Source organism: Streptomyces sp. NPDC002754 (genome assembly GCF_053592315.1).
The window spans coordinates 227808-285061 of the sequence record NZ_JBSFVM010000008.1; the positions used below are offsets into that span (position 1 = coordinate 227808).

General features: G+C 70.2%; 45 protein-coding genes, 1 tRNA gene and 4 pseudogenes (1 of these 50 only partly in view). 35 read left to right on the forward strand and 15 right to left on the reverse strand.

Going from position 1 to position 57254, the window contains the following annotated elements; genetic code table 11:
• Positions 1 to 839 (reverse strand): annotated as a pseudogene (locus ACWD2L_RS19660) (pectinesterase family protein) (its annotated part extends 460 nt beyond the left edge of the window); the annotation flags it as partial.
• Between the two features lie 413 nt (positions 840 to 1252).
• Here ACWD2L_RS19660 and ACWD2L_RS19665 point away from each other — a divergent pair.
• On the forward strand, positions 1253 to 3418 hold the full coding sequence (locus ACWD2L_RS19665) for a DEAD/DEAH box helicase (RefSeq protein WP_351339333.1): 2166 nt from the start codon (positions 1253 to 1255) through the stop codon (positions 3416 to 3418).
• A 73-nt stretch (positions 3419 to 3491) separates the two neighbouring features.
• Here the strand turns inward: ACWD2L_RS19665 and ACWD2L_RS19670 are convergent.
• The 3 genes and pseudogenes from ACWD2L_RS19670 to ACWD2L_RS19680 all read right to left on the reverse strand — a co-directional run.
• Positions 3492 to 4829 (reverse strand): annotated as a pseudogene (locus tag ACWD2L_RS19670) (fibronectin type III-like domain-contianing protein); the annotation flags it as partial.
• Between the two features lie 85 nt (positions 4830 to 4914).
• Positions 4915 to 8049, reverse strand: a complete 3135-nt coding sequence (locus ACWD2L_RS19675) for a sugar-binding domain-containing protein (protein WP_351339340.1) — start codon at positions 8047 to 8049, stop codon at positions 4915 to 4917.
• 133 nt (positions 8050 to 8182) lie between these two features.
• On the reverse strand, positions 8183 to 8983 hold the full coding sequence (locus tag ACWD2L_RS19680; protein WP_351339343.1) for an SDR family NAD(P)-dependent oxidoreductase: 801 nt from the start codon (positions 8981 to 8983) through the stop codon (positions 8183 to 8185).
• Positions 8984 to 9192: 209 nt separating this feature from the next.
• On the opposite strand from ACWD2L_RS19680, the gene ACWD2L_RS19685 reads away from it, so the two are divergent.
• Positions 9193 to 10248: a lipoate--protein ligase family protein gene (locus tag ACWD2L_RS19685; protein ID WP_351339345.1), complete on the forward strand. Its 1056-nt coding sequence runs from the start codon at positions 9193 to 9195 to the stop codon at positions 10246 to 10248.
• Between the two features lie 34 nt (positions 10249 to 10282).
• Here the strand turns inward: ACWD2L_RS19685 and ACWD2L_RS19690 are convergent, their stop codons facing one another.
• Together ACWD2L_RS19690 and ACWD2L_RS19695 are read right to left on the reverse strand one after the other, a co-directional pair.
• The gene (locus ACWD2L_RS19690) at positions 10283 to 10705 is read right to left on the reverse strand and encodes a PPOX class F420-dependent oxidoreductase (RefSeq protein ID WP_351339347.1); all 423 of its coding nucleotides are present in this window, start codon (positions 10703 to 10705) and stop codon (positions 10283 to 10285) included.
• A 168-nt stretch (positions 10706 to 10873) separates the two neighbouring features.
• Positions 10874 to 11749 (reverse strand): LysR substrate-binding domain-containing protein, encoded by an 876-nt coding sequence (locus tag ACWD2L_RS19695; protein ID WP_351339349.1) that lies wholly within the window; start codon positions 11747 to 11749, stop codon positions 10874 to 10876.
• A 109-nt stretch (positions 11750 to 11858) separates the two neighbouring features.
• Here ACWD2L_RS19695 and ACWD2L_RS19700 point away from each other — a divergent pair, with 109 nt between their 5' ends.
• Both ACWD2L_RS19700 and kdgD read left to right on the forward strand, forming a co-directional pair.
• On the forward strand, positions 11859 to 13037 hold the full coding sequence (locus ACWD2L_RS19700) for an L-talarate/galactarate dehydratase (protein ID WP_451190318.1): 1179 nt from the start codon (positions 11859 to 11861) through the stop codon (positions 13035 to 13037).
• Positions 13038 to 13243: 206 nt separating this feature from the next.
• Entirely contained in the window at positions 13244 to 14179 is a 936-nt protein-coding gene (gene kdgD / locus ACWD2L_RS19705; protein WP_351339354.1) for a 5-dehydro-4-deoxyglucarate dehydratase, read from the forward strand.
• 163 nt (positions 14180 to 14342) lie between these two features.
• Here the strand turns inward: kdgD and ACWD2L_RS19710 are convergent, their stop codons facing one another.
• Complete coding sequence (locus ACWD2L_RS19710) at positions 14343 to 15089, reverse strand: FadR/GntR family transcriptional regulator (RefSeq protein ID WP_351339927.1); 747 nt, start codon at positions 15087 to 15089, stop codon at positions 14343 to 14345.
• An 82-nt stretch (positions 15090 to 15171) separates the two neighbouring features.
• Positions 15172 to 15939, reverse strand: a complete 768-nt coding sequence (locus ACWD2L_RS19715) for an SDR family NAD(P)-dependent oxidoreductase (protein ID WP_351339929.1) — start codon at positions 15937 to 15939, stop codon at positions 15172 to 15174.
• 206 nt (positions 15940 to 16145) lie between these two features.
• On the opposite strand from ACWD2L_RS19715, the gene ACWD2L_RS19720 reads away from it, so the two are divergent.
• From ACWD2L_RS19720 to ACWD2L_RS19815, 20 genes are all read left to right on the forward strand, one after another.
• Positions 16146 to 18122 (forward strand): beta-galactosidase, encoded by a 1977-nt coding sequence (locus ACWD2L_RS19720; protein WP_351339932.1) that lies wholly within the window; start codon positions 16146 to 16148, stop codon positions 18120 to 18122.
• A gap of 118 nt (positions 18123 to 18240) precedes the next feature.
• The gene (locus tag ACWD2L_RS19725) at positions 18241 to 19572 is read left to right on the forward strand and encodes an ABC transporter substrate-binding protein (RefSeq protein ID WP_351339935.1); all 1332 of its coding nucleotides are present in this window, start codon (positions 18241 to 18243) and stop codon (positions 19570 to 19572) included.
• 110 nt (positions 19573 to 19682) lie between these two features.
• Positions 19683 to 20546: a carbohydrate ABC transporter permease gene (locus tag ACWD2L_RS19730; RefSeq protein ID WP_451190362.1), complete on the forward strand. Its 864-nt coding sequence runs from the start codon at positions 19683 to 19685 to the stop codon at positions 20544 to 20546.
• Entirely contained in the window at positions 20543 to 21445 is a 903-nt protein-coding gene (locus tag ACWD2L_RS19735; RefSeq protein ID WP_351339941.1) for a carbohydrate ABC transporter permease, read from the forward strand. Before ACWD2L_RS19730 ends, ACWD2L_RS19735 begins: the two co-directional genes overlap by 4 nt.
• Positions 21446 to 21476: 31 nt before the next feature.
• The gene (gene dgoD / locus ACWD2L_RS19740; protein ID WP_351339943.1) at positions 21477 to 22625 is read left to right on the forward strand and encodes a galactonate dehydratase; all 1149 of its coding nucleotides are present in this window, start codon (positions 21477 to 21479) and stop codon (positions 22623 to 22625) included.
• 150 nt (positions 22626 to 22775) lie between these two features.
• Positions 22776 to 23504: an SDR family NAD(P)-dependent oxidoreductase gene (locus ACWD2L_RS19745; RefSeq protein WP_351339946.1), complete on the forward strand. Its 729-nt coding sequence runs from the start codon at positions 22776 to 22778 to the stop codon at positions 23502 to 23504.
• A 44-nt stretch (positions 23505 to 23548) separates the two neighbouring features.
• Positions 23549 to 24052 (forward strand): 2,4'-dihydroxyacetophenone dioxygenase family protein, encoded by a 504-nt coding sequence (locus ACWD2L_RS19750; RefSeq protein WP_351339948.1) that lies wholly within the window; start codon positions 23549 to 23551, stop codon positions 24050 to 24052.
• 96 nt (positions 24053 to 24148) lie between these two features.
• Positions 24149 to 25141, forward strand: coding sequence for a LysR family transcriptional regulator (locus ACWD2L_RS19755; protein WP_351339949.1), 993 nt, complete (start codon positions 24149 to 24151; stop codon positions 25139 to 25141).
• Positions 25142 to 25187: 46 nt separating this feature from the next.
• Positions 25188 to 25862, forward strand: a complete 675-nt coding sequence (locus tag ACWD2L_RS19760; RefSeq protein WP_351339951.1) for an RraA family protein — start codon at positions 25188 to 25190, stop codon at positions 25860 to 25862.
• Positions 25863 to 25873: 11 nt separating this feature from the next.
• The gene (locus tag ACWD2L_RS19765) at positions 25874 to 26836 is read left to right on the forward strand and encodes a sugar kinase (RefSeq protein WP_351339953.1); all 963 of its coding nucleotides are present in this window, start codon (positions 25874 to 25876) and stop codon (positions 26834 to 26836) included.
• 15 nt (positions 26837 to 26851) lie between these two features.
• Complete coding sequence (locus ACWD2L_RS19770; protein ID WP_351339956.1) at positions 26852 to 27994, forward strand: ABC transporter substrate-binding protein; 1143 nt, start codon at positions 26852 to 26854, stop codon at positions 27992 to 27994.
• Entirely contained in the window at positions 27991 to 28848 is an 858-nt protein-coding gene (locus ACWD2L_RS19775) for an ABC transporter permease (protein WP_351339959.1), read from the forward strand. Before ACWD2L_RS19770 ends, ACWD2L_RS19775 begins: the two co-directional genes overlap by 4 nt.
• Positions 28848 to 29669, forward strand: coding sequence for an ABC transporter permease (locus ACWD2L_RS19780; RefSeq protein WP_351339962.1), 822 nt, complete (start codon positions 28848 to 28850; stop codon positions 29667 to 29669). Before ACWD2L_RS19775 ends, ACWD2L_RS19780 begins: the two co-directional genes overlap by 1 nt.
• The gene (locus ACWD2L_RS19785; RefSeq protein WP_351339965.1) at positions 29666 to 30469 is read left to right on the forward strand and encodes an ABC transporter ATP-binding protein; all 804 of its coding nucleotides are present in this window, start codon (positions 29666 to 29668) and stop codon (positions 30467 to 30469) included. The genes ACWD2L_RS19780 and ACWD2L_RS19785 overlap by 4 nt, the downstream gene beginning before the upstream one ends.
• A complete protein-coding gene (locus ACWD2L_RS19790) occupies positions 30441 to 30797 on the forward strand; it encodes a hypothetical protein (protein ID WP_351339968.1) in 357 nt (118 codons plus the stop codon). Before ACWD2L_RS19785 ends, ACWD2L_RS19790 begins: the two co-directional genes overlap by 29 nt.
• Before the next feature lie 119 nt (positions 30798 to 30916).
• Positions 30917 to 31918, forward strand: a complete 1002-nt coding sequence (locus tag ACWD2L_RS19795) for a LysR family transcriptional regulator (protein WP_351339970.1) — start codon at positions 30917 to 30919, stop codon at positions 31916 to 31918.
• 93 nt (positions 31919 to 32011) lie between these two features.
• Positions 32012 to 33604: an aminotransferase class V-fold PLP-dependent enzyme gene (locus ACWD2L_RS19800; protein WP_351339973.1), complete on the forward strand. Its 1593-nt coding sequence runs from the start codon at positions 32012 to 32014 to the stop codon at positions 33602 to 33604.
• A 40-nt stretch (positions 33605 to 33644) separates the two neighbouring features.
• Positions 33645 to 34139: a RidA family protein gene (locus tag ACWD2L_RS19805; RefSeq protein ID WP_351339976.1), complete on the forward strand. Its 495-nt coding sequence runs from the start codon at positions 33645 to 33647 to the stop codon at positions 34137 to 34139.
• 59 nt (positions 34140 to 34198) lie between these two features.
• Entirely contained in the window at positions 34199 to 35512 is a 1314-nt protein-coding gene (locus ACWD2L_RS19810; protein WP_451190333.1) for an amidohydrolase/deacetylase family metallohydrolase, read from the forward strand.
• Positions 35513 to 35628: 116 nt separating this feature from the next.
• The gene (locus ACWD2L_RS19815) at positions 35629 to 37086 is read left to right on the forward strand and encodes an MFS transporter (protein WP_351339982.1); all 1458 of its coding nucleotides are present in this window, start codon (positions 35629 to 35631) and stop codon (positions 37084 to 37086) included.
• On the opposite strand, the gene ACWD2L_RS19820 is transcribed toward ACWD2L_RS19815, so the two are convergent.
• A complete protein-coding gene (locus ACWD2L_RS19820) occupies positions 37067 to 38152 on the reverse strand; it encodes an Lrp/AsnC family transcriptional regulator (RefSeq protein ID WP_351339985.1) in 1086 nt (361 codons plus the stop codon). The two genes, ACWD2L_RS19815 and ACWD2L_RS19820, sit on opposite strands and share 20 nt — an antisense overlap.
• 90 nt (positions 38153 to 38242) lie before the next feature.
• On the opposite strand from ACWD2L_RS19820, the gene ACWD2L_RS19825 reads away from it, so the two are divergent.
• The 3 genes from ACWD2L_RS19825 (at position 38243) to ACWD2L_RS19835 (ending at position 41647) form a co-directional block, all read left to right on the forward strand.
• The gene (locus ACWD2L_RS19825) at positions 38243 to 39493 is read left to right on the forward strand and encodes a metal-dependent hydrolase family protein (RefSeq protein ID WP_351339988.1); all 1251 of its coding nucleotides are present in this window, start codon (positions 38243 to 38245) and stop codon (positions 39491 to 39493) included.
• Positions 39490 to 41064 (forward strand): AbgT family transporter, encoded by a 1575-nt coding sequence (locus ACWD2L_RS19830; RefSeq protein ID WP_351339991.1) that lies wholly within the window; start codon positions 39490 to 39492, stop codon positions 41062 to 41064. Before ACWD2L_RS19825 ends, ACWD2L_RS19830 begins: the two co-directional genes overlap by 4 nt.
• A 91-nt stretch (positions 41065 to 41155) precedes the next feature.
• Entirely contained in the window at positions 41156 to 41647 is a 492-nt protein-coding gene (locus ACWD2L_RS19835) for a lamin tail domain-containing protein (RefSeq protein ID WP_351339994.1), read from the forward strand.
• Positions 41648 to 41806: 159 nt separating this feature from the next.
• Here the strand turns inward: ACWD2L_RS19835 and ACWD2L_RS19840 are convergent.
• Positions 41807 to 42592 (reverse strand): annotated as a pseudogene (locus ACWD2L_RS19840) (pectate lyase family protein); the annotation flags it as partial.
• A gap of 213 nt (positions 42593 to 42805) precedes the next feature.
• Here ACWD2L_RS19840 and ltnD point away from each other — a divergent pair.
• The 7 genes from ltnD (at position 42806) to ACWD2L_RS19875 (ending at position 49740) form a co-directional block, all read left to right on the forward strand.
• Positions 42806 to 43780 carry an L-threonate dehydrogenase gene (gene ltnD / locus ACWD2L_RS19845; protein ID WP_351339997.1) on the forward strand — a complete coding sequence of 325 codons (975 nt, stop codon included), beginning with the start codon at positions 42806 to 42808 and terminating at the stop codon, positions 43778 to 43780.
• A 1-nt stretch (position 43781) separates the two neighbouring features.
• Positions 43782 to 45065 (forward strand): 3-oxo-tetronate kinase, encoded by a 1284-nt coding sequence (otnK, locus tag ACWD2L_RS19850; RefSeq protein ID WP_351339999.1) that lies wholly within the window; start codon positions 43782 to 43784, stop codon positions 45063 to 45065.
• Entirely contained in the window at positions 45062 to 45724 is a 663-nt protein-coding gene (locus ACWD2L_RS19855) for a class II aldolase/adducin family protein (RefSeq protein ID WP_351340002.1), read from the forward strand. Before otnK ends, ACWD2L_RS19855 begins: the two co-directional genes overlap by 4 nt.
• Before the next feature lie 61 nt (positions 45725 to 45785).
• A complete protein-coding gene (locus tag ACWD2L_RS19860) occupies positions 45786 to 47093 on the forward strand; it encodes an MFS transporter (protein ID WP_351340004.1) in 1308 nt (435 codons plus the stop codon).
• A gap of 31 nt (positions 47094 to 47124) precedes the next feature.
• On the forward strand, positions 47125 to 47940 hold the full coding sequence (gene otnI / locus ACWD2L_RS19865) for a 2-oxo-tetronate isomerase (RefSeq protein ID WP_351340006.1): 816 nt from the start codon (positions 47125 to 47127) through the stop codon (positions 47938 to 47940).
• Positions 47937 to 48971, forward strand: a complete 1035-nt coding sequence (gene denD, locus ACWD2L_RS19870; RefSeq protein ID WP_351340008.1) for a D-erythronate dehydrogenase — start codon at positions 47937 to 47939, stop codon at positions 48969 to 48971. Before otnI ends, denD begins: the two co-directional genes overlap by 4 nt.
• Before the next feature lie 4 nt (positions 48972 to 48975).
• The gene (locus tag ACWD2L_RS19875) at positions 48976 to 49740 is read left to right on the forward strand and encodes a FadR/GntR family transcriptional regulator (RefSeq protein ID WP_351340010.1); all 765 of its coding nucleotides are present in this window, start codon (positions 48976 to 48978) and stop codon (positions 49738 to 49740) included.
• 22 nt (positions 49741 to 49762) lie between these two features.
• Here the strand turns inward: ACWD2L_RS19875 and ACWD2L_RS19880 are convergent, their stop codons facing one another.
• A complete protein-coding gene (locus tag ACWD2L_RS19880) occupies positions 49763 to 50926 on the reverse strand; it encodes an acyl-CoA dehydrogenase family protein (RefSeq protein WP_451190342.1) in 1164 nt (387 codons plus the stop codon).
• Positions 50927 to 51135: 209 nt separating this feature from the next.
• Here ACWD2L_RS19880 and ACWD2L_RS19885 point away from each other — a divergent pair, with 209 nt between their 5' ends.
• The gene (locus ACWD2L_RS19885) at positions 51136 to 52314 is read left to right on the forward strand and encodes a CaiB/BaiF CoA transferase family protein (RefSeq protein ID WP_351340012.1); all 1179 of its coding nucleotides are present in this window, start codon (positions 51136 to 51138) and stop codon (positions 52312 to 52314) included.
• A gap of 15 nt (positions 52315 to 52329) precedes the next feature.
• Here ACWD2L_RS19885 and ACWD2L_RS19890 read toward each other — a convergent pair whose 3' ends face one another.
• The 4 genes and pseudogenes from ACWD2L_RS19890 to ACWD2L_RS19905 form a co-directional block, all read right to left on the reverse strand.
• Entirely contained in the window at positions 52330 to 53790 is a 1461-nt protein-coding gene (locus ACWD2L_RS19890; RefSeq protein ID WP_351340015.1) for a PucR family transcriptional regulator, read from the reverse strand.
• Between the two features lie 113 nt (positions 53791 to 53903).
• Positions 53904 to 53988 (reverse strand) — tRNA-Leu (locus ACWD2L_RS19895).
• A gap of 103 nt (positions 53989 to 54091) precedes the next feature.
• Complete coding sequence (locus ACWD2L_RS19900; RefSeq protein ID WP_351340018.1) at positions 54092 to 56704, reverse strand: ABC transporter permease/substrate binding protein; 2613 nt, start codon at positions 56702 to 56704, stop codon at positions 54092 to 54094.
• A pseudogene (locus ACWD2L_RS19905) lies at positions 56697 to 57254 on the reverse strand (glycine/betaine ABC transporter ATP-binding protein); the annotation flags it as partial. The gene ACWD2L_RS19900 and the pseudogene ACWD2L_RS19905, both read right to left, overlap by 8 nt.

Here is a 57254-nt window from a genome sequence, read left to right on the forward strand (position 1 = left end):
TACGAGTTCTTCATGTAGACGCGCTTGCCCGCGCCGTCGAGCAGCAGCGTGTCCTGGTCGCCGCTGGTGCTGACCGAGTCGAGGAACACCTTGTCGGCGCTGGTGCGCAGCGCGACCGCCTGCGCGGCGATGGAGGTGTCCTTGCTCTCGTCGTAGTCGTTGCTGACGCTCAGGTTGCGCAGTTGGGTGTCGGCGGCGAGGACGGTGACGGTGGCGCTGCCCGAGGTGCCGTACGTCGCTCCGTCCGGCTTCTTCGACCCGGCGGCGTGCCCCTCGACGAGGACGGTGGATGTCCGGCTCGAACCGGTGCCGATGATCGTCACGTGCGGCTTGTTCGCCGGGACGGTGACGGTCCCGCGATACGTGCCGGGCGCGACCTTGATGTCCACGCGCGCGGTGTTGTTCGCGGGCACGGCGTCGACGGCGGCCTGCACGGTCTTGTACTGGGCGCTGCCGTCGGCGGCGACGGTGAGGGTCGTCGCGGCGGTGACCCTCGCCGTCGTACTCGTCGCGCCCATCGAACTCCTGGGCCCCACCCCGGACTTGAGCAGACCCGGCACGTCCGCCGCCTTGTCGAGCGTGTAGTCGTAGAAGTCGGAGGGCGTGAAGGCGCTGCCGCCGCTCTCGTTGCGCCCGCTGGTGCCGGAGAAGACGCTGCCGCGTTGCACGAGGGTGGTGGTGTCGTCCTTGATGACGGGGTTGTTCACTCCCTGGAAGTAGCTGTTCTCCAGGACCATCTTCGTCTTGCCGCGCGAGTAGTTCCCGTACGAGGACGTGATGTTGGTGTCCGGGTCGTCCTGGAGGTAGTTGTTGTAGAGGTGCGCGTGTGCGGCGTCGTCGGCCCACGCGGCGGCCGTCGCGGCGGAGGCCGTGCCCCCGCCGCCACCACCGAAGACCCCACCGCCGTAGGCGAGGACGACCGCGGCGACGACCACGAACGGCGCTCCCGCGAGAAGTACGGTCCGGCGTCTGCGGTGACGGGACTTGCTGCGGCTGCCTCTCATGGGCTTGCACTCCGTGGGTGGTGGGGGAACACGTGCCGCAGTGGGGCTGCCGCGGGGACGGGGAAGGTTGCCGACCCCCTCGGGGTCGGGCACATCAAGCCCCTGCGGCGATTGAGCAGCGGGGTCTGGGGTGGAGCCCCAGGACCGCAACGCCGTGTGACCCGCAGGCCCCCAGCCCGCTGTCACACCCCGATGGGAAGATGACGCAACTGGCGCGGCCGTACGCGCCAAGAAGAGGATGGGGCCCGATGGGACGCAGCGAGCGGGAGGCCATCGCCGAGGGCGTACGCCTCCACGCAGCCGTACGCGCACTGCTGGACGACCACCAGCGGGCCGTCCAGACCGTGCGGGACGCACTCGCTCCGCTGCTCGACGAGTCGGTGTCCCGCGTCCTCGACACCATGCCCGTCGCCCGGCTCCAGGAGGCCACCGACGGACGAGTCCGTGTCGGGCTCGTGGAACGGGACGGCCTGCGCACGGTCCGGCAGGTCCTTGACGCGGGCCCCGGGCGGCTCACCCAGATCCACGGCGTGGGCCCGCAGACCGCATCGCAACTGCTGGCCGCCGCGGGCCGGCTCGCCGACCGCGTGCGGCAGACGGCGGCGGTGCCGCTCGACGTGGACGAGCCGGAGCCCCGGACGACCGCGCTGGTCACGGCGTTGCACGTACTGGTGGAGGCGGGCCCCGACGCGCGGCACGCCGTGGACGCCGCGACCGGCATCGCCCGCCGGCTCGGACCGCTCCTGGATGAGGCGCGGCCCGCGGCGGGGCGGCTGCGGCTCCTGTTCACCGGCCGGGCCCGGCGGACCCGCGCCGTCGAAGCCGCCGAGCAGGTGCGGGCCCTCGTCGCCGACGCCGAGCGGGCGGGCACCGGGCCGCTGCTCGCGCAGGCCTCGGTCGACCTGCTGCGCGGGCCCGGGACGGACGTGGCGGCGTGGGTCGACTTCGAGGTGCGCTCCGCCGAGTACTACAGCGCGCTCGGCGAGATCTCCGGTCTGTCGCCCGACAAGGACGCCGCCGAGGGCTTCCTGCCCGCCGACATCGCCGAGCAGGTGCGCACACAGCAGCTCGACGAGTCGCGGCTCCGGGTGTCGCTGCGCGGCTACCAGGCGTTCGGGGCCCGCTTCGCGCTCGCGCGGCGCCGCGCCCTGCTCGGCGACGAGATGGGACTCGGCAAGACCGTCCAGGCGCTCGCCGCGCTGACCCACCTGGCGGCCGAGGGGCAGAGCCACTTCATGGTCGTCTGCCCGGCGAGCGTCCTCGTGAACTGGACGCGGGAGATCGAGGCCCGCAGCGCGCTGCGCGTCCTGCCGGTGCACGGAGCGGATCGGGGCGAGGCCTTCGCGGACTGGAAGGGCCGGGGCGGTGTCGCCGTCACGACGTACGACGCGCTGCGCGGCCTGCCGGCGCCCGGTGGCGGCGAGGTGGGGATGCTCGTCGTCGACGAGGCGCACGCGGTGAAGAACCCGGAGACGCTGCGCTCGCAGGCGGTGGCGGAGTGGGCGGAGCACTGCGAGCGGGTCCTGTTCATGACCGGCACCCCGATGGAGAACCGCGTCGGCGAGTTCCGCAACCTCGTGCGTGTGCTGGATCCCGCGCTCGCGGACCGGCTCGACGAGGAGGACGGCCTCGCCGGGTCCGTCGCCTTCCGCACGGCGGTCGCCCCGGTCTATCTGCGGCGCAACCAGGACGACGTCCTGGCCGAACTGCCGAGCCTCCAGCACACCGACGAGTGGGAGGAGTTGAGCGAGGCGGACGGGGCCGCCTACCGGGAGGCGGTCGCGTCCGGCAACTTCATGGCCATGCGCCGGGCGGCGTACGCACGCCCCGCGGAGTCGGCCAAGCTGGAGCGGCTGCGCGAGCTGGTCCTGGACGCCGCCGAGGCCGGGCTGAAGGTCGTCGTGTTCTCCAACTTCCGCGACGTGCTCGGCGCGGTCCGGGACGCCCTCGACACCGAACCACCTGTCGGCGGCCCGGTGTTCGGCCCGCTCACCGGCAGCGTGCCGCCCGCGCGCAGACAACTGCTCGTCGACGCGTTCACGGACACGGCCGGGCCCGCCGTCCTCGTGTCGCAGATCCAGGCCGGTGGCGTGGGGCTCAACATCCAGGCCGCCTCGGTGGTGATCCTGTGCGAGCCGCAGATCAAGCCGACCCTCGAGCACCAGGCCGTGGCGCGGGCGCACCGCATGGGCCAGGTCAGATCGGTGCGGGTGCACCGTCTCCTGGCCACCGGCGGCGTCGACGAGCGCCTGGTGAAGATACTCGCCAACAAGTCCCGGTTGTTCGACGCGTACGCCCGGCGCAGCTCGATGGCCGAGGCGACGCCGGACGCCGTCGACGTGTCCGACGCGGAGATCGCGCGCCGGATCGTCGAGGAGGAGCAGGCGCGCCTCGGCGTGGCGGCCGAGGACTGATCCGTGAACCCGTCAGTCGGTCAGTGAGTCAGGGCCTTGCGGAGCGCGTCGTACGCCGGCTTGTGCCGGTGTCTCACTTGACGCGCAGCTCACAGCGCATCCGGCGGTCGTGGCCCACCTCGCGCACCGGCCCGGTCAGGGTGAGCGGCACCGTGTGGTGGACGTGTTCGCTGGAGGCGGCGACGCGGAGCTCGAGGGCGCCGGGTTCGACGACGCGGCGGCCGTCGGCGCCGGTGTACGCGGCGAGGTCGGCCGGGAACGTCGCGTGGACCTCGGCCGAGGCGCCGGGGTCGAGGGGGACGCGGGCGTAGCCGACGAGCCGGTCCTCGGGGCGGGCGACGGTGCCGACCGGGTCGTGCAGGTAGAGCTGGACGACCTCGGTGCCGGGCCGCTCGCCCGTGTTGCGCACGGTGAACTTCAGCGCCACCTCGCCGTCGGTACCGAACTCCGGGGCCTCGCACTGCGGGTCGTCCCAGGCGAACGTCGTGTACGAGAGACCGTGGCCGAACGGGTAGAGCGCGGTGGGGTCGATATTGCTGGGCCCGCCGTGCCGTCCGAGCGGTGGGGCGAGGTACGCGGCGGGCCGGCCGCCGGGGGAGAACGCCTGGACGACGGCGTCCGCCCGGTCCGCCCAGCGGCCGAGCGCGTACGGCCGCCCGCTGAGGACGACGATGACGGTCGGCGCCCCAGAGGCGAGCGCCTCGTCAAGCAACACTCCTTGCCCGTACGGCAGTTACAGGCCTTCGGCGTCGCAGCCCTCGCCCGATGAGCCGCGTCCGAACGGGCCGGAATGGTCCCCCACCACGGCCAGGCAGACGTCGGCGCGCGGGGTCGGCCACGAACTCGGCGCCCGGCAGCTCCGCTCGCAGCGCCTGCGCAAAAGTCGGGAGAGGGCGATGCGCAGGCCGTGCGCATCCGGGAGCGGCAGCAGGCCCGCGTCGTTGGCGAGGAGGACCACGGACTCCTGCGCGGCCTTGGCCGCCAACTCCCGCATGTGGGGCGGGTTCAGGTCGACCGGCCCGGCCGAGGATTCCGGCCCGTCGTCCGGGTCGAGCAGCTCCAGTTCGCACTTCTGCGTGAGGACGCGCAGCGCCGCCCGGTCGAGGTGTTCCTCCGGGAGTTCCCCGCCCCCACCCTCACCCTCACCCGCCGCGAGCGCGATCCTGCCCGCCTCCGCGTCGGAGGCGGCGACCCGGTGCGCGGACTCCAGGAACGCGATGCCGAAGTAGCCGGAGACGAGCGTGCCGTTGAACTTCCAAGTGTCGCGCAGGAGTTGAGTGAGGAGTCCGGTGTGTGCGTGGGCGGGCAGGCCGTCGATGTCGTTGTACGCGGCCATCACGGAGCGGGCGCCGCCCTCGCGCAGCACCATCTCGAACGACGGCAGGATCACGTCCGCCAGCTCGCGCGGCCCGAGCGGGGCTTTTAAGCCCCTGCGGCGCTTGAGCAGCGGGGTCCGGGGCAGAGCACCGGCAGTTGGCCCGGCTCCGGCCTAGGCATCACGACTCCGCCACGTCAAGCGCACTGATACCGACGGCCCCACTCACCTCCCCCGCCCCCCGACTGGTCAGCCGCAACCGCAACGCCCTCCCCCGCACCGCGTCGAACGTAATGACCGTGGGATCACCGGACCCTCCACCCCAGTCGACATCAACATCCTCCACCACGACGTACGCCTCACCGTCCCCCACCGCCACCTCAACCGCCCCCGGCAAGGAATGCGTACCGTCAACCGTGAAGCCGACCTCAACACGCCCCACCCACCGCTCCTCCGCCCACTCCACCGAAACCCAGTCCTCAGGACGCGCCCCGTTGAACGCGGGCAGCAACGCGGTGGCCGCCTTGTCGAACGCATTGGACCACTGGGTACCCGGGTCACCATCGAGCATCGCAGCGGGCAGCGTCTTCGTGCCGCCCGAGTAACTCGCGTCGGCCCGCGGGTACTTGACGGCCCCCGGCCCCGGGTCGGGCACGAAGGGCTCGGCCGGAGTGACCCGCTCCCCCGCCGGACCGGCGACACGCAGCGTCACCCTCCCCGTCCGCAGCCCATCCGCACGCGCCGTGACGGTGAGGCCGCCGGGCTCGACCCCGGCACGCACGATCGCGAGCGCGAGCCCGTGGAACGTGGTGCGCGTACTTGCCTGGTAACGCTCCGCGGACTCCTGCTGCCCGTTGTCGACACCCGCCAAGTGCCCACCCTTCACGTCGAATTCGACGATCCGCGCGGCATCGGGGACGACGATCCCCTTCGCGTCGACGACCTCCGCCGTGACGAAGGCGAGGGCCCGCCCGTCCGCCGCGACCGCCTTCCGGTCCGCCGTCAGCCGCACGGCATGCGGCGCGCCCGCCGTCCGGAGCACATCCGTCGCCACCGTCTTCCCGCCACGCCGCGCGACCGCCTTCAGCTCACCGGCCGCGAAGGGCACCTTCCACGTCAGGTGCAGCTTGCCCGCGCTGCCGTTCGGCGAGGTGTAACTACCGGGGTAGGGACCGGAGGTGACGGTCTTGTCATCATGGGTGGCCTCCGTGGTCTCCAGATACGGACGCCCGTCGACGGTCTTCTTCTGGTCGAAGGAACGCACGCCCAGGGAACGCCCGTTGAGGTACAGCTCGACCTCCGCCACGTTCGCGTACGCCCACACCTCCACCTCCTGCCCGTCCTCGTACGTCGTCCAGTCCATCGGCAGCAGATGCACCATCGGCTCGTCGGCCCACTGGCTGCGGAAGAGGTGGTACATGTCCTTCGGGAACCCGGCCGTGTCGACCGCGCCGAAGAACGAGGCCTTCACCGGGAACACGTCGTACGGGGTGGGTTCGCCGATGTAGTCGATGCCCGACCACAGGAATTCGCCGGCGAAGAACCGCCGGTCACGGTCCTTCTTCAAGCCGTACTCGCCACTCATGGTCCAGGAGGCGAGGTTGTTGTCGTACGAGGAGGTGGCACGCTTGCCCGGTGTGTGATTCTCGCCGGTATTGAGGTGCTGCGGCTCCTGGTACGTACCGCGGCTCGATGTCTCGGACGAGGACTCGGACTCGAAGAGGAACAGGTGCGGGTAGCGCTTGTGCAGCGCGTCGACGGAGGCCGCGGTGTTGTAGTTGAGGCCGAGCCCGTCGAGCCCCGCGACGATCTTGTCGGCGGGTGAGCCGGCGGCGGGCAGCGAGCGGTACTTGTCGGAGCCGATGACGATCGGGCGTGTGCCGTCGAGTTCCTTGACGTCGGCGATGAGGCGCTCCGCGATGGCGATGCCCTGCGTCTGGGTGGAGTCGGGGATCTCGTTGCCGATGGACCACATGAGGACGGCCGGGGAGTTGCGCGCGGCACGCACCATCTCGGCGATGTCGGCGTCGGAGTGCTCGTCGAAGAAGCGCCCGTAGTCGTAGGTGTTCTTGCCGGTGCGCCAGCAGTCGAAGGCCTCGACCAGCATGATCAGACCGAGGTCCTCGCAGGCCTCGATGACCTCGGGCGCGGGCGGATTGTGCGAGGTGCGCAGCGCGTTGACGCCCATGGACTTCATGATGGTCAACTGGCGGCGTACGGCGTCGGGTTGTACGGCGGCGCCGAGCGCGCCGAGGTCGTGGTGCAGGTCGACGCCCTTGATCTTCGTGTGCGTGCCGTTGAGCGAGAGACCATCCTCGGGGTCGAAGGTGGCGTGCCGCAGGCCGAAGCGGGTGCGGTAGGTGTCGACGGTGCGGCCGTCGACACGCAGGTCGGTGACGAGCGTGTAGCGGTTCCCCGGAGTCTCGATGGACCACAACTCCGGTTTGTCGATGCGGAGTTGGACGTGATCCGTCTTGCCGTCCTTGCCGACTCCCGCGAGGGGCGACTCGGTGCGCGCCACGCGGCGGCCCTTCGCGTCGCGGACCGTGGAGAGGACCGTCACGTCGCGCACGGCGCCGGAGGTGTTGGCGACGGTCGTACGCACGTCGACGGTCGCGTAGCCCTTCTTCAGGGTGTCCGCGAGATCGGGCGTGGTGACGAACGTGCCCCACCGCTGCACGTGCACCGGCTCGGTGACGACGAGCCGGGCCCTGCGGTAGATGCCGCTGCCCGAGTACCAGCGGCTGCTGGGCACCCGGTTGCGGACCAGCACGGCGAGCAGGTTGGGGGTGGCGCCGTCGATGTGCAGCAGGTCGGTGATGTCGTGGGCGAACCCGGTGTAGCCGTAGGGGTGGCTGCCGACGGACTTCCCGTTCACGTACACGCGGGAGTCCATGTAGACGCCGTCGAACTCGACGGAGATCCGCTTGCCCGCGTACGCCTTCGGCACCGTGAACGTCTTGCGGTACCAGCCGAGCCCGCCGGGCAGGAAGCCCGTGCCGCTCGTCGTGTTGTGCTCAACCGTGGGGGTCTGCTCGATGGACCAGTCGTGCGGGACCGCGACCTTCCGCCACTTCCCGTCGTCATAGTCGGGGCGCTCGGCGTCGGCGTACGCGCCGGTCGGGTCGGTGATGCCGTCCGGGCTGACCAGCGCGAAGCGCCAGCCGTCGGCGAGCTCCACGGTGTGGCGGCCGACGCTCCCGGCGCGGCCCTCGGCGGCGCGGGCCGGGGGCGCGACGAGCGCCCCCACGACGGGCGCGGCCGCACTCGCGGCCAGGACGGATCTACGGCTGACGGATCTACGACTAACAGACATGCGGAAATCCCCTCGAAGCCAACATGACTCGCCACAAGCGAACGTGAGTCAACAGATTCTTGTGGAGTCGTGTGGGGATTAGTCAAGGCTCTTACAGAACAAGCTGGTTGGCGACCAAGGTTGGCGACGCGCCTCACGTGTCGCCGATCGTCGGATACGGGAACTTCACCCCCGTGCCACCGTCCACGACGAGCGTCTGACCGGTCACGTACGCCGCGAGCGGTGAGGCCAGGAAGAGGAGAGCGGCGGCGATGTCGGCGGGCTGGGCGACGCGGCCGAGCGGGGCGTTCGCCGCGTTGGCCGCGCGGCCCTCCTCACCGAGCAGGCCCGCGACGCGCGGCGTCCACACGACGCCGGGCGCCACCGCGTTGACCCGCACCCCGCGCGGCCCGTACTCGACGGCGGCCGTGCGCACCAGGGACATCAGGCCCGCCTTGGCGGCCCCGTACGCGCCGTGCAGCGGCGCCGCCGTGAGCCCGGACACGGACGCCACGAACACCAGCGGCCCGCCGCCCGCCGCCGCCACCGCCGCTCCCCCGTACTGAACGGCGAGCCAGGCGTGCCGCAGGACCAGGTCGAAGTGCCACTGCCACGCGTCGTCGTCGAGCGCGTCCAGGGCCTCGTAGCGGGCCATGCCGACGATGTCGACGACGCCGCCGACCGGGCCCAACTCCCCTTGCGCGTAAGCGAAAAGGCCCTCCACATCCTGCCGCCGCGTCACGTCCGCCGTATACGGGACGCCACCGACCTGCTCCGCGACCGCCTCCGCCCGCCCCTTGTCGACGTCCACGCACAGCACGCGCGCGCCCGCGGAGGTGAGCGCGTGGGCGGTCTGCCGTCCGATGCCGTTGCCCGCGCCGAGCAGGACGAAGGTGCGGCCGTCGACGCGGTGCAGGGCGGCATAGTCGGGGACGGGGGTGTCGTCGAGGTCCATGGGCGAGCTCCTCCGTCAGCCGGTCCGGTGGGCGCGCGCCGGGCGCGGGAGCGCCATGCGCGGGGTGACGATGCGGGAGTTCTGACGAAGTGTCAATACTGGCGGGGGCCGCACGGCGGCTGCCCGTGCCCGTACCCGTGCCCCGGAATGTCCGGACTCCGGTTAGCGTTGTCCGCGAAGACGGACAACCTGGTGGAAGGCGGCACACCGTGCACGGCGAGTACAAGATCCCTGGCGGCAAGCTCGTCGTCGTCGACGTGGACGTGGCGGACGGCGTGCTGCGCCAGGTCCGGGTGGCGGGCGACTTCTTCCTCGAACCGGACGACGCGCTCCTCGCGATCAACGCCGCACTCGAAGGCGCCCCGGCCGACGCCGACACCGCCGCCCTGGCCACGCGGATCGACGCGGCGCTGCCGGCCGGCACGGTGATGCTCGGCCTCACCACGGAGGGTGTCGCCACGGCGGTGCGCCGCGCGCTCGCCCAGGCCACGGACTGGCGGGACTACGACTGGCAGCTCGTCCACGACGCGCCCCAGTCCCCCGTCCTGCACATGGCGCTCGACGAGGTGATGGTGGAGCAGGTCGCACTCGGCAAGCGCCCGCCGACACTGCGGGTGTGGGAGTGGGACCGCCCCGCCGTGATCATCGGCAGCTTCCAGTCGCTGCGCAACGAGGTGGACCAGGAGGGCGTCGCACGCCACGGGGTGACGGTGGTCCGCCGGGTCTCGGGCGGCGGCGCGATGTTCGCGGAGCCGAAGTCCACGATCACGTACTCCCTCGCGGTGCCGGAGTCACTGGTCTCAGGACTCTCCTTCCAGGACTCCTACGCCTACCTCGACGACTGGGTGCTCGGCGCACTCGCCGACATGGGCATCAAGGCCTGGTACCAGCCGCTCAACGACATCGCCACGGACGTCGGCAAGGTCGCGGGCGCCGCGCAGAAGCGGGTCGCGGCCGGGCAGGGCGCGGTGCTGCACCACGTGACGATGTCGTACGACATCGACGCCGACAAGATGGTCGACGTGCTGCGCATCGGCAAGGAGAAGCTGTCCGACAAGGGCACGAAGAGCGCCAAGAAGCGCGTCGACCCGCTGCGCCGCCAGACCGGCCTGCCCCGCGAGGACGTCATCTCCCGCATGATCGACTCGTTCCGGAGCCGGTACGGGCTGACCGACGGCAAGGTGACCGACGAGGAACTGGCCCGCGCCCAGGACCTCGTCCGCACCAAGTTCGGCACGGACGAGTGGACGGCGCGGGTCCCGTAGACCTCCGGCGGCCGTTCGGACAGTGGCCCGGTCGCTAGACGGTGGCCTGGTCACTGTCGCGGAATTCGCCCCACCCGTGCCAACGCTCGACCTCCATGACCGCCGTGAACCGGGCGCGGTCCCGCTCCGGGTAGGGGCCGCCCGCGTAATGGGTCGAGATCCGGTCGATGTCGGCGAGACCCTTGTCCTCGCGGATCTCGACGGCCCGGCCGATGAGGGTGATGTGGGTGTACCAACTGTCCTTGTCGAGGACGGTGAGGGTGACCCGCGGGTCACGGCGCAGGTGCCCGAGGCGGACCCGCCCCTCGTCCATGTTGAGCAGCACGCGACCGTCCTCCCAGAGGTACCAGGTCGCCGCGGAGACGGGCGCGCCGTCCGAGCGGAGTGTGGCGACGGTGGCCGGGTTCGCCCGCTCGAGCATGGCGACGGCTTCGGCGGACAGCGGTGGCTTGGACACGGTTCCTCCTGTTACGTCGGGGTGTACGCGCTCGACCTTAGTGGGCCACATCAAGCCCCTGCGGCGATTGAGTAGGCCTTTCCAGCCCCGCCGGCGTTTGAGGCGCGGGGCCCGGGGCGGAGCCCCGTGACCGGGGGGGGGAGCGCGGTCGAGCGCAACAGGTCCGGTCTACAGCAACCGCAGAAGCGCCGCCAACGCCGGATTGTCATTCGCCTTGCGCCACACCAGGTGCAACTCGACAGGCGTCGCATCCGAAAGTTCCAGCGGCCGGAACGCGATCCCGGGAAACCGCATCTGCGCCGCCGACTCGGGCACGAAGGCGATTCCCCACCCGGCATGAACCATGGCAAGCAGACTGTGCACCTGACTGAGGTACTGCGTGAACCGCGGCCGCACACGCGCCTCACGGAAGATGCTGACCAGCAGCTCGTGGAAGTAGCGCGCCTCGATCGGCGAGTACATGAGAACGTCCTGGTCGTCGAACTCGCCCATCGGCAGCGGCCCTTCACCTTCCGCCAGCGGATGCCCACTCGGCACCGCGGCGAGCAGCCCCTCGCGGCTGGTCGACCGGGTCTCCAGGTCGGCGCCCGTACTGGAGGGGCGGATCATGCCGAGGTCGAGCGACCCCTCGGTGAGCGCCTCGAGCTGGTCCCGTGTCACCTTCTCCCGCAGCACGATCTCCGTCCCGGGCATGGAGGACCGCGCCACGTCCAGCAACGGCCCGAGCGCGGAGTACGCACTCGCCGCGGTGAACCCGACGGCGATCGCCCCCGCCTCACCCGTCGACACCTGCCTCGCGGCGAGCGTCGCCGCCTCGGCCTGCCGCAGGATCGTGCGCGCCTCGTTGAGGAAGGCACGGCCCGCCGGAGTGAGCCGGACGGTGCGGTTGGTGCGGTCGAGGAGCTGCACGTCCAGCTCGTGCTCGAGGAGCTGGATCTGCCGGCTGAGCGGGGGCTGTGTCATCCGCAGCCGTTCGGCGGCCCGCGTGAAGTGCAGTTCCTCGGCGACGGCCACGAAGCTCGACAGCTGCGCAAGCGTGAACAACGATGCCCTCCAGGTATTGGATCATCCAAAAACTATGTTTGACGTGGATTAATCGCCGACCTTAGCGTCAAGAGGAACCAACGGCTCACACCCCCAGGGATTCGCAGTGGTGACCAGCACGTCCACAGCCAGTTCAGCCGCCTCCCGCCAGGGCGAGGCGACCCTCGACACCATCGCCTGGATCAAGCTCTCCTCCGTCACACTGCCCCTCGCGACGCCGATCAGTGACGCCAAGGTGCTCACCGGCCGGCAGAAGCCGATGACCGAGGTCGCCTTCCTGTTCGCGGAGATCGAGACCACCGGGGGCCACTCCGGCATCGGATTCGGCTACTCCAAGCGCGCCGGCGGCCCCGCCCAGTTCGCACACGCCAAGGAGATCGCCGACAACCTGATCGGCGAGGACCCCAGCGACATCGGCCGCCTCTGGACGAAGCTGGTGTGGGCCGGCGCCTCCGTCGGCCGTAGCGGCGTCGCCACGCAGGCCATCGCCGCGCTCGACATCGCCCTGTGGGACCTCAAGGCCAAGCGCGCGAACCTGCCGCTGGCCAAGCTGCTCGGCGCCCACCGCGATTCGGTGCAGACCTACAACACCTCCGGCGGCTTCCTGCACACGCCGACCGAGCAGGTCCTCGACAACGCCACCGCCTCCCTGGCCAGCGGCATCGGCGGCATCAAGATCAAGGTCGGCAACCCGGACCGCAAGGCGGACCTCGCCCGCCTGACCGCCGTACGCGAACACATCGGCGACGACGTGCCGTTGATGGTCGACGCCAACCAGCAGTGGGACCGGCCGACCGCGCAGCGCATGGGCCGGGCCATGGAGGAGTTCGACCTCGTCTGGATCGAGGAGCCGCTCGACGCCTACGACGCGCAGGGCCACGCCGCGCTCGCCGCCTCCCTCGACACCCCCGTCGCCACCGGCGAGATGCTCGCCTCCGTCGCCGAACACGTCGAGCTGATCAAGGCGAACGCCTGCGACATCATCCAGCCCGACGCCCCGCGCATCGGCGGCATCACCCAGTTCCTCAAGCTGGCCACCCTCGCCGAGCACCACAACCTGCAACTCGCCCCGCACTTCGCGATGGAGATCCACCTCCACCTCGCGGCGGCCTACCCGATCGAGCCGTGGGTGGAGCACTTCGACTGGCTGGAACCACTGTTCAACGAGCGCCTGGAGACCCGCGACGGCCGCATGCACGTCTCCTCCCGACCGGGCCTCGGCATCACCCTGACCGAACAGGCTCGCGCCTGGACGGTCGCGACGCACGAAGTGGGCGCACGCCCCTAGGGTTTCTCCCCACTCTCTCTGGCGCGGGCCCCGCTGACGGACAGCGCGGGGTCCGCGCCAGAGTCATGTCCGGATCACCACTCCATACCCACTAGGTATCACTGGATGCAAAAACAGTGTTGGACGCGCATGAGTGACGCCTCGTAATGTCGCACTCACACCCCCTCTTCACCGCCCTCCACCACCTAGCAGGAGTAGCCCCAGCCATGTCGCCCTTCACCCCGTCAGAGCTCGGCGCCCGCATCGGATCGGGCCTGCTCTCCTTCCCGGTCACCCACTTCACGGCCGATGACCTCGCGTTCGACGAGGCCGCCTACCGCACCAACATCGAGCGCCTGTCGAAGTACGAGGTCGGCGGGCTGTTCGCCGCGGGCGGCACCGGCGAGTTCTTCTCGCTGACCGCCGCGGAGACGGAGCAGGTGGTGACCGCGGCCGTGCAGGCGGCGCCCGACGGCACCCCGATCCTCGCCCCCGCCGGGTACGGCACGCGCACCGCCATCGAGTACGCGCAGGCGGCCGAACGCGCAGGCGCCGACGGCCTGTTGCTCTTCCCGCCGTACCTGACGGAGGCCTCACAGGACGGTCTCGTCGCGCACGTCGAGGCGGTCTGCGCGGCCACGAACCTCGGTGTCATCGTCTACGGCCGGGCCAACGCCCAGTACGACGCGGACACCCTGGCCCGCGTCGCCGAGTCCTGCCCGAACCTGATCGGCTACAAGGACGGCGTCGGCGACATCGACGCCATGACCCGCATCTACACGAAGCTCGGCGACCGCCTCACCTACATCGGCGGCCTGCCCACCGCCGAAATGTACGCGCTGCCGTACCTCGAACTCGGCGTCACCACCTACTCGTCGGCGATCTTCAACTTCCTGCCGGAGTTCGCGCTGGACTTCTACGCGGCGATCCGCGGCCGCGACCACGCCACGGTCCTGGGGCATCTGCGCGATTTCGTGATCCCCTACACGGAGATCCGCAACCGCAAGGCGGGTTACGCGGTCAGCATCGTCAAGGCGGGCATGACAGCGACCGGCCACCCGGCGGGCCCGGTCCGCCCCCCACTCACGGACCTCACCGAGCCCGAACTCGCGGAGCTGACGACACTGCTCGCCACGGTCACCTCAAGCCCCCACGGCGCTTGAGCCATTCAAGCCCCCGCGGCACTTGAGCCATTCAAGCCCCTGCGGCGCTTGAGCAGCGGGGTCCGGGGCAGAGCCCCCGGGGCGGCGGCAGCGGCGCCGGTGTTGCGGCCGCGGGGCTCCGCCCCGGACCCCGCGCCTCAAACGCCGGCGAGGCTGGATCGCCTCAATCGCCGGCGGGGCTTGATCCGGCCCGCCCCAGATCCCGCGCCGCCTGCGCAAGCAACACCCGCATCGCGGCCTCCGCCGCATCCGCATCGCCCACCCGCACCGCATCCAGCACCGCGCGGTGACTCGGCACCGGGTCCCTGGGGTGACGCCCCGTACCGTGCACGAGCCGGTCGCGGTGGGCCAGCCCCGCCGCGATCACCAGGTCCATGCGCTCCAGCAGCTCGTTGTGGGAGGCCCGGAGCAGCGCGCCGTGGAAGGCCAGGTCCGCCTCTACCGCACGCGCCGCACTGCCCTCGGCCACCTCCCCCACCTCCCCCATCGCCGCCAGCGCAGCGTCGAGCGCATCCAGATCGTCCTGCGTACGGCGGCACGCCGCGAGCCGCACCGCGGCCGGCTCGACGATGCCGCGCACCTCGTCCAGATCGCCGAGCAGCGGATTGCCCGCGCCCCCCGCGACGCCCCCGTCCAGCGACTCGAACTGCCAGCGCAGCACATCCGCGTCGAGGAGATGCCAGTCCGCGCGGGGCCGTACAAACGTGCCGCGCTTCTGCCGGGCGTCGACCATGCCCTTCGCGGCGAGCACCTTCAAGGACTCCCGCAACGCGGTGAGGCTGACGCCCAGTTCGTCCTGGAGCGCGCCGAGGTCGAGGGTGGCCCCCTCCCCGATCCGGCCGCTCAGCACCCGGTGCGCGATGGTCTCCACGGTCTGCCCGTGCACCCCGCGGCGCGCGTACCCCGCCATGTCCTACCTGCTGTTCTCTCGACGTCTCGGCCCACCAAGTATCCTTGGGGCGGCGGGAGTTCACCCCACGTACGGCATGCGTTCACGCCGACGACTTCACCACGCTCCACCCGCCGTCGACCACCAGGCTCGCCCCGGTCACGTACGAGGCCTCGGGCGACGCGAGGAACGCGATCGCGGACGCCACCTCGTCGGGGCTGCCGAACCGGCGGGCCGCGGTCCCGGCGACGCTGGCCGCCCGCTCCTCCTCCGGCACCCGGTCCCACACCCCGGTCAGGATCGGCCCCGGCAGGACGGTGTTGACCCGCACCAACGGGCCGTAGTCCACGGCGAGTTGGCTGCTCAGGGAGAGCAGACCGCCCTTGGCCGCCGCGTACGCCGGATGGCCCGGGATGCCGTGCCTGGCGTGCACGGACGAGACCAGGACGACGGCCCCCTCCTGCTCCCGCAGGTCGTCCAGACAGGTCCGCACGCCGAGGAACGCCGCCGTGAGCCCGATGGACAGCTGACGGTTCCACGACTCGGGCGAGGTCTCGTGTGCGGGGGCGACCTCGATCTTCACCGCGTTGCTGACCAGAACCCCGACGGGGCCGAAGGCGCGCGCGGCGGTCAGCACCTCCTGCCAGGACTCCTCGCGGGCGACGTCCGCGGGCACGAGCGCGGCGCGTCCACCGCCCCGCTCGATCTCCTTGACCACCCCGGCCCCGTGCCGCTCGTCGATGTCGACGAGCACGACGGCCGCCCCCTCCGCGGCGAGCCTGCGCGCGGTCGCGGCGCCGATGCCCGCGGCGGCGCCGGTCACGATGGCGGTGCGCCCGGCGAAGCGGTCGGTGACACTCGGAACTCTCATGGGCTGCCTCCTGGCTCCGACGACTACCCCTACGGCTGCTCCGACGACTCGGAACATGATCATCAACTGTTCGGCTGTGCAGAGGGGTTGACCGCCTCACCCCCCACCTCTAGATTCCGCCACGTTAATTCCTAATTAATGGATTGAACAGACCGAGCACAACCGCCTGGCACAGCCGGCGGCTCCCACGGATCGAGTGAGGTGCGATGCTCCACTTCGGCGCCGACTACAACCCCGAGCAGTGGCCCGAGGAGGTCTGGGCCGAGGACACCCGGCTGATGAAGGAAGCCGGGGTCACCATGGTCACGGCCGGGATCTTCTCCTGGGCCAAGGTCGAACCCCGGCCCGGCGCCTACGACTTCGGCTGGTTCGACCGCGTCATGGACAACCTCGCCGACGCGGGGATCCGGGTCTGCCTGGCCACCATGACCGCGTCGCCGCCGCCGTGGCTGTCGCGCCTGCACCCGGAGGTCCTCCCGGAGACCGAGGACGGCCGGCGCAAGTGGCCCGGCGGCCGCCAGCACTACTGCCCCTCCAGCCCGGTGTACCGGGAGCACGCCACCCGCCTCGTCGAACGGCTCGCGACCCGCTACGCCGACCACCCGGCCCTGGACACCTGGCACATCGGCAACGAGTACGGCTGCCACACCCGCCAGTGCTACTGCGACGTGTCCGCCGCCGACTTCCGCCGCTGGCTGCGTGAGCGCTACGGATCCGTGGACGCGCTCAACGAGGCCTGGTCCACGGCCTTCTGGTCGCAGCGCTACGACGACTTCGCCGAGGTCCTGCCGCCGCGCCTCGCCCCCACCTTCGCCAACCCGGCCCAGCAGCTGGACTATTGGCGCTTCAGCGACGACGCGCTGCGCCAGTGTTACCTCGCCGAGCAGGCGGTGCTGCGCCGCGTCACACCGGACGTGCGGATCACCACGAACCTGATGCCGAACCACAAGCCGGTCGACGCCTTCGCCTGGTCCGAGCACATGGACGTGATGGCGCTCGACCACTACCAGGACCCGTACGAGTCGGACCCCCACCTCACCGCCGCGTACAACTTCGACCTGATGCGCTCGGCGCGCGGCGGGCAGCCCTGGCTGCTCCTGGAGCAGGCGCCCAGCGCGGTCAACTGGCGCCCGCGCAACAGCCCGAAGCAGCCGGGCCGGATGCGCCTGTGGAGCTGGCAGGCCGTCGCGCAGGGAGCCGACGCGGTCCTCTACTTCCAGTGGCGCCAGTCGCGCGGCGGAGCCGAGAAGTACCACTCGGCGATGGTTCCGCACGCCGGTACCGACACCCGCATCTTCCGCGAAGTCTCAAACCTGGGAAGAGAGTTGGCGTCGCTCCCCGAGATCGCGGGAACCCGCTCGACCGCCGACGTCGCCCTCCTCACCGACTGGAACAGCTGGTGGGCCCTGGAGCTGGACTCCCACCCCTCCACGGCACTCAACCAGTCCGAGATCAACCTCGCGCACCACCGGGCCCTGTTCGACGCGGGTGTGCCGTGCGACGTCGTCCCGCCGGACCGCGACCTCGCCGCGTACAAGCTCGTCGTCGTGCCGAACCTGTACCTGCTCAGCCAGGAGAACGCCGAGCGGCTCGCGGACTACGTAGAGGGCGGCGGGCACCTGGTCGTGTCCTTCTTCTCCGGAATCGTCGACGACTGCGACCGGGTCGAACTCGGCGGCTACCCGGCCCACTTGCGGCAACTGCTCGGTATCCGTACGGAGGAGTTCTGGCCACTGGACGTGGACCAACACCTCACGGTGGGTGGCGAGTTGAACGGTACGGCCGATCTATGGTCCGAGGCCATCGACCTGGAGGGCGCGGCCGCCGTCGCCGTCTTCAAGGACGGCGACCTCGCGGGCCGCCCCGCCATCACCCGCCACACATACGGCGAAGGCACCACCTGGTACCTCGCCACCCGCCTCGCCCCGACAGCCCTGCGCACCCTGTTGGACGGGGCCCGCGAGGCAGCCGGCGTCCACCCCGTCCTACCGAACCTCCCCGACCACGTACAGGCCACAGTGCGCGAGGGTGAGACCGGCCACTTCCTGTTCCTCCTGAACCACGGCGCGGCCGAGACAACGGTCCAGCTGCCGACACCGATGCAAGACCGCCTCACCACCGACTCGGCCCCCGCCACTCACGTCACTCTTCCGGCCCGAGGTGTAGCGGTCCTTCAGAGCTGAGCCCCGTGCATTTCAAGCCCCGCCGGCGATTGAGGCGCGGGGTCCGGGGCAGCGCCCCGCAACCGCAACCCCGTGCCACCGCACACGCACCCGCACCCGCACCTGACAAGGAGGTCAGATGCCCCAACCACCCACCCGGCGCAAAGTCCTCACCTGGGCCGCAGCAACCGCCGCCACCCCCGCCCTAGCGGCTTGTGGCGAATCCGCCGGCGCCGCCCGCAAAACAACGAACCACGGCCGTAAACCGGGCCAAAAGGTCACCCTCCGCCTCTGGACCTGGGTGCCCCTGCAAAAGGCCGTCGCCCTGTGGAACAAGCGCAACCCGGACATTCAGGTCGTCGCCCAGATGGTCCCCGCCAACACCTCCGGCGGCTACCAGAAGATGCACGCCGCCGTGAAGGCCGGCAACCCGCCGGACCTCGCCCAGGTCGAGTACTACGCGCTGCCCGAGTTCATGCTCGAAGGCGGCCTGACGAACCTGAGCGAGTACGGGGCGGACAAGCTCAAGGACCACTACGTCGACTGGCAGTGGAAGCAGGGCGTCTTCGCGGGCGGCACCTACGCGATCCCGCAGGCCTCGGGACCCATGGGCCTCTTCTACCGCAAGGACCTCCTGGAGAAGTGGGACGCCGACGTCCCCCGCACCTGGGACGAGTACCGCGCCACCGCGAAGAAGGCCAAGAAGCACGGCTCGTACATCACGGCCTTCCCGCCCTCCAACGCCCAGTGGTTCGCCTCCTTCCCCTGGCAGCGCGGCGCCCACTGGGTGCGTACCGAGGGCGACACCTGGGTCGTCGACCTCACGTCCCCCGAGTCGCTTGAGGTCGCCGACTACTGGGACGGACTGGTCCGCGACCGCTTCGTGCTCCAGACGCAGGACGCGCAGAGCGCCTTCTACAAGGGGTTGCAGACCGGACAGCTGGCGACGTGGCCGGGCGCGCAGTGGTACGACGCCCTGATCCGTGGCAACGCCCCGCGCACCAAGGGCACATGGGCGGTGTCCGAACTGCCGCAGTGGGAGGCGGGCGCGCACGCCTCATCGAACTGGGGCGGCTCCTCCACCGCGGTCCTCCAGGGCTCTCAGCACCCGGTCGAGGCGCTGAAGGTCGCGCACTGGCTGAACACGAACCCGGACAGCATGAAGCTGCTGATCGAGGCCGGATACGGCTGGCCCGCCGCGAAAATCGACCTGCCGAGGACTCCGCTCGGCAAACCGGACCCGTTCTTCGGTGGCCAGCGCTACAACGAGGTGTTCCAGGTCTCCGACCGCAACGTCGACACCTCCTGGCGGTACGCGCCGACCACGACGCAGTCCTTCACGCACATCCAGGACAACCTGGCGCTGGCCCTCGCGGGCAAGGGCACGTTCGTGGACGCCCTGAAGGACGCGCAGACCAAGTTCGTCGACGACCTCAAGGCCAAGGGGCTCAAGGCGAGGAGCGCACGATGACGACATCACCCGTGAAGTCCGCGGCGCCCGGCACCGGGCGTGACGCCGCCGCCGTGCCCGTCACGAGCGGGCGGCGCGCCCGCCGGGCCAGGCCCGACCGCAAGGCGTGGATGTTCCTCGGCCCGTTCCTCGCGGTCTATCTGTTCGCGATGATCATTCCGGTGTTCTACGCGATCTACCAGAGCCTGCTGAAGGTCGAGCGTTCGGGACCCCTCGGACTCGGCTCCCCGAAGGTCGTCTTCGGCGGCCTCGACAACTACGCCGTCGCGCTCCAGCAGGACGCCTTCCTGGAGGGCTTCGGCCGGGTGCTGCTCTTCGGGATCGTGCAGGTCCCGGTGATGCTGCTGCTCTCGCTCGGCCTCGCCCTGCTGCTCGACCAGATATCGGACCGCTGGGCCGGCCTGATGCGGGCGACGTACTTCCTCCCGTACGGCATCCCCGGCGTCATCGCGACGATCCTGTGGGGCTTCCTGTACGTCCCCGGCATCAGCCCGATCACCGAGCTGCTCGGCGACCTGGGCTTCCAGCCGGACTTCCTCGGCCCCGACAACGTGCTGTGGTCGATCGCGAACATCGTGATCTGGGAGTTCGCCGGCTACAACATGCTGATCATCGTCGCCCAACTCCAGTCGATTCCCCAGGAGTTGTACGAGTCGGCGAAGATCGACGGGGCGGGTCCCTGGCAGATCGCGCTCCGCGTCAAGATCCCGCTCGTCCGCCCGGCCCTCGTCCTCACCTGCGTGTTCTCCATCATCGGCACGATGCAGCTGTTCGCGGAGCCACTGGTCCTCAAGAAGATCGCGCCGGCCGTCATCCCCGACTACACGCCGAACCTCAGCGCGTACTTCGACGCCTTCTCCAACGCCAACATCTATGTGGCCGCCGCCAAATCGGTGATCCTCGCGGTGGTCGCGATGGTCCTGTCCTTCGGCTTCCTGAGCCTCGTCACCCGCAAGCAGAGGAGCGAGCGATGAGCGCCGTCGACACCGCCGACGTCAAGACGCCCGCCGCCACACCGGCCGGCAGGCCGCCACGGCGTCTCACGCCGGGCCGGATCGTGCTGGTCGCGGTTCTCACCCTCGCCGCGATCTACTTCCTCGTCCCCGTGTACTGGCTGATCGTCGCCACGACGAAGAACAACGACAGCCTCTACGGCTCGTTCGGCTTCTGGTTCGACAACCCCCAGCTGCTGCACAACCTGGGCAACGTCTTCTCCTACGACCGCCACATCTACGTCCAGTGGGCGCTGAACTCCGTGCTGTACGCGGGGGTCGGCGCGGTGCTCGCCACACTGTTCTCGGCGGCGGCCGGATTCGCTCTCGCCAAGTACCGCTTCCGGGGCCGCGAGGCGGTGTTCAAATTCGTCCTGGCAGGGGTCCTCCTCCCCTCGACGGCCCTCGCCCTCCCCTTGTACCTGCTCTTCAGCAAGCTGCACCTCACGGACACGTACTGGGCGGTCCTGATCCCCAGCATCGTCAGCCCCTTCGGGGTGTACCTCTGCCGGATCTACGCGGAGGCGTCCATCCCCGACTCCGTGCTTGAGGCGGCGCGGGTGGACGGCGCGGGTGAGGAACGGATCTTCGCGACGCTCGTCCTGCGCATCATGACGCCGGCGCTCGTCACGGTCTTCCTGTTCCAGTTCGTGCACATCTGGAACAACTATTTCCTGCCGTTGGTGATGCTCTCCGACGACCGGAAGTACCCGATCACGCTCGGCCTGGTCACCTGGCAACAGGCTGCCGACCGGGTCCCGGAGCTGACGCAGTACACCATCGGCGGCGCCTTCGTCTCCGTCATCCCGCTGGCCTTCGCGATGCTCGTCCTCCAGCGTTTCTGGCGGACGGGTCTGACCGAGGGCAGCGTCAAGGAGTAGTCCCGCGTCACAGAGCAAGGGAGCAATTGGTTTGAAAATCACCCGAGTCGAGACCTTCGCCGTCCCGCCCCGCTGGCTGCTGTGCCGGATCGAGACGGACGACGGTCTCGTCGGCTGGGGCGAGCCCGTGGTGGAGGGACGCGCCGACACCGTCCGTACGGCCGTCCACGAACTCGCCGACCAGCTCCTCGTCGGCGCGGACCCGCTGCGTGTCGAGGACCACTGGCAACTGATGACCAAGGGGTCGTTCTACCGGGGAGGACCGGTCCTCTCCAGCGCCGTCGCGGGCCTCGACCAGGCGCTGTGGGACATCGCGGGCCAGGCGTACGACGCGCCTGTGCACCAGCTCCTGGGCGGTCCCGTACGCGAGCGGGTGCGCGCCTACTGCTGGGTGGGCGGCGACGAACCGGCCGAGCTGCACGACCAGATCGCCGAACAGTCGGCTGCGGGCTTCACAGCGATCAAGATGAACGGTGCGGGCCGCACGAACCGGCTTCCGACCGTCGCCGAACTCGACGCCATGGCGGCCCGCGCCTCGGTGGCCCGCGAAGTCCTCGGCCCCGAGGGCGACTTCGCGGTCGACTTCCACGGCCGGTTCACGGTGGCGGGCGCGGTCCGCGCGGCGGAGGCCATCGCCCCGTACCGCCCGATGTTCGTCGAGGAGCCGGTCCTCCCCGAGTACACGCACCGCATCGGCCGCGTGGTGGACTCGACGACGACACCGGTCGCGACGGGCGAGCGCCTCTACTCCCGCACGGAGGTTCTTCCGGCCCTGCAGTCGGGCGTGGCTGTCGTACAGCCGGACCTCTCGCACGCGGGCGGCATCTCGGAGTCGCGACGCATCGCCTCCCTCGCCGAGACCTTCGACGCACTGGTCGCCCCGCACTGCCCGCTCGGCCCCGTCGCCCTGGCGGCGAGCCTCCAACTCGCCTTCTGCACACCGAACTTCCTCATCCAGGAACAGTCCATCGGCATCCACTACAACAACGGCTCCGAACTCCTCGACTACGTGTCGGACCCCGAAGTCTTCCGCTTCCACGCGGGCCACTTCACCCGCCCCACCCTGCCGGGCCTCGGCGTCCGCATCGACGAGAAGGCGGTCCGCGCGGCGAGCGACTCGGCGCCGGGCTGGCACAACCCGGTGTGGCGACACGGGGACGGATCGTTCGCGGAGTGGTGAGTTGCCGCGCCGCGAACACGCTCCTCCACAGCATCCGAATGGCCCTCATTCCGCCCACGTATGAGAACTGACGCCTGAACACCCGCCGTGGTCGACTCGGAACGATCGCGCTCGCGATCGTTTCCGAGCCGGACGCAGAAGGGGGCACACGTGCGCCAGGACGAGGTGGCGGGGCCCGGTGGACGGACCGTGGTGGTCACCGGCGGGACCAGTGGCATCGGTGCCGCGATCGCGCGGCGCTTCGCCGCCGACGGGGACGAGGTCGTCGTCGGCGGACTCGACGCGGACCGGTGCACGGGGGAACTCCCCCCGGACGTACGGGCCGTGGAGCTCGACGTCACACGGGCGGACGCGCTCGGCGCGTTCCTGGGCGGGCTCGACCGGCTCGACGTACTGGTCAACGCAGCCGGGGTGATCGCCCGTGGCCGGGAGTACGACCCGGAAGTCTTCGCCGACGTCGTCGGCGTCAACCTCACCGGGACGATGCGCAGTTGCGTCGCCGCCCGCGAGGCACTCGCCGGGACCGGCGGCTGCATCGTCAACGTAGCCTCCATGCTGAGCTACTTCGGCGGCCCCAAGGTTCCCGCGTACAGCTCCAGCAAGGGCGGGGTGATGCAGCTGACGAAGTCCCTCGCGATCGCCTGGGCGGGCCAGGGGATCCGGGTCAACGCGGTGGCGCCCGGCTGGATCCGCACCCCGCTCACCGCCGCGTTGCAGGAGGACCCGGAGAACAGCCGCCGCATCATCGACCGTACCCCGATGGGGCGTTGGGGCACGCCCGCGGAGATCGCGGGGGCCGTCGCGTTCCTCGCGGGCCCGGACGCCGGGTTCATCACGGGCGCCGTGCTCGCGGTGGACGGCGGCTATCTCGCCGCGTGAGCGTCGGCGCGCCAACTGCCGTATACAGGAAGGGATGTAACGCCATGTCACAGAGTCGAGGGCCGGTCATTCCCGTCTCCTCCGTCGTGCCGCCGGAGATCGCCCTGGCGGCGCTGCCCGAGGACGAGCGGGTGTGGGTGCCGCAGGCGCCGAACGTATGGTTCCGGCCGCTGATGTTCAACACGGTGACCGGGCAGTGGTGCAACCTGCTGAAGGTGACCGCGTCCGGCATCGTGTCCCGGCACCGGCATCCGGGGGTCGTCTTCGGCTATGTCATCAAGGGCAAGTGGCACTACTACGAGCACGAGTGGGTCGCCGAGGCGGGCCACTTCGTCTACGAGCCGCCCGGCGAGATCCACACGCTCGCCGTGCCCGAGGACTGCGCCGAGATGATCACGTTCTTCAACATCACCGGCGCGATGGCGTACGTCGACGAGGACGGCGTCCAGATCGGCTACGAGGACACGTTCACGAAGATCGAGATGTGCCGGGAGCACTACGCGAAGGTGGGGCTCGGCGCGGAGTACGTGGACCGGTTCATCCGCTGATGTCCGAGAAGGACGGCGGATGAGGTGATCACGCACCATTCTTTTGACGGCTCACCGAGGGTAGCGTTCCGGTCGATCTCGGTAACTGGAGGCGTCATGGACCTCGCAAGCGTGCACCACTACCGCATCGACTGGATCGTCAGCTTCGTGGCGGTCGCCCGGCACGGCAGCTTCTCGGCCGCCGCCAAGACCCTCTACCGCTCCCAGCCGCGGGTGAGCAGCCACATCGCCGCGCTGGAGCGGCTCGTGGGGCGACGGCTCGTGGACCGTTCCGTGCAGCCCGCGACACTCACCCCCGAGGGGCGGGGACTGCTTCCGCACGCCGAGGAGATCCTGCGGCGGCTCGACCTGATGGCACAGAGCACCGAGGGGGCGGTGTGCGGGACGGTCCGGCTCGGCTGCTATCCGAGCGCCGCCGCCCACCTGTACCCGCGGGCGGTGCGGGCCCTGCGCGCCGCGTATCCGCGGGTGCGGCTCGTCCTGCACGAGGGGCCGAGCCTGGAGCTGGGCGAACGACTCGCCGACGGGGGCGACGGGGGCGTCGACCTGGCCGTCAGACCGCTGCACCCGCTGGTCAGCTCCGACCGGGTGGCCAACCGGGTGCTGTGGCGCGAGCCGCTCGTCGCGGTCTTCCGCGCCGACCATCCGCTGGCCGGCGCGCACGAGGTGGCGCTCGCGCAGACGGTGACCCAGCCGGTGATCAGCATCGGGGAGAGCGACGACGGGCACAGCCGCCAGTACGAGACCAACCTCGCCTTCGCCAACCTCGGCCTGCGGCCGGTGATCAGCGAACGCACCAACCAGCCGCAGACGTTGATCTCCCTGGTCCGGCACGGGCTCGGCGTCGGTGTCACCAACGCGCTCGCCATGACCACCGCCGACACCGAGGGCGTGGCTCTCGTGCCGATCCGCGACGCGGGCTGCGAGCGGGCGGTCGCCACCTGGTGGCGGACCGGCGAGGAGTCACCCGCGGTCGCGGCGGTACGGGAGTGTCTCGACCGGCTGCCGGGGCCGACCTGGCCGTGGGCCGCCCCTGCCGTGCCCGCGCCATCCGCTAGTCGAATAGCAGCATTCGCGAGCGAGCACTGACGGGCCATCAGTGCGCTCCTACGGTTGCCCCAGTCGATTCGCCGACATGGACAGGAGCACATACCGCATGGCCAACTCCTTCTCCCCCGAGACCATCGAGGCGTTCCGCTCGATCGCCACGGCGTCCGTCGCCGACGCGGTCGAGCAGTTCGGAGCGCACGGCTACCTCTCCGGCACCATCCGCCAGGTCCTGCCCGGCAAGCTCGTCGGCCCGGCCGTCACCGTCCTGGAGGTCCCCTCGCCCGAGCCCGCCCCGCCGGAGCACGCGCTGCGGGCCATCGACGAGTCGGCGCCGGGCAGCGTCGTCTGCATCGCGGCGGGCGGCGCCGACGTCGCGGTGTGGGGCGGCCTGATGAGCGCGGGCGCCGTCGCCAACGGCGTCGCGGGCGCGGTCCTCGACGCGGGTGTGCGCGACATCGAGGAGATCCGCCGCGACTACCCGCACTTCCCCGTCTACGCCCGCGGCGGCGTCCCGGCCACCACCGTCGGCCGCTACCGCACGGTCAGCCTCAACGAGCCGGTGGAGATGGGCGGTACGCGGGTGTACCCCGGCGACCTGATCGTCGCGGACAGCGACGGCGTGGTGTGCGTACCCGCCGACCGCGTGCCCCAAGTACTGGACGCGGCGCAGGAGATCGAGCGAAGGGAGCGCGAACAGACGGCTCTGATCCTGGAATCGGGGTCGCTTCAGGGCGGGCTCGAGAAGTACCACCGGATCTGAGGCCGGCCGCCATGGACATCCTCGCGCTGGGCGAGCCCCTCCTCGAATTCAACACGTCCACGGATACGCCGGGTCCGGTCGACGCGGGCGCCTCCTTCACTGTCGGACACGGCGGTGACACCTCCAACTTCTGTGTGGCGGCCCGACGTTCGGGGGTCGACACCGGGTACGTGACGCGTATCGGGGACGACGACTTCGGTGGCGCCTTCCTGCGGCTGTGGGAACGGGAGGGCATCCGCACGGAGCACGTCATCCGCGAGCCCGGCGGACGGACCGGGATCTACTTCATCTCCCGTACGCCGACCGAGAGTTCCTTCACGTACTACCGTGCCCAGTCCCCCGCCAGTCGGCTCACCCCCGCCGACATTCCGCAGGAGGCGATCGCCCGGGCCCGCCTCCTGCACCTGAGCGGCATCACGCAGGCGATCTCCACCTCGGCCTGCGACGCGTCCTTCCACGCGATGCGACTCGCGCGGGACAACGGCACGTTGGTCAGCTACGACCCCAACATCCGGCCCGCCCTGTGGCCCGCCGAACGGGCCCGCGCCGTGGTCTGGCGCAGCGTCGAGCTCTGCGACATCGCGCTGCCGAACCTCGCCGAGGGGCGGCTGCTCACCGGGCTTACGGCGCCGGACGACATCGTGGCCGAGTTCGTGCGTCGCGGGCCTTCGGTCGTCGTCCTGAAGATGGGCGAGCAGGGCGCGCTCCTCGCTCACGACGGGACGGTCACCCGCATCCCGCCGCACCCGGTCGACCCGGTCGACACCACCGGAGCCGGTGACACCTTCGACGGCGCCTTCGCGGCGCGCCTCCTCGCCGGGGCCACCGCGACGGAGGCCGCCCGGTACGCGGCGGTCGCGGCGGCGCTCACCACGACCGGGCCGGGCGCCGTCACCCCGATCCCGCACCGCGACACCGTCGAGAGCGAGCTCAAGGACCGTCGACCATCACCGTCAACCACGCCTGTCCGATGAGGAGTTGAGAAGCCAATGGTTCGCGCCACACGCCACATCGCCGTGGCGGCATGCTCGGGAATCCTGCTGCTTGCGGGGTGCTCCGACGGTTCCACCGTGGACGATGCCGTGGAGGGTGCATCCGGCGCGGGCGCGGCGGCGCCGGTCCGCGTCAGAGCCGGATATGTGTCCGCCATCGACCAGATAGGCCTGCCGTCCGGGGTGGAGGCCGGGTACTTCGACGAACAGAACCTCAACGTGAAGCTGGCCCAGCCGTACCCGACCGGCGTGGACGCGCTCAACGCCCTGCAGGCGGGCGAGGTCGACTTCATCCAGGTCGGCACACCCGCGATCGCCGCAGCCCAGAAGGGCATCGACCTGTCGCTGGTCGGCAACTACACCGGCTCGTCCAGCCAGAAGAGCATCGACGAGACGATGGCCGTCGTCACCACCGCCGCGTCCGGCGTGGACGGCAAGGACCTCAAGACCCTGCGCGGAAAGAAGATCGGCGTCTCCGAGGGCTCCATCAACCACCTCTACCTGCTCGGTCTGCTGCGCGAGGCCGGCCTGAAGACCGGCGACGTCAAGATCGTGAACACCGAGCCGCCGGACATGGCGGTCGCCCTCAAGACCGGCGGCATCGACGCGGCGATCGTCTGGGACCCGTTCCCCATCACCATCGTCGACCAGGTCGACGGCGCCAAGGAGGTGCTGCGCGGCGGCGGGCACATCCCGTTCATCGGCTACATCGTCACCACACCCTCGTACGCGAAGAAGCACCCCGAGGTCGTCGAGCGCTTCCTGACGGCGCGGGCGCGCACCGACCATTGGATGCGCGAGAACCCGAAGGACGCGGCCGACTCCGCGACCCGGTGGCTGCCCGGCACGAAGAAGCCGGTGGCCGTGGAGGCGATGAAGTACAACGTGAAGCAGCTCGATCCGCGCTTCTCCGCCTGCAACTACCTCGCCCTCGACACCCAGGCCCGGCTGCTCGCCAAGCAGGGCGCCGTCAAGTCCGGCTTCGACGTCGACAAGTACTTCGACCCGGAGCCGATCCTGAAGGTGATGGCGGCCAACCCGAAGCTCTTCCGTGATCTGCCCGACGTACCGAAGGCGGCGGCCGTCAAGGGCGGATACCACTTCGACCGGGCGAGTGCCTCGAAGGCCTGCCCGTCGTGACCCCGCCGACGACGAAGGCGGCTCCCCCGCGCCCGGCGGCCGCCCTGTCGGGCCACGCACGAGAGCCTCGTAAGCGGGGTGGCTCCCGGCTCGGCCGCGCGCTCTGGTTCCTCGGGCCGCTCGCCGTACTCGCCGTCGCGTGGGCGGTGACGGTGGCCGTCACGGGGACACCACTGCGGGTGTTCCCGCAGGTGACCGACGTGGCCAGCGCGCTCGGTGACATGGCGGCGAGTGGTGACCTGGTCCGGCACCTGGGCGCGAGCCTGCGGCGGATGGGCATCGGGATCGTGCTCGCGCTGGTGACCGCGTTGCCGTTCGGCATCGCCCTCGGGTCGAGCCGCGCGCTGTCCGCGTTCTTCGCGCCGCTGCTGCGGTTCTCGGTCGCGCTCGCGGGCATCGCGTGGATCCCGGTGGCGACGCTGTGGTTCGGCTACGGCGACCGCGCGGTGATCTTCATCGTGTGGAACGCGATGTTCTTCGCGCTGACGTACAACGCGATGCTGGGCGTGCGCCAGATCCCGGTCCAACTGCTGCGCGCGGCAAGGTCGTTGGGGACAGGACGGGTGCGGATGTTCTGGGAGATCCTGCTGCCGGGCGCCCTGCCGAGTATCGTGACCGGCCTTCGCGTGGGTCTCGGGTACGGCTGGCGTGGGCTCGTGGCCGCCGAGATCATCGCGGGCAGCGCGGGCCTCGGCTACGCCCTGTTCCAGGCGCAGAAATACTTCCGCACCGACGTCATCATCGCCTCGATGGTCATCATCGGGGTGCTGTGGCTGCTGATGGACCGGCTGCTGCTCGCGCCTCTTGAGCGGCGCACCGTGGAGCGCTGGGGCATGACGGGGGTGAACCGCTGATGACCGCACTGTCCACGGCCACGATGCCCATGTGGCGGCGCCTGTTGCGCAGCGGCACGGTCCGCACGCTCGGCCCGTTCGTGCCGGTCGTCGCCCTGTGGTGGCTGCTCGCCGAGTTCGAGGTGTTCCCCCGGTCGTTCTTCGCCGGCCCCGGCGAAGTAGTCACCACGCTCGGCGGCCTCCTGGAGAAGGGCATCCTGCCGGGCTATCTCTCCGACTCCCTGACCCGCCTCGCGTACGGCGTCGGGTTCGGGCTGCTCATCGGCCTGCCGCTGGGCTTCGCGGTCGCGATGATCGGCCCGTTGCGCCGGTTCTTCTGGCCGATTTTGCTGTTCTTCCAGGCGATCGCGGACATCGCGTGGCTGCCGATCGTCATCGTCTGGTTCGGCTTCAGCCTGACCGCCGTCACCTTCGTGATCGTCTACACCATCGTCTTCCCGCTGATGCTCAGCGTCGTCGCAGGCGTCGAACAAGTGCCGCGCGAGCTGGTGCGGGCGGCGCGGAGCCTCGGGGCCGGGCGGTGGCGGGTGTTCGTCGAGGTGATCGTGCCGGGGTCGCTGCCTTCGGTGGCGGGCGGCGTCCGCACCGGGCTCGGCTACGGCTGGCGGGCGCTGGTGGCCGCCGAGATCATCGTCGGCACCAGCGGGATCGGCTACATGATGTTCGACGCGCGCCGGGTCGGTGACATCAGCCAGGTCTTCCTCGGCATGGTCGTCCTCGGCGCGCTCTGGTACGCGCTGGACGCGCTGATTCTGGCCCCGTTCGAGCGGGCGACCGTCGAACGCTGGGGAATGGTGAGGACGTTGGAGGCAGACGGATGACCGCTCTGGAGATCAGCAAGCTGCGCAAGGCCTACGCCGACGCCTACAGCGGCGAGGAGGTGACAGCCATCGACGAGGTCTCCTTCGGCGTCCAGGAGGGCGAGTTCGTGTCGGTCCTCGGGCCGAGCGGCTGCGGCAAGACCACCGTCCTGAACATCGTCGCCGGGTTCGTCGAGGCGAGCGGCGGCACGGTGTCCGTGGACGGCGCGCCCGTGCACGGCCCCGGCCCCGACCGAGGTGTGGTGTTTCAGAGCCATGCGCTCTTCCCGTGGAAGACGGTGCTCGGCAACGTCGCGTTCGGGCCGCGGATGCGCGGCGTGGCGAAGACCGAACGCGCCGACCGGGCAAGGGAGTTCCTCGACCTGGTCGGCCTCGGGGGCTTCGAGCACCGCTATCCGCACGAACTGTCCGGCGGCATGCAGCAGCGGCTCGGCGTGGCCCGCGTACTCGCCAACGAACCGGCGGTGATGCTCATGGACGAGCCGTTCGCCTCCATCGACGCGCAGACCCGGCGCAAGCTGCAGGAGGACCTCACCGGCATCTTCGAGAGCCGTCGCCCGACGGTCTTCTTCGTCACCCACGACGTCGACGAGGCGGTGTTCCTCTCCGACCGCGTCGTGGTGCTCTCCCGGCGCCCCAGCCGGGTCAGGGAGATCGTCGACGTCGAACTGCCCCGGCCGCGGCGCTGGGACGCCGCCGTGACGCTGCCGGGATTCCGGGCCACCGTGGACCGGGTCAACGCACTGCTGGCAGGGGATGGGGGTGAGGACGGTGCCGCCGACGTCGTCGCTTCTTCGTAGGACCGCGAAGAGTCCCACGCTGCGGAAGATCGCGGTGGTGGTGCTGCTCGTCATCGTCTACCAGGTGTGGCTGAGCGTGCAGGCCACCGGAAAGGTCGACTCGGGGGTGGGCGAACTCCGCGACCCCCGAGGGCGGTTCGCGGTCGACGTCGAACTCGACTTCAAGCCCGAGCGGTACCACATCCTGCAGTTGCAGAAGCACGGCCGGATCGCCGGTACCGACGGGCATGTGGTGCATCTGCGCGGGGTGGCACCGGCCGGGGTGGACGCGCTGACCCGCGAGTACTGGATCGAGCACATCGGGGCGCCAGGGGGAGCGCCGCGCTGAACCCGCTTGCCGGGCAGGCGGGTTCACGGCTTCGCACGCTATTCGGAAACCGTATCGGCCCTCCTCTGAAAGCCGGTCCCTTCTGGTCCGCGGCGCGCGGGCGACGGTAGACGAGAGGCATGCTCCGTTCCGATCTGCGTCTCGAATGGCTCGTCTCCTTCCTCGGCGTCGTGGACACCGGCAGCTTCAGTGCGGCGGCCGAGCTGACCCACCGCTCCCAGCCGCGCGTGAGCATGCATGTCGCCGCCCTCGAACGGGAGGCGGGGGTGCCGCTGTTCGACCGCGACCGGCGCCCTGTGACACCCACCGACGCGGGAGCGGTCCTCGCCGAGCACGCACGCGCCATCCTGCGCCGGCTCGCGGGGGCCGAGGCCGCGATGGCCGGGTACCGCGGCGCCGCGCGCGGGGTGGTGACGCTGGGCAGCTACCCGAGCGCGAGCGTCGCGTTCGTGCCGCAACTCCTCGAACGCATGGCACGAACCCGCCCCGCCATCAAGGTGGTGCTGGTCGAGCGCTCCACCCTGGAGCTCGACGCGGCGCTGGCGAGCGGCGAGGTGGACATCTGCCTGCGCCCCATGGCACCTCCGCCGGGCCCTTCGGTGGAGTCGCGGCCGCTGTGGTGGGAGGGCCTGATCGCGGTGCACCCGCCCGACCATCTGCTCGCCGAACTGCCGGAGCCACTACCGCTCGCCGCGGTGGCCGCGCATCCCCTGATCACCATCGGCCGGCTCGGCTCGTCCGAGGCGATGGGCTTCGAGACGTACCGCGCGTTCAGCGAACGCGGCCTCGAGCCCAACGCCGTACAGGCCACCAACCAGCCGCAGACCCTCATCTCGCTGGTCCGCAGCGGCCTCGGCATCGGTGTCACCAACCTGCTCGCCGTCGCCACCGCGGACACCTCGGGCGTCGTGGCGCGCAGGCTCGATGTGCCCTGCGGGCGCAGGGTCGCGGTGCACTGGTCCACCACCCGGACACTGACACCTCCCGCACGCACGTTGCTGCGCGAGATCGAGGCATCGGAGGCACCGGCAGGCACCCGGGACCTGACGGGAGACTCCCCGCACGGCTCATCCCCCGGTTCATCCAACTTGCGAATACCCGCATCAGCACGGCGCGCTTAACGCCGGACGGCGACGTTCCTAGCGTTAGGACCTGACCCAAACGACAGGTCCTAAGTCCAACACCGGTCAACGAGGCGGAAGTTGAGGGTTCGGATGCGTACTGACCCAGTCACACGTCGCACGATTCTCGGGCGCAGCGCGGCGGCCGGCGGGGCGCTCGCGCTCGGCCCGCTGTTCGCGGGGCAGGCGGCGGCCGCGGAGACCTCCCCGTACAAGGACGGGGCCGCCGCGAAGAAGGGCGGCTACGAGCGCATCGGTGTCCGGCCGCTCATCAACGGCCGTGGCACCTACACCGTCCTGAGCGGTTCGCTGATCCTGCCGGAGGTGCGCGAGGCCATCGACAGCGCGGCCCGCCAGTACGTGCAGTTGGACGAGCTGGCCGACGGCGTCGGCAGACGACTCGGCGAGCTGACCGGAGCCGAGTTCGGCATGGTCAGCTCCGGCTGCTCGGCGGCCCTGACACACGCGTCCGCGGCCTGCACGGCGGGCGGCAACCCGGATCTGCACATCCAGATCCCCGACCTGAGCGGCTTCGCCAAGACCGAGGCGGTCATCCCGAAGCACTCCCGGAACGTGTACGAGGCCGCGATCAGCGCGGTCGGCCTGAAGGTCGTCGAGGTGGCCACCCGTGAGGAGATGAAGGCGGCGCTCGGCCCGCAGACCGCGCTGGTCTACGTCTTCGCGATGCCCCGCGTCGACGAGAGCGAGCTGGACCTCAAGACGATCGCCGAGCTCGCCCACGCGAAGGACGTGCCGGTCCTGGTGGACGCCGCCGCCGAGGTGCTCACCATCCCCAATGTCCATCTGGAGCGCGGCGCCGACCTCGTCGCGTACAGCGGCGGCAAGGCGCTGCGCGGTCCGCAGTCGGCGGGCGTCCTGCTCGGCCGCGAGGACCTGGTGCGCGCGGCCTGGGTGCACAGCGCGCCGCACCACGGTTACGCGCGCGGCTTCAAGGTCGGCAAGGAAGAGGCCATGGGCATGCTCGCGGCCGTCGAGATGTGGGTGCGCCGCGACCACAAGGCCGAGTACGCGAGGTGGACTTCATGGCTGAGGACCATCGCCAAACGGGTCTCCGCCGCCGTCCCGGGTGTCACCTCCGAACTCGTCCAGCCGGAGGGCCTGTCCAACCGCACACCAACCCTCAATCTGTACTGGGACGCGGAGAAACGCGGTGTCGTCGGCCAGACGATCGTGGACGCCCTGTGGGAGGGCGAGCCGCGCATCGCCATCAACCCGGCCTCCGGCAAGAAGCCCTCGCAATCGGGCCTCGCCATCACCCCGTACATGCTGGAACCCGGCGACGAGAAGACCATCGCCGACCACATCGTCAAGCAGCTCAAGGACCCGCCCCCGGCCCCCGCCAAGCCGAAGCCTCCTGCCGTCGACGCGAGCGGCACCTGGTCCCTGGAGATCACCTACGCGGCCGGCGCCTCCAGCGCGCACAAGCTGACGCTGAAGCAGGACGGCGCGAAACTCACCGGCACCCACCGCGGCGACATCGTCTCGCGCGCCGCCACGGGGTCCGTCAGCGCCGACGAGGTGACGGTGACCAGCAGCTACGGCGAGGAGCACGGCGACTCCCTCTCGTACACCTTCACCGGGAAGCTCTCCGGCGACGCGATGAGCGGACGCGTCGATCTGGGCGAGTACCTCAAGGGCAGCTGGAAGGCGACCCGCACGTCCTGAGCACCACTTCGCAACCACTCTCACCTTCATCGGAGGACGCGTGACCTCGAACCGACGGGACTTCATCCGCAGGGCCCCCGCAGTGGCGGCCGTCGCCGCCGTACCGGCCGTGGTGGCGGGAGCGGGCACGGCCTCGGCCGCCGACGCCCGGCACGGCAAGCCGGACAAGCCGCGCAAGGAGGTGCACTACCCCGACGGCGAGAAGCCACCGGAGAACCCGCTCTTCAGCCCGATCGTCACGTACGGCTCGATGGTCTTCATCTCCGGCATCGGCGCCCACTTCGAGGGCGACATCCGCGCGCACACCGACCACGTACTCAACGAGGTGGAGCGCTATCTGGAGTCCGTGGGCTCCTCGATGGCGAAGGTGCTGAAGATCAATGTCTATCTGAACACCCTCGACGACTACGACGGAATGAACGAGGTCTTCCTCGGCCGCTGGGGCCCCGAACCGGGCGTGCGCACCACGATCGCGGCGGCGGCCGGCATCCCCGGCGACTCGCTGGTCGAGATCGACTGCATCGCCGTCATCTGACCGCCGGGACCCCATTCCGTCCCACTCATTCCGTCCCACTCGTACAAGGAGAGTGCTTCATGGAGGCAAGACAGCGGGCCCACTGGCTCGTGCTCCCCGCGGCGGTGACGCTGGTGCTGGGCGCGGCGACAGCGGGCGCCTCGGCGCCTTCGGCAGCGGGCGCGAAAGCGAAGGCCGAGGCCTACGACCTGGTGATCGAGCGCGGCCATGTCATCGACCCGAAGAACCACGTGGACGCGGTCCGCGACGTCGCGGTCAAGGGCGGGAAGATCGCGAAGGTGGCGAGGGACATCGACTCCTCCGCCGCGAAACAGACGGTCGACGCGGCCGGTACGTACCTCACTCCCGGCCTGATCGACCTGCACGCCCACCTGTTCCCCGGCCCCGAGGACGACTACGCGAACGGCAAGAACGGGGTGTCGCCCGACGGCTTCACCTTCCGCACGGGTGTCACCACCGCGGTGGACGCGGGCTCATCCGGCGCGGCCAACTTCGAGCTGTTCAAGAAGAACATCATCGACCGGTCCCAGACCCGGGTTCTCGCCTTCCTCAACATCGTCGGCAAGGGCATGGGCGGCGCCAAGGTCGAGCAGGACGTCAGTGACATGAAGCCGGGGCCCGCGGCCGAGAAGGCGGCCGAGTACCCGGACACCGTCGTCGGCATCAAGACCGCGCACTACGAGGGCAAGGACTGGGCCGCCGTCGACAACGCGGTCGAGGCGGGCACCAAGGCGGACCTCCCCGTCATGGTCGACTTCGGCGCCAACCACCCGGAGCGGCCGATCGAGCAGCTCCTCGGCGAGAAGCTGCGCCCCGGCGACATCTACTCGCATGTGTACTCGGGGTTGCGCAACGAGCTGCTCGACAACGGCAAGCTCAATTCGGGCCTGCACAAGGGCCGGGAGCGCGGTGTGCTGTTCGACGTCGGGCACGGCGGCGGCAGCTTCAGCTGGAACGTGGCCGTCGAGGCGATGAAGGAGGGCTTCGCGCCCGACACCATCTCCACCGATCTGCACATCACCAGCATGAACGCCGGCATGAAGGACATGCCGAACATCATGGGCAAGTTCCTCACGCTCGGCATGCCGCTGAAGGACGTGGTCGAGGCCTCCACCTGGAAGCCCGCGAAGGCGGTCGGCCGCGCCGACCTGGGCAACCTCTCGGTCGGAGCCCCCGCCGACCTGGCGATGTTCTCCCTCGACAAGGGCAGGTTCGGCTACGTCGACAGCTTCGGCTTCCGCATCGACGGCAGCCGCAAGCTCACCACCCAGCTGACCGTCCGCGACGGCAAGGTGGTGTGGGACCTCAACGGCAAGTCCGCCACGAAGTGGACACCGGGCGCCAAGCCGGACACCGGGGAACACGAGCACTGACAGGCACTGACCAGCATTCGGACAAGTGGACGAGGCCCTTCCGGTGGTTGCATACGATTCCACGAAACGCACGACCAGCACCACCCGCACCATCGGAAGCACACCGGAAGGCCCCCGTGAGCACCACCACACCCCCGACCGCCGGGACGGGAACCGTCGCGATCCGGTCCGCGGCCGACGTCTCGGACCTGGTCAACTCCGGCACGGCGCGCGGCAAGCACGCCCGGATGATCGTGATCATCGCGCTCGGCGGCATCTTCCTCGACGCGTACGACCTCAGCTCGCTCGCGTACGGGCTGCCCGACATCACGAAGCAGTTCGGCCTCAGCTCCGCGATGGCCGGTGTCGTGACCGCCTCGATCAGCGTCGGCTCGCTGATCGGGGCGCTCGTCGGTGGCTGGCTCGTGGACCGAATAGGCCGCTATCGGGTCTTCATGGCCAACATGCTGTTCTTCGTCGTTACGGCGTTGGTGTGCTCGGTCGCGCAGGATGTGTGGACGCTGATCGGCGCCCGCTTCGTGATGGGCATCGGCGTCGGCATGGACATCCCGGTCGCCATCGCGTTCCTCGCCGAGTTCTCCCGGCTGCGCGGCAAGGGCAGCAAGGGCTCGCGCACGGCCGCCTGGTCGCCCGCCTGGTACGCGGCGACCAGCGGCTGCTACCTCGTCATCATGGCGCTGTACTTCCTGCTGCCGGACGCCCACCTGGGCTGGCTGTGGCGCTTCACGGTCGGGTTCGGCGCGATCCCCGCGCTCGTGGTCCTGCTGCTGCGCCGGCGGTACATGAACGAGTCCCCGACCTGGGCCGCCGACCAAGGTGACCTGGACCGCGCGGCGAGCATCCTGCGGCAGTCGTACGGTGTGGAGGCGTACGTCCCCGATGACGTCGAGGGGAAGTCGGAGCGGCCGCGGCGGCCCGGACTCGCCTCCTACGCGCGCCTGTTCACGGGCCCGTACCGCACCCGCACCATTCAGTCGGTGGCGGTCGGGCTCGCGGAGACCTTCGGCTACAACGCGGTCGCGTTCGGCCTGCCGATCATCATCGCGACGCTCATGACGCAGGGGCCGCTGACCACGATCGCGTCGTCCTTCACCCTGAACCTCGTCTTCGCGCTGACCGGCGGACTGCTCGGCATCCGCTGGGCGTCGACGAAGGGCGCCTGGCCGATGATGACGCTGGGCTTCGCGATCCAGCTCGTCGCGATCTCGGTGCTCGCGCTCATCGGGCAGCCGTCGGGCACGGCTGTCGTCACGGCGGGCATCCTGATGCTGGGAGCCTTTATGTTCGCCCAGGGATTCGGTCCCGGCGCACACATCATGAGCTACGCCTCGCTGGGGTTCCCGACCTCCATGCGCGGTGTCTCCATCGGCTTCAACCAGGCGGTCCTGCGCCTCGGTTCGACGCTCACATTGTTCTTCTTCCCGATCCTCAGCACCGGCCTCGGCACGGGGGTGTACTGGGTGATCCTCGGCGCGCCCGTCCTCGGCCTGATCGCGCTGCTCGTCAAGCGCTGGGAGCCGGTGGGCTTCGATCCCGATGCGGAGGAGCGCGAACTCAGTCTCCGGTCGATCTGAGCGGGACCGCGCCCACGCTGTGGCCGCGCCGGTCGAGCAGTCGGCCGGCGTGCTTCAGTGTGCGCAGCACCACCGCGCGCTCCGTGATGCGCAGGCCGAGATCGGCGAGGCGGCGGTTGAGGAGGGCCTCCGTGGTGTGCACCTCGGCGAGTGTGCGCAGCCAGATGTCCAGGATGAGGTTGTGGGTGCCCGCGGTGATGCTGCACATGCGCAGCCCCGGCAGGGTGCGCAGGGCCTGCACGGCGGGGTCCAGGTTCTCGGCGGGCACCGACCCGAAGTAGACGGCGGAGACCGGGAATTCGGTCAGCGGCCGGGCCAGCGTGCACCGCAGCGAGAGCCTCCCGCCCGCGGTGAGCACCCGCAGCCTGCGCCGGACCGTGGCGGTGCTCGCCCCGGTGGCACGGGCCAGGCCGGACAGCGGCATCCGCCCGTCCGAGCCGAGCGCGTGCGCGATGCGCCGGTCGATGGAACGTATCGGCTCATCGGGGACGGGGCTCCCGGCGTCCGCGTACTCGGGCCGCAGCAGCGCGCGCTGGCCCGGCGTGAGGCTCCGCAGCCGCCACTGCGCCCCCTCGAAGGGCACCGCCGTGATGACATGGATACGGGTGCCGCGCACACCGTGCAGCCGGGAGATCCGCTCGCCGGTGTACCGAGCGAGGTCGTCGAACGACGAGGCGCCCACGATGGCCAGCAGATCGCGCCCACCGGACGTCTGCTTGAGGCTGAGCATCCGGGAGTCGGCGGCGAGCGACGTCAGCACGTCCTCCGGCAGATGCCCACCGGTGTCGATCTCGACCTGCGCGTACACCGACCCTTCGTCGCGGTCGAGCGCGAGGTACCCGTCGACCCAGGCCGCCCCGCTACGCGCGAGCCGCTCCCAGCGGCGGGCGGCGGTGACGGGGTCGATGTCGAGGGCCTCGCCGACGAGTGTCCACGGGGCGCGGGTGTTGACCTGAAGCGCGTGCACGAGCGCGAGGTCGAGCTCGTCGATCCGGGTGCGGTCGGCGACGGGCTCCGCCGGGGCCGGTTCCGACGGCTCTGACAGTTCTGAATGCTGCGTTCTCACGGTGGCCGAAATCCTGCACAGTTAGGTGGACCAGGTCAGGTTCCTGCGATTTTACGTGTTCGTCATCGCCGAATCCGACAGTGTTCGCTCATGAGTTCCCAACAGCCTTCCTCGCCCCGCTCGCTCCGCGTCACCAACGCCCGCCTGATCGACGGCACCGGCGCCGCGCCTGTCGAGAACGCCACGCTCGTCGTCGACGCCGAGGGCCTCATCGCGTACGCGGGCCCGTCGGCGACGGCGCCGGACGCCCAACCCGGCGTACACACCATCGACGCCGGTGGTCGCACCCTCCTCCCCGGCTTCATCGACACCCACGTCCACCTCGGTGTCGAGTCCGCGCGCCAGATGGTGCGCCGCTACGAGCAGGACAGCACGGTCGAGGTGTTCCGCACGGCGGAGCGCCTGCGTGCCACCCTCGACGCCGGTGTCACCACGGTGCGCGACCTGGGCGGGCTCCCGGCCGGGTACCGCACGGCCGTCGCGCAGGGCCTGACCGCGGGACCGCGCATCCACACGGCGGTCCGCATCCTCAGCCACACCGGCGGCCACGCCGACTTCGCCACCGAGTGCGGCTTCGACCCGAGCTCCGGGATGGGCGAGATCGCCGACACACCGGACGAGGTGCGGCTCGCGGTGCGCAAGCTGCTGCGCGCGGGCGCCGATGTCATCAAGGTGTGTGCCACCGGCGGCATGTCGAGCCCCTACGACCACCCCGACGACGAGGGCCTGACCGAGGACGAGATCCGTACGGTCGTCGAGGAGCTGGCCCGGCACGGCGGCCGCCCGGTCGCCGCGCACGCGCAGGGCACGGCGGGCATCCTCAACGCCATCCGCGGTGGTGTCACCAGCGTCGAGCACGGCTACGGCATGTCGGCGCAGGCCCGTGAACTCGCGGGCGAGCGGGGCACGTTCGTGGTCCCGACGCTCTCCACGGTCTTCGACGGCATCGACAAGGCCACCATGGAGCCGTACCACTACGAGAAGAAGGTCCGCTGGTCCGGGATCACCAAGGAGAACATCTCCGCGGCGATCGCCGAAGGCGTGAAGATCGCCATGGGCACGGACGCGGCGATGGTCCCGCACGGCCGCAACCTGCGCGAACTCACCCACCTCGTCGCCCTCGGCATGACACCTCTCCAGGCGATCACCACGGGTACCCGCTCCGCCGCCGAACTCCTCGGCCTGGAAGCCGAGATCGGCACCCTGGAGGCGGGCAAGCGGGCCGACCTGGTGCTGTGCGAGGGCGACCCGCTCGCCGACATCGCGCTGCTCGCCGACCCGGGGAACGTCGTCCTCGTCGCACAGGGCGGCACGCTCAGCAAGAACGGGCTCGGGACATGACGACACACGCGCCGGCCCCCGAGAAGGACCCCACCAGACGGGGGTTCATCGACAAGGCCATGTCCGGCATCGAGCGGGTGGGCAACAAACTCCCCCACCCGGTCCTCCTCTTCCTCGGCCTGTTCGTCCTCGTCGGCGCCGCGTCCACCGCGCTCGCGGCGGCCGGCGCGACGGTGCGGATACCCGGCGAGGACAAGACGGTCGCGGTGCAGGGGGTGTTCACCGGGAACGGCGTGGTCTGGCTCCTGGAGAACTTCATCCCCAACTTCACGGGCTTCCCGTCGCTCGGCACCGTACTGCTGATGATGGCGGCGGTGGGTGTCGCCGAGCGCACGGGCCTGCTGGAGACGGTGGTGCGTGCCTCGATCTCCCGCGCCCCGCGCGCCTTCCTCCCGTACCTGGTCGCCTTCGTGGCGGCGCAGGCCCACTTGATGAGCGACGTGGCGATCCTGGTGATCCCGCCGCTGGCCGCGCTGGTGTTCAAGAACGCGGGCCGCAACCCGGTCGCGGGGCTGATCGGCGGCTTCGCCTGCGTGTGCGCCGGATACGCGGCGGGCTTCTCGATCGGCGCGCTCGACGCCCTCTACACCGGCATCACCCACCAGGCCGCGCAGGTCCTCCCACAGGGCGCGGACGCCCCGACGCACATCCTGATCAACTACTTCTACACGGCGTCGGCCAGCGTCATCCTCGCCCTCATCGGCGGCTTCCTCATCTCGCGGATCCTGGAACCGCGACTGCCCTGGCCGACCGCGGACGGCACCGGGACGGACGCAGACGTCACCACGGGCGAAGTCACCACGGAGGTCACCGCCCTCCAGCGCCGGGGCATGCTCCGCGCGGGCCTGTCGGTCCTCGCCTACGCCGCCGTGGTCCTCACCTGCTGGCTGCTGCCCGGCTCCCCGCTGCGCGGCGAGGGCGGATCGCTGGTCCCCTCCCCCGTCCTCGACGGCATCGTCCCGCTCCTCTTCGTGGCGTTCCTGCTGGCCGGCGCGGTCTACGGCCGTACGGTCAAGGCGGTGACGCGCTTCGAGGACGTGCCGCGCATGATGGCCGACGCGATCACGGGCATGTCCGCGTACATCGTGCTCATCCTGGTCATCGCGCAGGTCATTGGCGTCTTCGACTGGACGAACCTGGGCACGCTGCTCGCGGTGAAGGGCGCGGCGCTGCTCGAATCGGTGGGCCTGACGGGCTACTTGGGCCTGGTGGCCTTCGTCCTGCTGGTCTGCGTGCTGAACCTGTTCATCACGTCGGGCTCGGCGCTGTGGTCCCTGGTGGCCCCGGTCTTCGTCCCGGCCTTCATGCTGCTCCACATGGAACCGGCGGTCACCCAGGCCGCGTTCCGCATCGGCGACTCGGCCACCCAGATGATCACGCCCCTGAACCCCTATGTCTTCCTGCTCCTCACGGTCCTCAGACGCTACGAGCCGGAGGCCCAACTCGGCTCCCTGCTCTCGAGGTTGTCGGTTTTCGTGGTGCCGTTCCTCGTGGCGTGGCTGGCCGTGCTCGGCATCTTCTACGGCTTCGACATACCGCTGGGGCCGGGGGCGTCGATCCACACACCCTGACCCACCCACAATTCCTTCACATCTACACCACCCACCGTTCACATGACATATGCTCGCGGGGCACCATTGGAACCACTGAGGGGGGAACCTCATGCGTTACCGCTACGCCCTGCCCGCTGCCGCCGCCGTCGCCGCGCTCGCCGCGACCGTGTCTCCCGCGCAGGCCGCCGAGTACCACTCGGCACTGAAGGTGAGGGGCGTTCAGTACGACGCTCCCGGCCCGGACTCCAACCGCTGCTCGGGCGGCAACACCAAGAACGAGTACCTGACCATCAAGAACTACTCGCGCACCGCGACGGTCAACCTCAAGGGGTACGTCGTGAAGGACGCCACGGGGAACCGCTTCAAGTTCACCGCGAGCCACTCCCTGCAGCCCGGTGACTACGTCAAGCTGCGCGGCGGCAACGGCAGCGACTCCGACGCGAAGAACGTCGTCTACCGCGACAACTGCAACTTCATATGGAACAACAGCGGGGACACCATCTACCTGTACAAGCCGTCCGGCGCCCGTTCCGACGTCCACAAGTACACCAAGGCGGCGAACGACCGGGACCGCAACGGATACATCAAGTTCCACAGCTGACCGGACCCGTACCGCACCCCGCCCACCGGTGTCGACCCCGGTGGGCGGGGTGCTGTTCGTCTACTGGACGTACGTCTCGAACTCCGCCACCTGGGGCGTCGCGCTCGCGCCGCTCGGCGACCAGTACGTGGTCATGCTGCCGTCGGCGTGGGTGTCTGCGTCGAGCTTGTACGAGTACGGGATCGAGACCGTGGTGTTGGACACCGGGTCCGGGCCCGCCGGCTTGCACTCACTACCGGCCGGCGACCACGTCACGTAGTCGAAGATGTTGCCGCCGACCTGCCAGGAGCCGGCTGCGTCCGTGTAGAACGCGCCGAGGACGTCCTTCGACTCGTTGAGGCTCACGTAGTAGTTGTTGTACATGTGCTCCGTGCCACCGCGGAGCAGGGGTACGCGGGAGTCGATGTTCTCGTACAGGTTGTGGTGGAACGTGATATAGCCGTTGGACAGTTCGGTCTCGCTGGAGCCGATGAGGCCGCCACGGCCCGAATTCCGCAGCGTGCTGTACGAGAGGCCGTCGTAGCCCTCCGACTCGCCGCCCGAGGCGAGCAGGTTCACCTGGTCCACCCAGACGTTGCGGACGTCGCTCTCCATGCCGATGGCGTCGCCGCCGTTGGAGGTGGGCGAGCCGGACTTCTTGACGTTCTGGACCGTCACGTTCTGGATGATGATGTTGCTGGACTGCCGTATGTGGATGCCGAGTTGGTCGAAGACCGCGCCGTTTCCGACACCCACGAGCGTGACGTTGCCGATCTGCTTGAGCTCGATGACACCGTCGGCCGTGTTGCAACTGTCGCCGGACACATTGCTGGTGTTGCCGTGGTTGACCGTACCCTCGACCTCAATGGTGATCGGGGTGCTGTCGCTCGCACGGTTGCACAGCGCCGCGTGGATCCGCGTCCCCGTGGTGGCCCGTACGGTCGCTCCGCCCGCGCCGGCGGCTGATCACCTCAAGCCCCGCTAGCGGTTGTTTTTTGAGCCCCGCCGGCGATTGAGGCGCGGGGTCCGGGGCAGAGCCCCGGCTTTTGGGCCCGGCCACGGGACCACTTCACACCGTCACCCACCTGTGACCGGCATCACCCTGTACTCAACGTCGACGTCAGGTCATCATATGACCTGCGTTCGACGGCCCACGCCCAGAGACAGGAACGGACACCCATGCACGACCCGGACCGCCCGGCACCCCCCACCCCCACGCCCCGCGTAGGCCTCGTCGGCCTCGGAGCCATGGGCCTCGGCATGGCCCGCAGCCTGCGCACCGCCGGGTTCCACGTGGCGGTCCACGACCTGCGCGCCGATGTCGCCGCCGCCTTCGCCCGCGAGGGCGGCACCGCCTACGACACGGCCGGTGACCTCGCGGCCGACGTCGACGTCCTCGTCGGCGTCGTGGTCAACTCGACGCAGGTCGAATCGGTCCTGTTCGGCGACGGGGACGGCGGCGCGGCCCACCGGCTGCGGCCCGGCTCCGTCTACGTCATGTGCTCCACCGTCGACCCGGCCTTCTCTGCCCAACTGGAGGGCAGGCTCGGCGAGTTGGGCGTCCGATTCCTCGACGCCCCGATCTCCGGCGGCGCCGCCCGCGCCGCGACCGGTGAGCTGACGATGATGACCTCCGGCTCCCCGGCGGCGTACGCGCTCGCCGACCCCGTGCTCGACGCGATGAGCGCCACTGTCTACCGGCTCGGTGACACCGCGGGGCTCGGCTCCAAGGTCAAGATCGTGAACCAGCTGCTCGCGGGCGTGCACATCGCCGCCGCCGCGGAGGCGATGGCCCTCGGCATCAAGGCGGGCGTGCCCGCCGAGTCGCTGTACGAGGTGATCACGCACAGCGCGGGCAACTCGTGGATGTTCGAGAACCGCATGGCACACGTCCTGGACGGGGACTACACACCACTGTCCGCGGTTGACATCTTCGTCAAGGACCTCGGGCTCGTGCTGGACTCGGCACGGCCGCAGAAGTTCCCGCTGCCGCTGTCCGCGACCGCCCACCAGATGTTCCTCCAGGCCTCCGCGTCCGGTCTCGGCAGCGAGGACGACAGCGCGGTCATCAAGATCTTCCCGGGCATCGAGCTGCCCGAGCCGAAGCCCGAGTCCAGGCCCGCGCCGAAGCCCGCGCCCCAGAAGGAGAACTGACATGCCCATCCGTCTCGGCTGCATCGCCGACGACTTCACCGGCGCCACCGACCTCGCCAACAACCTGGTCCGCGCGGGCATGCGCGTGGTCCAGCTGATCGACGTACCGGCGGCGGACACCAAGCCCCCGGCCGCCACCGACGCCGTCGTCATCGCGCTCAAGTCGCGGACCGTCCCGGCGGCCGAGGCCGTCGACTCCTCGCTGCGTGCCCTGGAGTGGCTGCGCTCCGCGGGCGCCGAGCAGATCTACTTCAAGTACTGCTCGACCTTCGACTCGACGCCCGCCGGCAACATCGGCCCGGTCACCGAGGCGCTGATGGACGCGCTCGGCACCGACTTCACCGTCGCGACGCCCGCGTTCCCCGACAACGGGCGCACCGTCTTCAAGGGGCACCTCTTCGTCGGCGACGTGCTGCTCGGCGAGAGCGGCATGCGCCACCACCCGCTGACCCCGATGGCCGACTCCAACCTGGTGTCGGTGCTCGGCGCGCAGACCGTGCGGCCCGTCGGGCTCATCGACCACAAGGCCGTCGCGGCCGGGCCCGAGGCCATCGCGGCCCGGATCGAGGAGCTGCGGGAGGACGGCGTCGGCGCCGCGGTCGTCGACGCCGTGTCGAACGACGACCTCGTGCGCCTGGGCGCGGCGGTCGCCGGACTGCCGCTGGTCACCGCCGGTTCGGGCCTCGCCATCGGGCTGCCCGCGAACTGGGGCATCGAGCCCTCCCCCGGGGCCGCCGAACTCCCCGCCGCCACGGGCCACTCGGCGGTCGTCGCCGGTTCGGTGTCCGCCGCGACGAACGGCCAGGTACGGGAGTTCCTCGCCACCGGCCGCCCCGGCTTCAGCGTGGATCCGATGCGGATCGCGGCGGGCGAGGACGTGGCCGCCGAGGCACTCGCCTTCGCCGACGCCCACCTGTCGTCGGACGGCCCGGTGCTCATCTACTCGACCGGGTCCCCCGACGCCGTACGCGACGTGCAGGGGCAGCTCGGGGCCGCCGAGGCCGGGGAGTTGGTGGAGCGGACGCTCGCGCGCGTCGCCCAGGGACTCGTCGAGCGCGGGGTGCGCCGGCTCGTCGTCGCCGGTGGCGAGACCTCCGGCGCCGTCGTCCAGGCCCTCGGCCTGACCGGGCTGCGGATCGGCCCGCAGATCGATCCGGGTGTGCCGTGGTGTGCCGCGCCGCTCGCCGACGGTGACACCCTCCACATCGCGCTCAAGTCGGGGAACTTCGGCGGCGCCGACTTCTTCACCTCGGCCTTCGCCCGCCCCGGGGAGGTCACGGCATGACCCCCGACACGGCACGCGCCGAGATCGTCCGCGTCGGCACCAGCCTCTTCGCCCGCGGCTACGTCCACGCCAGCGCGGGCAACATCAGCGCCAAGCTGGACGACGGCCAGGGCCACCTGATCACCCCGACCGACGCGGCGCTCGGCTTCCTCTCCGGTGACCGGATCGCCCAGGTCGACGCCGACGGACGGCAGATCGCGGGCGACCGCGCCAGCAAGACACTCTCCCTGCACCGCCGCATCTACGAGGCCGACCCCACGGCCCGCTTCGTCATCCACACCCACTCCACACACCTGGTCGCGCTCACCCTTGCCGGTGTGTGGCACCAGGACGATGTGCTGCCACCCATCACCCCGTACTACGTGATGAAGGTGGGCCACGTCCCGCTCATCCCCTACCACCGGCCCGGCGACCCGCTCGTCGCCCAGCTGGTGTCCGAACGGATCAACTCCCGCGCCGCTCAAGGCACTTCGATCCGCGCGGTCCTGCTCGACCGCCTCGGCCCCGTGGTCTGGGGCCCGGACGCCGCCTCCGCGCTCGCCGTACTCGAAGAGCTCGAGGAGACGGCCCGCCTCTGGCTGACGACCGACCGCAAGCCCGCACCGCTCCCCGAACGGGCCATCGCCGAACTGCGAGACACGTTCGGAGCGGCCTGGTAGTCCCCCGCCCGCTCATCCCCCGCTCATTCCCCCACCTGAGCCGCACAAGGAAGTGCCCCTCATGTCCACGACCGTCCCCACGGACGACACCCCCGAACTCGCGCGTGAGAACGCGGTCTTCCGCAAGGTGATCCGTCGCATCGTCCCCTTCCTGATCCTCTGTTACGTGGTCTCGTACCTGGACCGCGTGAACGTGGGCTTCGCCAAGCTGCAGATGTCCTCGGACCTCGGCTTCAGCGAGGCGGCCTACGGGCTCGGAGCCGGCCTCTTCTTCATCGGCTACTTCTTCTTCGAGGTCCCCTCGAACCTGCTGATGCAGAAGGTGGGCGCCCGCACCTGGATCGCCCGCATCATGATCAGCTGGGGGGTGGTGTCCGCGGCGTTCGCCTTCGTCAACAGCGAGACGACGTTCTACGTGCTCCGTTTCCTGCTCGGCGCCGCCGAGGCCGGCTTCTACCCCGGCGTGATCCTCTACTGCACGTACTGGTTCCCGTCCCAGCGCCGGGCCCGCGTCATCGCGATGTTCATGTCGGCGATTCCCGTCGCGGGCATCTTCGGCAACCCGCTCTCCGGCTGGATCATGGACGTCTTCGACGACGCGGCCGGCTGGAGCGGCTGGCAGTGGCTGTTCGTCGTGGAGGCGATCCCCGCCCTGGTCATCGGTGTCGTCTGCCTGTTCTGGCTCGACAACAGCGTGCGCGACGCCAAGTGGCTGACCGACGACGAGAAGACGGTCGTCGAGAAGGCCCTCGCCGCCGACGCCACCCACCACACCGTCCACGGCCGCGCCCTCGACGCCTTCCGCAACGGCAAGGTGTGGCTGATGTGCCTCATCTACTTCTGCTTCGTGATGGGTCAGTACGCGCTGACGTTCTGGATGCCGACGTTCGTACAGTCCACCGGCGTCAAGGGCGGCCTCGCGATCGGCGTCCTGAGCGCCGTCCCGTACCTGGCCGCGCTGATCGCCATGAACCTCTTCGGCTTCTCCGCCGACAAGCGCCGCGAGCGCCGCTGGCACCTGGTGATCCCATCGCTGATGGGCGCCGTCGGCTTCTCGATGGCGGCGAGCTTCACCGGTTCGACCGTGCTGGCCCTCGTCGCCCTGTCGATCGCGGCGGCAGGCGTCCTGACCTGCGCCCCGCTGTTCTGGTCGCTGCCGACCGCGTTCCTCGGCGGCACGGCGGCCGCGGCGGGCCTCGCGGTGATCAACTCAGTCGGCAACCTCGCCGGCTTCGTCAGCCCGTACATGATCGGCGCGCTGAAGGACGCGACCGGTTCGACGGCGATCCCGATGTACGTTCTGGCCCTTGCCCTCGTCATCGGTGCGGCGGCCGTCCTGACGACGAAGAAGGACGTCGTCAACCGCTGACGCACCCACCTCTTTCCCGATAGGAGTCACCATGCCAAGGTTCGCGGCGAATCTTTCCACGCTGTATCCCGAGTACGAGTTCCTGGACCGCTTCGCCGCGGCCTCGGCGGACGGCTTCGAGGCCGTCGAGTACCTCTTCCCGTACGCGTACGGGACCGCGGAGCTCCGCGCCCGCCTCGACGAACACGGCCTGCGCCAGGCCCTGTTCAACGCCTCGCCCGGCGACTGGGACGGCGGCGAGCGCGGCATCGCGGCCCTGCCCGGCCGCGAGTCCGAGGTGCGCGAGGGCGTCGACCGGGCGCTGGAGTACGCGGCCGCGCTCGGCAGCCCGCGCGTGCACATGATGGCGGGCCTCGCGCCCGAGGGTGTGTCGCGCGCCGCGTGCCGGGACACGTACCTGACCAACCTGGCGTACGCGGCCGAACAGGCGGCGCCCGCGGGGGTCGACATCCTGATCGAGCCCATCAACACCCGTGACATGCCGGGCTACTTCCTGAACCACCAGGCGGACGCCCACGCGGTCGTACGCGAGGTGGGCGCGGCCAACCTGAAGGTCCAACTCGACCTGTACCACTGCCAGATCGTCGAGGGCGACCTCACCGCCACCCTCCGCCGCGACCTGCCGACGGGCCGCGTGGGCCACCTTCAGATCGCGGGCGTCCCGGACCGCCACGAGCCCGACGCGGGCGAGCTGAACCTCACTCACCTCCTGTCGGTGGTGGACGGTTTGGGCTTCGACGGCTGGATCGGCTGCGAGTACTTCCCCAAGGCCGGCACGAGCGAGGGTCTCGGCTGGCTGAACAACTTCCGTACCGAGCAAGACAATTCTGGAGAGCACGCATCATGAGGATCGTCATCACGGGCGGCTTCGGCTTCCTGGGCCGCCAGGTCGCCGAGGCCCTGCTGGAGCGGCGCACGTTCGACGGCCTGCCCATCGACCGCCTCACGCTCGCGGACAGGTTCGTCCCGGACGAGTCGCCGCTCACAGCCAACGCACTGGTGGACGTGGTCCAGGGCGACCTCACGGACCGTCTCCCGGAGCTGTTCGCCGAGCCGGTCGACGTGGTCATCCACCTCGCGGCCGCGGTGTCGTCGGAGTGCGAGGCGGACTTCGACCTCGGCATGACCGCCAACCTGGACACAACCCGCGCTCTCCTCCAGGCTGCCCGCGCCCAGTCGGAGGCGGGCGGCCCCTCCGTACGCCTCGTGTTCGCGAGCAGCGTCGCGGTCTACGGCTCCGACGCGGCGCTCCCCCTGCCGCCCGTGGTCAGCGAGTCGACGCTGCCGACGCCGCAGTCCAGCTACGGCGTGCAGAAGCGGATCTGCGAGCAACTGGTCGCCGAGTACACGCGCCGCGGGTACGTGGACGGCCGCGTGACCCGCCTGATGACGGTGTCGGTACGCCCCGGCAAGCCGAACGCCGCCGCCTCCGGCTTCCTGTCCGGCGTCGTCCGCGAACCCCTCGCGGGCCTCGCGGCGACCTGCCCGGTGAGCCCGGAGACACGAGTGGCGCTGGCCTCCCCGCGCCGCACGGTGGAGGGCATCCTGCGGGTCGCCCAGGCCGAACTGGGCACGCGTGAGGGCCAGTTGACCGGCAAAATCCCAGTGAACCTCCCGGCCCTGACGGTCACGGTCGCCGAGATGCTCGCGACACTGCGCGAGGTGGCGGGCGACGCGGTGGCCGACCTGGTGACGGTGGCCCCGGACGCGTCCGTGGAGTCGATCGTCGGCTCGTGGCCGGCCTCCTTCGACAACACCCGCGCGGCGGCCCTCGGCCTCACCTCCGACCCGGACTTCGCGTCGGTGATCCGCCAGTACGTCGCCGACCACCCGGACGCGGTCACCGCCGAGGTGTCCGCGGCCACGTCGATAGACTGACGCCATGTTCAACAAGGTGGACGGGCCCGTGCGGCTCGCCGATCGCGTCGCCGCGATGCTCACCGAGGAGATCGAGTCGGGGCGGCTCACGGCGGGCGACAAGCTGCCGACCGAGGTGGAGCTCGTCAAGCAGCTCGGTGTGAGCCGCACGGTGATCCGTGAGGCGGTCTCCCGGCTGCGCAACGCGGGACTGGTCGAGCCGCGCCAGGGCCGGGGCGTCTTCGTGCTGCCCCGCCGCATCCGTCCCCTGGACCTGGAGGGTGACACCGAGTCGCCGGGCACGCTGGCGAAGGTGCTCCAGATCGTCGAGGTGCGCCGCGCGATGGAGGCCGAGGCCGCCCATCTCGCGGCGACCCGCGCGCAGCCCGCCGACATCGTGCGGATGCGGGCGGCGCTGGCCGCCATCGACACGGCGGTCGCGGCGGGCGGCGACGGCACGGACGAGGACCTCGCGTTCCACCGCTCCATCGCCGAGTCGACGGGCAACCCGGTCCTGGTCCCCACGGTCCACTACCTCGGCGAGGTCTCCCGCGGCGGCATCCGCGTCACCCGCGCCAACGAGGCGCGCCGCGACGACTTCTTCGAGGCGGTCCGCCAGGAACACCAGTCGATCCTGACGGCGATCGAGGCCGGCGACGCGAAGGCGGCCCGCACGGCGGCCCGCCGCCACATGAAGCACGCCGCGACCCGCCTCCAGAAGGCGGACCCGGAATTCTGGGACGAGGCGGACCACCTCGACGTGGACGTGGACCTGGACGCGGGGGCCTGAGCCACCCGCGCCGCAGACCCCCTCACCGTGCTCGGAGCAGGTGCCGGGCCATCACGATCCGCTGGATCTGGTTGGTGCCCTCGTAGATCTGGGTGATCTTCGCGTCTCGCATCATGCGCTCGGCGGGGAAGTCCTGCGTGTAGCCGTAGCCACCGAGCAGTTGCACCGCGTCGGTGGTGACCGCCATCGCGGTGTCGGAGGCCAGGCACTTGGCGGCCGCGCCGAAGTACGTCAGGTCGGGCGATCCGGCGCTGCTGCGGGCGGCCGCCGCGTAGACCATCTGCCGTGCCGACTCGACCTTCATCGCCATGTCGGCGAGCAGGAACTGGACACCCTGGAACTCGGCGACCGCCTTGCCGAACTGCCTGCGCTCCTGCACGTATCCGACCGCCAGGTCGAGGGCTCCCTGCGCGATGCCGAGAGCCTGGGCCGCGACCGAGACACGTGTGTGGTCCAGGGTCCCGAGCGCCACCCGCATCCCCCTCCCCCGCTCGCCGAGCAGCCGGTCGCCGGGGATCCGGCAGCCGTCGAAGTACACCTCGCGGGTGACCGAGCCCTTCAGGCCCATCTTCCGCTCGGGCTCCCCGTACGTGATGCCGGGGTCGTCCGCGTGCACGACGAACGCGGAGATGCCGCGGGACCCGGCCTCGGGGTCGGTGACCGCGAAGACGATGAGGTAGCCGGCCACACCGGCGGAGGTGATCCACGTCTTGACGCCGTCCAGCACCCACCCATCGCCCTCGGCCACTGCCCGGCAGCGCATCGCGGCGACGTCGCTGCCCGCCTCCCGCTCGCTGATGGCGTACGCCATCAGCGCCCTGCCCGCGGCGACTTCGGGGAGGTAACGCCGCTTCTGCTCCTCGGTCCCCGCCAGCAACAGCGGTACGACGCCGAGCTTGTTGGAGGTCTGGACGGTGGAGGACGAGGCGCACACACGGGCGACCTCCTCGACCGCGATGGCGGCGGCGATGGCGTCGACACCGTCACCCTCGTACTCCTCGGGGATGCCGGGAGCGTGCAGCCCGGCGGCCACGAGCGTCTTGTAGTTGTCGTGCGGGAAGCCGCCCCGGGCGTCGACGTCCGCGGCCCGTGGTCCGAGTTCCTTCTCCGCGAGGGCCCGCGCCGCCGCGCGGAACTCGTCGTACATCGGAGGCAGCAGGTACGGCATGGTGGCGTGCTCGGTCATGACGCGGCCCTTCAAAGGTGTGCGGATCGGTAGGGGGAGGCCCTGGTGCGGGCCCGGCTCCATTGCGGGGTACGACACCGGGCCGCGCCAACGTGCACACGCACGAAGATCGGCCCCCTGTTCATGCGCCCGCACATCGACCCCGCGGCGTTGGCGGCCATACGTTCCGCAATGCCGGATGCGATCCACCGAGTGAAAGGCGCGAGGCGATGACCGTTCTTCAGGGGCTGCGAGTACTCGATCTGAGCCGGGTGCTGGCGGGCCCGTACTGCACCGCTCTGCTGGCAGATCTCGGCGCGGACGTGGTCAAGGTCGAGCCACCCGCCGGCGACGACGCCCGGCACCTCGGGCCCTTCCGGGACGGCGAGAGCGTCTACTTCGCCCAGCTCAACCGCGGCAAGCGGAGCATCGCCCTCGACCTGAAGGACCCCGAAGACCACGCACTGCTGCTGCGGCTGGTCGAGCGCGCCGACGTCTTCGTCGAGAACTTCCGCCCCGGTGTCGCCCAGCGGCTGGGCATCGACCATCCCACGCTCGCCGGGCTCAACCCGCGCCTCGTCTACGCGAGCATCTCGGGTTTCGGGCAGAGCGGCCCGATGCGTGAACACCCCGCGTACGACCTGATCGTCCAGGCGATGTCCGGCCTGATGGCCGGGACCGGCACCCCGGACGGGCCGCCCACCAGGGTGGGCGAGTCGGTCGGTGACCTGATGGCCGGGCTGTTCGCCTCGTGGGCCATCAGCTCCGCCCTGTACGACCGGGAGCGCGGCGGGCGGGGCCGGCACATCGACATCGCCATGCTCGACTCGCTGGTGTCGTTGCAGGTGACCGCGATGAGCCTGGTCACGGCGACCGGGCAGCTGCCGGGGCGGGTCGGCAACCGGCATCCGGTCTCCACGCCGTTCGACACCTACCGCACCGTCGACGGTCTCGTGGCGATCGCGGTGGCGAGCGACGTGGTCTTCGGACGGTTCGCCGCCCTGGTGGGACGGCCCGACCTCCCGTCCGACCCGAGGTTCCACGACGACACCGCACGCTCCGGCCACGTCGAGCGGATACGGGAGATCACCGAGGAGTGGTCTTCGTCCCTCACCACGGACCAGGCCCTGAAGCTCGCGCAGCAGGCGGGCGTGCCCGCCGCGCCGATCTGGGAGTTGACCGACGCGCTGCGCAGCGAGCAGATCCAACAGCGGGGCCTGATCGGCGAGTTCGACCATCCGGTGCTCGGCCCCACCCCGTACCTTCGGCAGCCGGCGCAGTTCGGGGACACCGCCCCGGCCGCGACGGCCGGTACCCCGACGGCGGCCCCGAGCCCCGGACTCGGCGCGCACGCCGACGACGTCGTCGCTCAGTGGCTCTCGAACCCCACGGAACCGCCTGCGACCTGATCCGTCGGACGGGCTTCAGGAATCGGCATCCAGCGCGGACAGCGCGAGCCACAGCTCCATGCGGTCGGCGAGGCGGCCGAGGTTCCGGCCGGTGAGTTGCTCGATCAGGCGCAGCCGGTAGCGCAGGCTGTTGCGGTGGAGGGTCAGTTCGCGGGCGGTCGCGGCGGGCGAGCAGTCATGGGCGAGGTACGAGCGCAGGGTGGTGACGAGTTCCGCGCGGTGCGCCTCGTCGTGGCTGAGCAGCGGAGCGAGCACGGCGTGCCCCAACTCCCGCAGCGGCAGGTCCAGGTTGCCCATCAGCAGGCCGGCGATGCTGAGCGGCGCCGCCCGGTGCACGCCGGGTCCTGCCTGTGCTGCCTGGCGGGCCTCGAAGTAGCCGAGCCGGAGCCCGGTCACGCCGCGACGGGGCTCCGCCACGCCGACCCGGACCTGCGCGTCCAGCGCGCTCAGGTGTTCCGCGACCGTCCCGGCGGCGCCCTCGGCGTCGACGCCGCCCGGCACGACGACCATCACCGTGTCGTCGATCAGGGCGGTGGGCAGCCGGTCCCCCGCCCGTTCCAGGAGCGGCCCCAGCGTCCACGGCAGATTGCGCAGCCGCGCGGGATCGCCGCCGACGCGGGCGACCACGACCGCATGCGGGCCTTCCGTGGCCAGTCCGTGCGCGGCCAGTCGGCGGCGGGCGTCGCCGTCGGAGACGGTGCGGTGCAGGACGTCCTCCAGGAGCTGACCGAGCAGCTCCCGCCGACCGGTGAGCACGGCCTGGTGGCGGGCCACTTCGAGCCCGAGGATGCTCGTGGCGAACGACAGGATGTCATGGCGCCGCGTGGCCTGCTGGGTGCGCAGCTCCGCGACCGGGACCCCGTCCACGACGACCGGCACGGACGCCCCCGTCCCGGCCGGGCCGGTGTCCGGCCGGCGGCTCGACGCGGGATGGCGCGCGAGGACACGGCCGCCCAGCTCGACGACGGCCACGGGCCCCGCCCCCAGCTCCCGGTGCAACCGCCGGAGCAACCCGCGCAACCCGTGCCCGGACAGCAGCTCGCGGACCAGCTGGTCCTGCAAGGTGACGGCCGAGCGCACCGCGTCGTACCGCTGCGCGAAGATCCGGTCGGCGACCCAGCGGCTGATCTGCACGAACGGCACCTCGACCGGCGAGCCGACGAGCGCGAGCCCGGCCCGCTCGGCGACCTCGACGACGACGGGCGGCACCTCCTGGTGCACGAGCCCGGTGCCGAAGCACAGCGCGGCAACCGGCAGCTCCGCAAGCCGTTCCAGCAGCCCGGCCCACTCGGCGTCGTCCCGCTCGAGCATGCCGGTCGTCATCACCAGCTCGTCCCCGCGCAGGAACGGCAGCGGATCAGGCAGCTCCGTCGTGGACACCCAGCCGATCCGCCGGTCCGCGTCGTGACAGTGGCTGGTCAGCGCGCGGAGGCGGAGGGTCGGTTCGGCGAGGAGATCGGCAACGGATACGGACACGGGCCGATTGTGCATCAGCCCGGAACGCCACCGGAGGGCGGGACAGCAAAAGGTCCTGGCCGAGAAGATTCTCAACCAGGGCCTTGGACTCAATGCGAGTCGCGAGTTGCGAGTGTCCGAGGGGGGACTTGAACCCCCACGCCCGATAAAGGGCACTAGCACCTCAAGCTAGCGCGTCTGCCATTCCGCCACCCGGACAAGGTGTACGCCGCACGGGGACTGGCCCCGTGGCGACGGAAAGAACCTTATCAAGGTCTGGGAACGGCTTTCACCAGCACCTATGCGGTGCCGCTCGGCATCCCTACGATGCCGTCATCCGCTCCTCGACCTCCGGGTGCTTCTTCAGCCACGCCGTGACGGCCGCCGCCTGATGACCCTGGCCGTGCTTGTTGATCTCGATCTCCAGGGTGCCGAGCTCGTCCTCGGTCAGCTTGAAGTCCTTGAACCACTTCGTGAGCTTCGGGTACTGCTCGGTGAACGCCTTGCTGGTGACCGTGCGAATGGTGTCGCCCTTGCCGAAGAGCCCCTTGGGGTCCTTCAGCTTGGTCAGCTCGTACTTGCTGTAGGACCAGTGCGGGGTCCACAGGAGCACCGCGATCGGCTTCTTCTTGGCGTACGCGCGCTTCAGTTCGGCCAGCATCGCCGGCGTGGAGCCGTTGACGACCTTGTACTCCTTGTCGAGGCCGTATCCCGGCACGACGTCGTCCCTGAGGATGTCCATCGTGCCGGTGCCGCCCTCGATGCCGACGATCTTGCCGTCGAAGAGCTTCGACTTGCCCTTCAGGTCCGCGACCGACTTGATGCCCTTCACGTACGAGGGAACGGCGATCTCCAGCGAGGTGGGCCCGTACCAGGAGCCGAGGGTCGCGACCTTGTTCTTGTACTTGTCCCAGTAGCTCTTCTGCGTGTACGGCAGCCAGGCGTCGAAGTTCACGTCCAGGTCACCGGTGGAGAGACCCGTGTAGACCGGGCCGACATCCATCTGCTTGAGGTTGAGCTTGTAGCCGCGGTTCTCCAGGACGTGCTTCCAGAGGAAGGTGACCGCGATGTCCTCGTCCCAGGGGAACCAGGCGACGTTCACGGGGCGCTTGGCCTCGGCGGGGGTCGACTGCTTCTTGACGGGGGCCAGTTCGTCGACGATGCCGGGGTTCTTCTTCAGCCACGCCTTGACGGCGTCCTGCTGCTTGCCCTTGCCCGACTTGTTGATCTCGGCCTCAAGGCTGGTGAGCTGCTTCTCGGTCAGCTTGAAGTCCTTGACCCACTTGTTGACCTCGGGGAAGTCCTTCCCGAAGCCCTTGCGAGCCAGCGAGTGGATGCCATCGCCCTTGCCCCAGGCGCCCTTCGGGTCCTTGAGCTTGGTCAGCTTGTAGTCGTTGTACGCCCAGTGCGGCGACCACAACGGCACGACGATCGGCTTCTTCTTGGCGTACGCGCGCTTCAGCTCGGCCAACATCGCCGGCGTGGAGCTGTCGACGACCTTGTACTCCTTGTCGAGGCCGTAGGCCTTGAGCATCTTGCTCTTGAGCAGCGCCGTCTCGCCCGCGCTGGCCTCGATGCCGGTGATCTTGCCGTCGAACTTGGCACCCTGGCCCTTCAGGTCCTCCATGGACTTGATGTCCTTCATGTACGAAGGCACCGCCAGCTCCAGAGAGGTGGGGCCGTACCAGGAACCCAGGTCCTCGAGCTGCTTGCCGTACTTCTTCCAGTACTCGGCGTGTGTGACCGGCAGCCAGGAGTCGGTCTCGAAGTCGACCGTGCCACCCGCGAGCGAGGTGTAGAGCGGGCCGGCGTCGAACTGCTTGGTCTCGACGTCGAAGCCGCGCTGCTCGAGGATCTCCTTCCACAGGAACGTCGAGGCGACGCCCTCGTCCCACGGGATGTAGCCGATGGAGATCTTCTTGCCCTGGCCCACGTTCGTGGAGCTCGCGGCCGGGGAGACGGAGGCGTTGTTCTGGCCGAACATGCCCATGCCGCCCGCGACGAGCGCGAGGACGACGACACCGACCACGGCGACCGCCGGGCGGGGACGGTACGACCAGATCTTCAGGCCGTGCGCGGCCCGCAGCTTGTTCAGTGCCCGGCGGCCGAGCGGGGAGACCTGCTGACCGAGCGAGCTGGTCATGCGGTCCAGGTAGATCGCCAGGATGACGATCGAGATGCCGGATTCCGCGCCGAGGCCCACGTTCAGCTGGCCGATGGCCTCGTTGACGGCGCCACCGAGTCCGCCGGTGCCGACCATGCCCGCAATGGCGGCCATCGACAGGCCCAGCATGATGACCTGGTTGACACCGGCCATGATCGTCGGGAGCGCGAGGGGCAACTGGACACGGAACAGGGTGCTGCGCGGCGTCGTGCCGAACGCGTCGGCGGCCTCGACCAGCTCCTTGTCGACCTGCCGGATACCCAGCTCGGTCATGCGCACGCCCGGCGGCACCGCGAAGATCAGCGTCGCCACGATTCCGGCCGGAGCGCCCGAGCCGAAGAACAGGATCGCCGGGATCAGGTAGACCATCGCCGGCAGCGTCTGCATCAGGTCGAGGACCGGGCGGAAGAAATTGCTGACCCGGTTGGAGCGGGCCGCCCAGATGCCGAGCGGCACGCCGATGATGAGCGCGATGAGTGTCGACACGAGGACGAGCGACAGGGTCTCCATCGCCTTGTCCCACAGTTCAAGGTTCTGGATGAACCAGAGCCCGACGAAGGCGAGGACGGCCCCCACGGTGCCGCGCAGCCAGAAGGCGATCACGGCGAAGATGCCCGCCAGCAGGAGCGGCTCGGGGGCCTGGAGGAGTTCGGTCAGGCCGTCGTAGACACCGTTGAAGATGCTCTCGAAGAAGCCGAACAGCCAGTCCAGGTGCACGAGCATCCACTGGACGACGTCGTTGACCCAGTCACCGAAGGGAATCCTAGGCACCGGCGTTCACCTTCTCCGCCGACTCGTCCTCGGTGAGGCCGGAGGCCGCTGCGTCCGTACCGTTCTCGACGGTCTTCATCGGCTCGCCGAGCACGGCCAGCAGCCGCTCGCGCGGCACCACGCCGACGAGTTCACCCTCGTCGTCCACGACCGCGACGGGTATCGCGCTCGTCGAGCACGGCGCGAACAGCTCGACGATCGGTGTGTCCTGGTGGACCCTCGCCGGGGCGTCGGCCATCGCGTAGCCCTCCCCCGGCTCCGCCATGATCGCGCTCGCGCTGAGCACGCGGGAGCGGTCGACGTCGCGGGTGAAGGAGGCCACGTAGTCGTTGGCCGGCGTGACGAGGATGTCCTCGGCCGAACCGATCTGGACGATGCGACCGTCACGCATGACCGCGATGTTGTCGCCCAGACGCATGGCCTCGTTGAGGTCGTGGGTGATGAAGACGATCGTCTTCTTCAGCGTCTTCTGCAGCTCAAGAAGCTGATCCTGCATGTCGCGCCGGATCAGCGGGTCGAGCGCGCTGAACGACTCGTCCATCAGCAGCAG

What these genes read in the sequence shown, in the direction of transcription:
- ACWD2L_RS19800 (WP_351339973.1), top strand. Translation starts at nt 32,012, where the DNA reads ATGCGTACTGACCCAGTCACACGTCGCACGATTCTCGGGCGCAGCGCG.
- ACWD2L_RS19680 (WP_351339343.1), bottom strand. Translation starts at nt 8,983, where the DNA reads ATGGACCTCGACGACACCCCCGTCCCCGACTATGCCGCCCTGCACCGC.
- ACWD2L_RS19770 (WP_351339956.1), top strand. Translation starts at nt 26,852, where the DNA reads ATGGTTCGCGCCACACGCCACATCGCCGTGGCGGCATGCTCGGGAATC.
- ACWD2L_RS19835 (WP_351339994.1), top strand. Translation starts at nt 41,156, where the DNA reads ATGCGTTACCGCTACGCCCTGCCCGCTGCCGCCGCCGTCGCCGCGCTC.
- ACWD2L_RS19765 (WP_351339953.1), top strand. Translation starts at nt 25,874, where the DNA reads ATGGACATCCTCGCGCTGGGCGAGCCCCTCCTCGAATTCAACACGTCC.
- ACWD2L_RS19880 (WP_451190342.1), bottom strand. Translation starts at nt 50,926, where the DNA reads ATGACCGAGCACGCCACCATGCCGTACCTGCTGCCTCCGATGTACGAC.
- ACWD2L_RS19885 (WP_351340012.1), top strand. Translation starts at nt 51,136, where the DNA reads ATGACCGTTCTTCAGGGGCTGCGAGTACTCGATCTGAGCCGGGTGCTG.
- kdgD (WP_351339354.1), top strand. Translation starts at nt 13,244, where the DNA reads ATGTCGCCCTTCACCCCGTCAGAGCTCGGCGCCCGCATCGGATCGGGC.
- ACWD2L_RS19755 (WP_351339949.1), top strand. Translation starts at nt 24,149, where the DNA reads ATGGACCTCGCAAGCGTGCACCACTACCGCATCGACTGGATCGTCAGC.
- ACWD2L_RS19720 (WP_351339932.1), top strand. Translation starts at nt 16,146, where the DNA reads ATGCTCCACTTCGGCGCCGACTACAACCCCGAGCAGTGGCCCGAGGAG.
- ACWD2L_RS19730 (WP_451190362.1), top strand. Translation starts at nt 19,683, where the DNA reads ATGTTCCTCGGCCCGTTCCTCGCGGTCTATCTGTTCGCGATGATCATT.
- ACWD2L_RS19780 (WP_351339962.1), top strand. Translation starts at nt 28,848, where the DNA reads ATGACCGCACTGTCCACGGCCACGATGCCCATGTGGCGGCGCCTGTTG.
- ACWD2L_RS19810 (WP_451190333.1), top strand. Translation starts at nt 34,199, where the DNA reads ATGGAGGCAAGACAGCGGGCCCACTGGCTCGTGCTCCCCGCGGCGGTG.
- ACWD2L_RS19785 (WP_351339965.1), top strand. Translation starts at nt 29,666, where the DNA reads ATGACCGCTCTGGAGATCAGCAAGCTGCGCAAGGCCTACGCCGACGCC.
- ACWD2L_RS19830 (WP_351339991.1), top strand. Translation starts at nt 39,490, where the DNA reads ATGACGACACACGCGCCGGCCCCCGAGAAGGACCCCACCAGACGGGGG.
- otnI (WP_351340006.1), top strand. Translation starts at nt 47,125, where the DNA reads ATGCCAAGGTTCGCGGCGAATCTTTCCACGCTGTATCCCGAGTACGAG.
- otnK (WP_351339999.1), top strand. Translation starts at nt 43,782, where the DNA reads ATGCCCATCCGTCTCGGCTGCATCGCCGACGACTTCACCGGCGCCACC.
- ACWD2L_RS19795 (WP_351339970.1), top strand. Translation starts at nt 30,917, where the DNA reads ATGCTCCGTTCCGATCTGCGTCTCGAATGGCTCGTCTCCTTCCTCGGC.
- ACWD2L_RS19860 (WP_351340004.1), top strand. Translation starts at nt 45,786, where the DNA reads ATGTCCACGACCGTCCCCACGGACGACACCCCCGAACTCGCGCGTGAG.
- ACWD2L_RS19710 (WP_351339927.1), bottom strand. Translation starts at nt 15,089, where the DNA reads ATGGCGGGGTACGCGCGCCGCGGGGTGCACGGGCAGACCGTGGAGACC.
- denD (WP_351340008.1), top strand. Translation starts at nt 47,937, where the DNA reads ATGAGGATCGTCATCACGGGCGGCTTCGGCTTCCTGGGCCGCCAGGTC.
- ACWD2L_RS19875 (WP_351340010.1), top strand. Translation starts at nt 48,976, where the DNA reads ATGTTCAACAAGGTGGACGGGCCCGTGCGGCTCGCCGATCGCGTCGCC.
- ACWD2L_RS19825 (WP_351339988.1), top strand. Translation starts at nt 38,243, where the DNA reads ATGAGTTCCCAACAGCCTTCCTCGCCCCGCTCGCTCCGCGTCACCAAC.
- ACWD2L_RS19760 (WP_351339951.1), top strand. Translation starts at nt 25,188, where the DNA reads ATGGACAGGAGCACATACCGCATGGCCAACTCCTTCTCCCCCGAGACC.
- ACWD2L_RS19715 (WP_351339929.1), bottom strand. Translation starts at nt 15,939, where the DNA reads ATGAGAGTTCCGAGTGTCACCGACCGCTTCGCCGGGCGCACCGCCATC.
- ACWD2L_RS19725 (WP_351339935.1), top strand. Translation starts at nt 18,241, where the DNA reads ATGCCCCAACCACCCACCCGGCGCAAAGTCCTCACCTGGGCCGCAGCA.
- ACWD2L_RS19675 (WP_351339340.1), bottom strand. Translation starts at nt 8,049, where the DNA reads ATGTCTGTTAGTCGTAGATCCGTCAGCCGTAGATCCGTCCTGGCCGCG.
- ACWD2L_RS19855 (WP_351340002.1), top strand. Translation starts at nt 45,062, where the DNA reads ATGACCCCCGACACGGCACGCGCCGAGATCGTCCGCGTCGGCACCAGC.
- ltnD (WP_351339997.1), top strand. Translation starts at nt 42,806, where the DNA reads ATGCACGACCCGGACCGCCCGGCACCCCCCACCCCCACGCCCCGCGTA.
- ACWD2L_RS19735 (WP_351339941.1), top strand. Translation starts at nt 20,543, where the DNA reads ATGAGCGCCGTCGACACCGCCGACGTCAAGACGCCCGCCGCCACACCG.
- ACWD2L_RS19665 (WP_351339333.1), top strand. Translation starts at nt 1,253, where the DNA reads ATGGGACGCAGCGAGCGGGAGGCCATCGCCGAGGGCGTACGCCTCCAC.
- ACWD2L_RS19750 (WP_351339948.1), top strand. Translation starts at nt 23,549, where the DNA reads ATGTCACAGAGTCGAGGGCCGGTCATTCCCGTCTCCTCCGTCGTGCCG.